The sequence below is a fragment of the Micromonospora sp. NPDC047134 genome (assembly GCF_040643455.1).
Classification (GTDB): domain Bacteria; phylum Actinomycetota; class Actinomycetes; order Mycobacteriales; family Micromonosporaceae; genus Micromonospora.
Genome location: NZ_JBEYUI010000011.1, coordinates 1 through 56288, shown reverse-complemented (window position 1 = coordinate 56288; position 56288 = coordinate 1). Strand labels below are relative to the sequence as shown.

Genomic DNA, 56288 nt, shown 5'->3' with positions numbered 1-56288 from the left:
ACCCGTGGTTGCGGGCCTGCTGGGCCAGCGCGCAGAAGGAGTGCGACCCGACCAGGTCGATCCCGTCGCCGTAGAGGTGCCGGCTGTTGCCGGCGCCGCCGACCGCGCTGTTGCAGGAGTAGCTGCGGAATCCGCTGCTCAAATAGAGCGGTGAGTTGCCCATGGCCCGGCGCATCGCCTGGAGCTTCCACATCGAGACCAGGGCGTTGAAGCGTGCCGTGCTGGCCGAGACCGCGCCGCCGGACCAGTCGCTGTTGCACCGGTTCCACTCGGCGTAGCTGAAGCTGACCGGGGTGCAGTCCGGGTCCTGCAGGGCGTAGATCTGGTTGAAGGTCTGGGCACCGGCCACCCCGTCGGCGGCCAGCCCGTAGGCCTGCTGGAAGCGGATCACCGCCGACCGGGTGGCCGGGCCGTACGCCCCGTCCAGGGTCAGCACCGCGCCGTAGCCGGGGTAGCCGGAGACCCGGATCTGCAACTGGCGTACGTCCTCGCCGGTCATGCCGGAGGAGAGGGTTCGACCCCAGGTGTAGCAGGCGTCGGCCTGGGCGGGGGTGCCGGTGGCGGCCACCGCCGCCAGGCTGGCCAGCGCGGCCAGTACGCAGGCGGTGAGGGCACGCCCCAGACGGTGCCGGACGGTACGTCGTTCCACAGCAGCTCCAAATCGAGGATCTTCGAGGTGAGGGGACTGAAAGTTTTACCGATGTCGATGTAATCGTCAATAAATCCTGGTTTCCATCTGCGAACGGACCTCATCGCCGGCCGCGGTCACCGGATACCGCACGGTGCGGGTGGCGGACCGCCCCCACGCGGTACGTAGGATCGCCGTGTGACTGGGGCGGACGAGCAGCACACCGACAGGGACATGGCAGACGGGCTGGACCGGCTCTGGACCCCCCACCGGATGACCTACATCTCCGGTGAGGACCGGCCCGAGGGGGGCTACGAGAAGCCCTCCGGCTGCCCCTTCTGCCTGGCCCCCGGCCGATCCCAGGAGGAGAGCCTGGTGGTGGCCCGGGGCGAGCACGTCTTCGTGGTGCTCAACCTGTACCCGTACAACCCGGGTCACCTGCTGGTCTGCCCCTACCGGCACGTGGCCGACTACACCGACCTGGACGGGCCGGAGACCATCGAGCTGGCCTCCTTCACCCAGACCGCCATGCGGGTGATCCGCAAGGTCAGCAACGCCCACGGCTTCAACCTGGGGATGAACCAGGGCGGGGTGGCCGGGGCGGGCATCGCCGCCCACCTGCACCAGCACGTGGTGCCCCGGTGGGGCGGCGACGCCAACTTCATGCCGGTGATCGGCCGCACCAAGGTCCTGCCGCAACTGCTCGGCGACACCCGCGACCTGCTCCTGCGCGCCTGGCCCAGCTGACCGGCCCGTCAGATTCAGGTGAGCCGCTCCAGTGGACCGGTGCGCTCACGCCGAACCCCGCGGCAGGTGGGGCAGATCCAGGGGTACGCCGGCAGCGGATTGCGTAGGCAGCCGCGCTGAACTTCGACGTATCAGCGGATGATGCTCCAGCGATGGTCAGTGGAGTGCGAAGTCAGGGAAGTTCTCCAGGCCGGCTTCGGTGGGTTGGTAGCTGAGGATGTCATCGACGGCTTCCAACAACTGCGCTGTGCCGTGGACGACGTAGACTCCGGGGTTTTCGGCGAACGCCTTGGCCCAGTCGCACTGCATGACCTGATTCGTGAGAACCACGGGGCGGCCGTGCTGGAGGGCGAGTCGGGCCTGAATGCGCGCTCCGCTGGTCTCGCCTGCCTCAACGACAACAGTGGCGACTGCATATCCGCTCATGACGGCGTTGCGCATGGGGAAACTCTGGCGGCTCGGCGGGGCATCGGGCCAGAACTGGGAGATCACCAACCCGACGTCGGCGATGTGGTCCTGGAGGCGTTGGTTGTCTGCGGGGTAGTGCCGGCGGATTCCGGTGCCGATGACGGCGGCGGTGGGTCCTCCCGCCTCCAGGGCGGCGGTGTGTGCGGCAGTGTCGATGCCGGCGGCGAGCCCGCTGACCACGGTCATCCCACGCCCCGCCAGGGTGGTGGCGACCGCTTGGGCGATGCGTAGTCCGTCCCTGCTTGCCTTGCGGCTGCCGACGACGGCGACCGCCCGGTCATAGACCCGTAGGTCGCCTCGGCTGAACAGGAGTGGTGGCATCTCACGGATGCCGAGCAGTTGGGCGGGATAGGTGGCGTCGAAGAAGGCGTGGACGCCGATCCCTTCCCGCTGCCAGTCGGCGATCTCGGCGGCGGCAGCGTCGACCAGTTTGGCCGTCGAATCCGTGTCTGGGAAGAGGGTGTCAGATTGGCCGACTGTGCGGTCGAGGACGGCCTTGGCGCTGCCGTTCTCCTGGATGTCCAGGGCCGTCTCCGACCAGCGAGCCTGGGGACGGCGGAGGAGGGCCACCAAGGCGGCCCGCTCGATCGTCGCCGTGTCCATGCGCACGATGGTAGGCCCTGGCCTGCCCGCACGGCTCGGCCAACCCGACGACTGCTGCTGGCCAGTCTTCCCGACAAGGGTCATTGATCGAACATATGTTCGATTGCGGCTGCTGGTCAAGCAGGATCCAGGTGTTGTCATTGACGGCTCAGTCATCAGTCGGGGGTTCGGCGGGGACCAGGAGTTGGGTGCCGGACCAGTTGATGTCGTCGTCCGCGATGGATCTGTGGGGTTCGTCGTCCTCGTCGAGGGTGGAGTAGCTCGCGTAGTAGCGCCCGAAGCCGTAGCCGCCGGTCGCCAGGGTGGCCAGCGCCCACCGCCGGAGTTGATCGCGCAGCGTGTCGGGATCCCGCTCGCTGGCCGGCACCTGGATGACTCCGAGCAGGTCGTACCGCTCGTCGCGGGTGCCCGGGTCGACCACTCGGCAGAGCGACAGGGCGTACCGCACCTCCGGCTCCCGGGATATCCACATGACCGCACTCGACATGCCGCCTCCTCCCACTCGTTGTCCGAAACTTAGATGAGGATGCACCTGACAAAGCTTGATATCAAGTGTCACGACGAGAATACTGGGAGCCATCCTCGTCAGAGTGGGAGGTCGTAGATGTCCGTGCCGTCCGCAAGGCCCTCGGGTGTGCGTCAGTCGCCGGTCCAGCCAGGACAGTCGCCGGTCGTGCAGGCGTGGGAGCTGGGAATGCGGCTGCGCCAGCGCCGCGAGGAGGTCGGTCTGACCGCAGCGGCGGCTGGTCGCGCCATCGGCATCATCCAGGCGTACGTCTCGGGAGTGGAGTCGGGACGGGTGAAGCTCCCTGCCTCCCGCCTCGCTCGGATCATCGAGGTCTACGAACTGGAGCCGGAGGAGGCGGCCGAGCTGGAGGAGCTGCGCCTGGGCGCCAGTCGACGCGCGTGGTGGCACGAGTACGGCCAGCTCTTTCCGGCCGAGTTCATCCGCTTCCTCGGCTACGAGGCCGGTGCCGAGCACATCCGCTTCTACGACAACGAGCTGGTGCACGGCCTGTTGCAGACCGAGCAGTACGCCCGCGCGGTCATCGCCGGAGGGACGACGACCATCCGCCTGACCGAGGTGGAGCGGCGGGTGGCGGCGCGGATGGCCAGGCAGGCGCGACTGCACAACGAGAACCCGCTCCGAATGACGGCGCTGCTCGGCGAGGGCGCACTACGCCAGCAGGTCGGCGGCCCCGCCGTGATGAGCGAGCAGCTTGACCACCTGGTGCGGCTGGCGGTCGAGCGACCAGAGCAGTTCGAGATCCGCGTGCTGCCCTTCGCCGCCGGAGCGCACCCGGCGCTGGGCGGCTCCTTCCAGATCCTGTCGTTTCCGTCTCCCCGGCTGCCCGACCTGGTCTGGCAGGAGGTGCTGACCTCCATCGACATCATCGACCAGTCCACCCGGGTCACCGACTATCAGGTCACCTTCGCCGAGGCGCGCGAGCGGGCGTTAGGCTCGGAAGACTCGCTCGACCTGATCCGCCAGATCGCCAAGGAGATGACGTGACCTCGTCGTACAGCTCCGGGGAGGGCTGGTTCAAGTCCTCCCGTAGCTCCAACAACGCCAACTGCGTCGAGGTGCGGTTCGGTGGCGGTGCGGTGGATGTCCGGGACACCAAGGACCGCAGCGGCCCGATGCTCACCTTCGACGCCTCCGCCTGGGCCGGTTTCCTGACCGGGCTCAAGGCCGACTCAGCGGGCTAGCCCGGCAGTCCTGGACCCTCCACCCTCTCCGGTTCCGGCGGTCAGCACGGCAGCCGTCGCTGGTCGGACTGCCCTCCCCCGGAGGACCGGGGTGGCGTCAGATGGATGCCGGGAAGTTCGCCTTGGCTGCCTTACCGACCAGAGCGGTCAGGGTGGCATCCACCCCGGCACCGACGAGGCCACCGGCGATCGGGATGCCCTTGGCCAAGGTGATCACGGACCGCTGCGTCCCGTACTTGGCGAGGAGCGCGAAGCCGACTCGCGCGTTGATCTGTCGGATGGCAGTGACCGGGATCGCCTTGATCATTTGCGCGGTCAGCTTCGTTCCGATCTTGACCCCGACCCCGTGGAGGCTGCTCGCCAGCGTCCCGCCTGCCGTGGTGAGCATGATGATGGTCTGGACGTGCGGGTCCGAGATGTCGTAGCCCCGCAGGTGCGCGATCGACCCGACGAGTCGAGCGTTGATCACCAGTGACCCGGCGATGTTCGCGGGGATCGTGACGGGCATGGCCACGAAACCGCCCAGGCCAGTGACGAACCCGTTCGTCGAAGACGCTGCCACCGACTCCATGATCAGTCGATCGATCACCCGCTCGACTGCTGCTTCCCGCGCCTTACCGTCTAGGGCTTGGCCATCGGAGTCGATGATCGAGCCCTCTGTGGCCGGGAGGGCCTTGCTGAGCCGGTCCTGTGCGTAGGTGACCGATCCGGTGATCGGGCCGACCCCATCTCGGACGACCTTGACGGTCATGTCCTGGAAGAAGCGAACCATGGCATTGGACTTGTCCTCACCACGTTCGCCCGGGTCGCCTTCGTTCGCTTCCATGATTCTCCGTTTCACTGGCTAGAAAGAGAGCGTCGGGCGGGCGAAGGTGCAGAGTAAAGGACCGTCCATAGAAGATCTACCTAAGACGGATATCCGACGCCGGCCACTCGCCGTGGCCGAACCGGGTGCTTTCCGCGGCGGATTGATCCGCGTGGCCCGGTCCCTCGTACGGATGATCGTGATGAATATCTGCCCAGCACCGCCCTTGGGATGGCACGATGCGCCGGTGGCGGAGTCGAGACGGACGCTGGGTCGCAGCGGCATCGGGGTCAGCGCCCTGGGCATGGGCTGCTGGGCGATAGCCGGTCCCTGGGCGGAGGGGCGTACCCCCCTGGGCTGGGGGGCGGTCGACGACGCCGAGTCGGTACGGGCGATCCGCCGGGCCCTGGACCTGGGGGTGACCCTGTTCGACACCGCGGACACCTACGGTGCCGGGCACGGCGAGCGCCTCCTGGGGCGGGCCCTGGCCCGGCGGCGGGACGCGGCGGTCATCGCCACCAAGTGGGGCTACACCTTCGACGAGCAGACCCGGCAGGCCACCGGTACGGACCCCTCACCGGCCTACCTGCACCGGGCCGTCCGGGCCTCGCTGCGGCGGCTGGGCACCGACCGGATCGACCTGTATCAACTGCACCTGGCCGACCTGCCGGTGGCCCGGGCCCAGGCCCTGATCGGCACCCTGGAGGACCTGGTCACCGAGGGCCTGATCCGGGCGTACGGCTGGAGCACCGACCGCACCGACCGGGCCGCCGCCTTCGGCGACGCCCCGCACGCCGCCGCCGTCCTGCACAGCCTGTCGGTGCTGCGCGACGCCCCGGAACTGCTCGACCTGTGCGAGAAGTACGACCTGGCCAGCGTCAACCGGGGGCCGCTGGGCATGGGGCTGCTCACCGGCAAGTACCACCCCGCCTCGATCCTGCCCCACGACGACATCCGGGGCATGACCTCAGGCTGGTTGGAGTGGTTCCGGGGTGGTCGTCCCGCCCCGGAGTGGCTGCGCCGGGTGCAGGCCGTCCGGGAGGCGTTGACCGCCGACGGCCGTACCCTGGCCCAGGGGGCGCTGGGTTGGATCTGGGCCCGCAGCGACCGGACCATCCCGATCCCGGGCTGCCGCACGGTGGCCCAGGTGGAGGAGAACGCCGCCGCGCTGACCCGGGGCCCGCTGACCCCGGACCACTTCGCCGAGGTCGAACACCGACTGGCCGCCCTGCGCGCCGCCGCCCTGCGGGCGGTCGACCGCCCCTACTGGCCCAGCCCGATGCTCCCCACCGCCCGCCCCTGACGTCCCGGCCCTCGGGCGGGCGGCCCTAACCGGGGTACGCCCGCCACCCGGCCTCAGGCGTGCTCCTTGCGGACCTGGTCGGCCAGGTGCTCCGGCATGGGGTCGTACCGCACGAACCGGCGGCGGAAGGTGCCCGCCCCGGCGGTCATCGCCCGCAGTTCGACGGCGTAGCGCAGCAGCTCCGTGGCGGGCACCTCGGCCCGGACCAGGCTGCGCCCCTCGGCCTGCGGGTCCGGCTCGGTGCCCAGCACCCGGCCCCGACGGCCGGACAGGTCACCCAGCACGGTGCCCACGCTGCCGTCCGGCACCCGCACGGTCACCTCGTCGACCGGCTCCAGCAGCACCGGCCGGCCCTTGCCGGCGGCGTCGCGCAGGGCCAGGGCCCCGGCGGTCTGGAAGGCCGCGTCGGAGGAGTCGACACTGTGCGCCTTGCCGTCGACCAGGGTCACCCGCAGGTCCACCACGGGGTGTCCGGCGAGCAGCCCGCGTTCCATCTGGGCGCGTACCCCCTTCTCCACCGAGGGGATGTAGTTGTGCGGGACCGCCCCGCCGACCACCCGGTCGACGAACTCGAAGCCGGCGCCCCGGGGCAGCGGCTCCACCTCGATGTCGCAGACCGCGTACTGGCCGTGCCCGCCGGACTGCTTGACATGCCGGCCGTGCCCGGTCGCCGGTGCGGTCAGGGTCTCCCGCAACGACACCTTGACCGGCTCGGTGTCCAACTCCACCCCGCCGGCGCGCAGCCGGTCCAGGACCACGTCGGCGTGCGCCTCGCCCATGCACCACAGCACCAGTTGGTGGGTCTGCGGGTTGCGTTCCAGCCGCATCGTCGGATCGCCGGCCACCAGGCGGGCCAGGTTGCGGGCCAGGGCGTCCTCATCCGAGCGGGTCCGGGCCACGATCGCCACCGGCAGCAGCGGCTCCGGCATCTCCCACGGGGCGATCAGCAGGGGGTCCTCCTTGGCGGAGATGGTGTCCCCGGTCTCCGCGCTGCCGGACTTGGTGATCGCGCAGATGTCCCCGGCCACCGCCGCACCGACCTCACGCAGGGTGGCGCCCAGCGGGCTGTACAGGTGCGCGATCCGCTCGTCGGCGTCGTGGTCGGGGTGGCCGCGTTCGGCCAGGCCGTGCCCGGCGATGTGCACCGTCTGGTCCGGGCGCAGGGTGCCGGAGAAGACCCGCACCACGCAGACCCGGCCGACATGCCGGTCGATGGTGGTCTTGACCACCTCGGCGACCAGGGGACCCTCCGGGTCGCAGGTCAGCGGCGGCCGGGGGGAGCCGTCCACCCCGGTGACCGCGGGCAGGGTGTGCTCCAGCGGCGAGGGGAAACCGGCGGTCAGCACCTCCAGCAGGGCGTCCACCCCCACCCCGGTGGCCGCGCAGACCGGCACCACCGGATAGAAGTGGCCCCGGGCCACGGCCTTCTCCAGGTCCTCGACCAGGACGGCGGGGTCGATCTCCTCCCCGGCCAGGTACCGGTCCATCAGGGTCTCGTCCTCGCTCTCGGCGATGATCCCCTCGATGAGTTCGTCCCGGGACTCCGTGATGGCCGGCAGGTGCTCCGGGTCGGGCTCACGCACCTGGGCGGGCAGCCCCTCCGTGTAGTCGAAGACCCGCCGGGTGATCAGCCCCAGCAGGCCGGCGGTGGAGACCCCGTCATCGCCGAGCATCGGCAGGTACAGCGGCAGCACGTTGTCGCCGAAGACCCGCTGGCACAGCGCCACCGCCTCGTCGAAGTCGGCGCGGGGATGATCCAGCCGGGCCACCGCCACCGCCCGGGGCATGTCGACCGCGGCGCACTCCTCCCACAGGGCGGCGGTGGCGGCGTCCATCCCGTCCACCGCGGAGACCACGAACAGGGCGGCGTCGGCGGCCCGCAGCCCGGCCCGCAACTCGCCGATGAAGTCGGCGTACCCGGGGGTGTCCAGCAGGTTGACCTTGATGCCGTCGTGCATCAGCGGCGCACAGGCCAGGGCGACCGACCGCTGCTGGCGTACGGCCGCGGGGTCGTGGTCGCAGACCGTGGTGCCCTCGGCGACCGAACCGGCGCGGGAGATGGTGCCGGTGGCCGCCAGCAGCGCCTCGACCAGGGTGGTCTTGCCCGCACCGGAGTGCCCGACGAGCACCACGTTGCGAATCTTCGCCGGGTCCGTCACCACCGGCACCCCGGTGGCGTGCTTGTCCTGACTCTTCTGCGCCATCGGGCGCACCTCCCTCAGCCGGTGGTGGCGACCGCCGCGCGCGACGGGATGCGGCCCGGACGGGGTTCCGCGGCGATCATCCTCCGGTGGTTAGCCCCGGACCGGGCAGTCAACGGGCGGTCGGGTGAGCTGGGTCACCCTCTCGACTCGATCCCACACCCGATGGCGGACCGGCACAACCCTCTTGGCTAGGACCGGCGTTGTTGCCGTCGCCGGGCCGACCGTTATCGTGGGACCGCCATGGCGAAGATCTTCCAAGTGTCGGTCCGCGCGGGGATGACCCGCGTCGTCGAGCCGATTGCCCGCCGCCTCCTGCGCGCGGGCGTGTCCCCCAACGCGGTCACCGTCGCGGGCACCGTAGGGGTGCTCGTCGGCGCCCTCGGCTTCGGCGCCCGCGGCCACCTGGTCGCCGGTGCGCTGATCGTGACGGTCTTCGCGCTCACCGACATGCTCGACGGGACGATGGCCCGGATGAGTGGCGGATCCACCCGATTCGGCGCGTTCCTGGACTCCAGCATGGATCGGGTGGCAGACAGTGCGGTGTTCGGCGCGGTCGCGTTCTACCTGGCCGGGCAGGGGGACCGCGCCGGTACGGCCGCCGCGTTGATCTGCCTGGCCGCCGGTGGACTCGTCTCGTACGTCAAGGCCCGCGCCGAGGGGCTGGGCATGAGCGGCAACGTCGGCATCGCCGAACGTACCGAGCGGTTGCTGATCGTCGGGGTGGGTGGCCTGCTGGCCGAACTGGTCCACCCGGTGGCCCTGCCGATCGCCCTGTGGCTGCTGGCGGCGGTGTCCCTGTTCACCGTGGGGCAGCGGATGCGGTTCGTCTACCGGCAGGCCCAGCAGGTCGACGTGCCGGGCGGCCAGGGGTGAGCGGCACAGCCCGACCCCGGGGGTGCCGGTGAATCTCACCGAACTCGGCTACGTGGCCGGCTGGCGACTGGTCCGGGCCCTGCCCCGCCCGATGGCTGCGGCGGCCTTCAACGCCGGTGCCGACCGGGCTCACCGTCGTCGGGGCGCCGGTGTCACCCGACTGCGGGCCAACCTGCGCCGGGTGGTCGGCCCGGAGCTGCCCGAGGCCGAGCTGGACGACCTGGTCCGCGCGGGCCTGCGGTCGTACGCCCGCTACTGGATGGAGGCCTTCCGGCTGCCCTCGCTGAGCCGGGAGCAGGTGCTGTCCACCTTCCGGCTGGACGGCGCCGAGCTGCTCGCCGCCGACGTGGCCGCCGGGCGGGGTGCGGTGGTGGCCCTGCCACACGCCGGCAACTGGGACCTGGCCGGGGCCTGGGTGGTGGCCAACGGCTGGCCGCTGTCCACGGTCGCCGAGCGACTCAAGCCGGAGGCGGTCTACCAGCGGTTCGTGGCCTTCCGGGAAGGGCTGGGCATGGAGATCCTGCCCACCACCGGTGGTCACCGGCCACCCCTGGACGTGCTGACCGACCGGCTCAACGCCGGGGCGGTGGTGCCGCTGCTGGCCGACCGGGACCTGTCCGCCCGCGGGGTGGAGGTCAGTTTCTTCGGCGGCCGGACCCGGATGCCGGCCGGTCCGGCTCTGCTGGCGTTGCGCACCGGAGCGCCGCTGTATGTGGCCTCGTTGTGGTACGAACCGGATGCGGCCCGCGCGGCGATCGAGGGTCCGCTGCCGGTGCCGGGTCCGGAAGAAGGCGCCCTGGACACCCGGGTCCGGTCGCTGACCCAGCTGATCGCCGACGGTCTGGCGGCGGGTATCGCGCGGCATCCGCAAGACTGGCATATGTTGCAGCGGATGTGGCTGGACTGAGGGGACGGGCGCAATGCGGATCGGCATCGTCTGTCCGTACTCCTTCGATGTGCCGGGCGGGGTGCAGAACCACGTCATGGACCTCGCCGAGGCGTTGATCGGGCTCGGCCACGAGGTGAGCGTGCTCGCCCCGGCGGACGAGGACGTCCCCCTGCCGTCGTACGTGGTCTCGGCCGGTAGGTCGGTGCCGCTGCCGTACAACGGCTCGGTGGCCCGGATCGCCTTCGGCCCGGTCTCCACCGCCCGGGTCCGCCGGTGGATCACCCGGGGCGACTTCGACGTGCTGCACGTGCACGAGCCGCTGACCCTGAGCATCTCCATGCTCGCGGTGCTCTCCGCCCGCGGGCCGGTGGTGGCCACCTTCCACACCGCGATGACCCGGTCCCGGGTGCTGTCCGCCGCCCAGGGGGCCCTCCAGATCGTGCTGGAACGGATCACCGCCCGGATCGCGGTGAGTGCCCTGGCCCGCAAGGTGCAGGTGGAGCACCTCGACGGCGGGGCGGTGGAGATCCCCAACGGGGTGGCGGTGGCCAAGTTCGCCGGAATGCCCCCGCTGCCCGGCTGGCCGGGGGAGTGCGGCCCGGGCAGCGGCGGCACCCTGGGCTTCCTGGGCCGGTTCACCGAGCCCCGCAAGGGCTTCCCGATCCTGCGGGACGCCTTCGTCGAGCTGGCCCCCCGGCGACCCGGGCTGCGCCTGCTGGTCGCCGGCCCCGGCGACCCGGACGACCTGTTCGACCGGTTTCCCCCCGAGCTTCGGGACCGGGTCACCTTCCTGGGGCTGGTGCCCGAGGCGGAGAAGGCCCGGATGCTGCGCAGCGTGCACCTCTACGTGGCGCCGAACACCGGGGGCGAGTCCTTCGGCATGATCCTCACCGAGGCGTTGGCCGCCGGTACCACCGTGGTCGCCAGCGACCTGGACGCCTTCCGCCGGGTGCTGGACAACGGACGGGCCGGACGGTTGTTCCCCACCGGTGACGCCGCCGCCCTGGGCCGTACCCTCGCCGAACTGCTGGACGATCCGGCCGCCCGGGCGGAGTTGACCGCCTGCGGCGACCAGGTGGTGGCGAATTTCGACTGGCCCGTGGTTGCCCGCCGGGTTCTGGAGGTATACGCAGCAGCGATCGAGGCGACCGACGGGCGGGTGATCGACCAGGAGTGGGTGGGACTGGACTGACCGGGAGGAACGGGAGCAGCACTACGATGCCGGGCATGTGGTGGGTGGTGGGGGCGACGGTGGTCGTCGCCCTGGTGGCGACGTACCTGATCTGGACCGCCGGTCGGGTCGAGCGCCTGCAGGCCCGTGCAGAGCTGGCGGCCCGTGCCCTGGACGCCCACCTGCTGCGCCGCGCCGCCGCCGCCGCGGTGCTGGCCGAACGCCGCTACGGCGTCGAGTTGTACGCGGCGGCCCGCATCGCCCTGGACGCCGAGCCCCAGGAGCGGGAGGCGGCTGAGAACGACCTGACCCGGCAACTGCGGGCGGTCCAGCTGGACCCGGCCGACCCGGACTGCGAGGCGGTCATCGCGGCCAGCCGGCGACTCGCCCTGGCCCGCCAGGTGCACACCGACCTGGTCCGCGACGCCCGTACCGCGCGCAGCCGCCGCCTGGTGCGCCTGTTCCGGATGGGACGACGGCACACCTGGCCGCGCTACTTCGACATCGACGACCCGACCCTCACCGTGCCGATCGTGGACGTCTCCCCCCGCTGACCAGGGCCGTCTTGGGTGACGGGGGCCACATTCCAGGCCACCGGCGCTGCGATTGGCTGTCGGAAACGGCGCCGCCGCGGCCATAGCATTCCGCTGCCCCCACCCGCGCGCCTCAAGGAGCGATCAGCCGTGACTTCCCCGAATCCCAGCGCCACCAGTTCGGCCGTCGGCACCGCCCGCGTCAAGCGGGGGATGGCCGAGATGCTCAAGGGTGGCGTGATCATGGACGTGGTGACTCCCGAGCAGGCGAAGATCGCCGAGGACGCCGGAGCGGTAGCGGTGATGGCGCTGGAGCGGGTACCCGCCGACATCCGCGCCCAGGGCGGGGTCTCCCGGATGAGCGACCCGGACATGATCGACGGGATCATCAACGCGGTCTCCATCCCGGTGATGGCCAAGGCCCGCATCGGTCACTTCGTCGAGGCCCAGATCCTCCAGGCCCTCGGTGTCGACTACGTCGACGAGTCCGAGGTGCTCACCCCGGCCGACTACGCCAACCACATCGACAAGTGGGCCTTCACGGTCCCCTTCGTCTGCGGGGCGACCAACCTGGGCGAGGCGCTGCGCCGGATCACCGAGGGCGCTGCCATGATCCGCTCCAAGGGGGAGGCCGGCACCGGGGACGTCTCCAACGCCACCACCCACATGCGCAAGATCCGCCAGGAGATCCGTCGACTGTCCACGCTGCCCACCGATGAGCTGTTCGTCGCGGCCAAGGAGTTGCAGGCCCCGTACGAGCTGGTCAAGGAGGTGGCCGAGACCGGCAAGCTGCCGGTGGTGCTGTTCACCGCCGGTGGCATCGCCACCCCGGCCGACGCGGCGATGATGATGCAGCTCGGGGCGGAGGGGGTCTTCGTCGGCTCCGGCATCTTCAAGTCCGGCAACCCGGCCCAGCGGGCCGCCGCGATCGTCAAGGCGACCACCTTCCACGACGACCCGGAGATGCTGGCCAAGATCTCCCGGGGGCTCGGTGAGGCGATGGTCGGCATCAATGTCGACGACATCCCCGTCCCGCACCGCCTGGCCGACCGCGGCTGGTGAGGTGCAAGGAAGGGCACCTTATTAACGCCTGCGGTAGAGGAAGGGCCCCTTCTTAACGCTTCCCGGAAGGAGCACAGTGCCCGCACCCGTGATCGGCGTGCTCGCCCTCCAGGGCGACGTTCGCGAACACCTCACCGCCCTGACCGGCGCGGGCGCGCAAGCCCGTCCGGTACGCCGACCCGCGGAACTGGACGCGGTCGACGGCCTGGTCATCCCGGGCGGAGAGTCCACCACCATCAGCAAACTGGTCGACATCTTCGAGTTGCGCGAACCGATCGACAAGCGGATCGCCGCCGGTCTGCCGGTATACGGCTCCTGCGCCGGCATGATCATGCTGGCCACCGAGGTCCTGGACGGGCGTCCGGATCAGCGTGGCTTCGAAGGCATCTCGATGACCGTCCGACGCAACGCCTTCGGTCGGCAGGTCGACTCCTTCGAGGCCCCGGTGGAGATCGCCGGGATCGAGGGCGGCCCGCTGCACGCGGTCTTCATCCGGGCCCCCTGGGTCGAGCGGGTCGGCGAGGGGGTCGAGGTGCTCGGCCGGGTCTCCGACGGCCGGATCGTGGCGGTCCGCCAGGGCAACCTGCTGGCCACCTCCTTCCATCCGGAACTCACCGGCGACCTTCGCCTGCACCGGCACTTCGTGAACCTGGTCCGCGCCTGAGCACCCTTGATCGTGTGAATCTTGGACAGTTGTCGTCAATCGCTGACGACAACTGTCCAAGATTCGGCGGGAGACCCGGCCACCCAAAGAGTGAATAATCGGTTTTGTGCCATATCAGCGGGATTGTGGCGGCGGTCCGTGTTACCGGTGTGCGGCGGGTGACGAGCCCCGGGGGTCCCTCGGTAGGATTGTCGAGATTCGGCAGGGCCTTCTGGCCGCCACGGCTTCCACCAGAGCAGACCGGCACCACCGCGTGCGCCGGTGCGGAGCGGGGCGTGCGCGGTGCGGTCGATGCAGACGGCGGGTAGCAACGGAGGTAACAGATGTCCGGCCACTCAAAGTGGGCGACGACCAAGCACAAGAAGGCGGTCATCGACGCCAAGCGCGGCAAGATGTTCGCCAAGCTGATCAAGAACGTCGAGGTCGCGGCGCGGACCGGCGGTGGCGACCCGGCCGGCAACCCGACCCTCTACGACGCGATCCAGAAGGCCAAGAAGAACTCGGTCCCCAACGACAACATCGACCGGGCGGTCAAGCGCGGCTCCGGCCTGGAGGCCGGCGGCGCCGACTACCAGACGATCATGTATGAGGGGTACGGCCCGAACGGGGTCGCGCTGCTGATCGAGTGCCTGACCGACAACCGCAACCGCGCCGCCACCGAGGTACGCACCGCCCTGACCCGCAACGGCGGCTCCTTCGCCGACGCCGGCTCGGTGTCGTACATGTTCTCCCGCAAGGGCGTGGTGATCGTGCCGAAGGCCGGCACCAGCGAGGACGACGTGATGCTGGCCGTCCTGGACGCCGGGGCCGAGGAGGTCAACGACCTGGGCGAGGCCTTCGAGGTGGTCTCCGAGCCGGGTGACCTGATCGCGGTCCGCACCGCCCTGCAGGACGCCGGCATCGAGTACGAGTCGGCCGAGTCCGCCCTGATCCCCAGCGTCAACGTGCCGCTGGACGAGGAGGGCGCGCGGAAGGTCTTCAAGCTGATCGACGTGCTGGAGGATTGCGACGACGTGCAGAACGTCTACGCCAACTTCGACATCTCCGACGAGATCATGGCGGCGGTCGGCTGAGCCGACCCGACCACTGGCGCGACCTCAGGGCGCGTACGCGAGCCTCGGGCTCGGGTGCGCGCCCTGCTGCGTTCCGCATCCCCGATCGAAGACCATCGGCCTCCCGGGGTTGCTAGAGACATCTTTCTAAAGCATTCTCTAGGGTATGCCCGAAGAGTTGCCGCCGCGAGCCGTCAAGGTCACCGATCCACGCGCCCTGCGGGCGTACGCGCACCCGCTGCGGATGCGTCTGATCGGGTTGCTCCGTGGCGAAGGCCCGATGACCGCGACGCAGGCCGCCGCCCGGCTCGACGACAACGTGCCCAACTGCTCGTTCCACCTGCGGCAACTCGCCAAGTACGGGTTCGCCGAACGGGTGCCCGGGGCGGACGGCAGGGAACGGCCCTGGCGGGCCACCACCCTGTACACCTCCTGGGACGACGACTCCGACGACCCGGACATGAGGGCGGCGACGGACCAGATCAACAGCGTGATGCTCGGTGTCTACCTGCAACGTGGACAGGACTACCTGGCGATCCGCGCCGACGAGCCGGTCGAGTGGCGGGTGGCGGCCGGCTTCGGCGACACGCTGCTGCATGTCACCGCCGCTGAGCTGCGCGAGCTGACCGAGCAGGTCGAGGCGCTGCTGGCCCGGTACGACGAACGGATCACCGACCCGGCGAAGCGTCCGCCCGGGTCCCGCCCGGTGACCTTCGTCCAGATGGCGCTCCCGCGCGGCGCCGTACCAGTCGAGGGCCGGCGAGCGGAGTCCGACCATGACTGAACCCCTGGTACTGGCCGACCCGGCGCCGCCGCGCCGGCCGCGCATCCCACGCCTGCTGCGGCAGACGGCCTTCCGTCGCTACTGGTCCGCACAGACCGTCTCCCTCTTCGGCGACCAGGTCACCATGCTCGCCGTGCCGCTGCTGGCCCTGCTCGCGGTCGGTGCCGGACCGGCCGAGATGGGCTACCTGACCGCCGCCTCGCTGCTGCCGAACCTCTTCCTCTCCCTGCCGGCCGGCGCCTGGGTGGACCGCCACCCGCGCCGACGTCGGGTGATGATCGTCGCCGACCTCGGTCGGGCGGCTCTGCTGCTGCTCGTGCCGCTGCTCTGGTGGGCCGGCGCCCTGAATCTGCTGCTGCTGTGTGTCGTGGCCTTCCTGATCGGTTGTCTCTCGGTCTTCTTCGAGGTGGCGCACAGCAGCCTGTTCGCCGCCCTGGTCCCTCGATCGGACTATGTGGACGCCAACAGTCTGGTCAACGGCAGCCGGGCCATGTCCCATGTGGCCGGCCCGAGCATCGGTGGGGTGCTCGTGCAGGTGCTCACCGCACCGGTCGCCCTCCTCTCCGGCGTGCTCACCTATCTGGTGTCGGCGGTCTTCCTGGCCCGGACCAGGGTCACGGAGCGCGCCGTGACCACCGGCCCCGCCCGGGGCATGGCGGCGGGGGTACGGTTCGTGGCCCGCTCCGAGGTGCTGCGGGCGACCCTGCTCGGCACCACCACCCTCAACCTGTTCAACTACATGTTCGCGGCGCTCTTCGTGCTGTACGTGACCACCGAGCTGGGTGTCTCACCCGGCATCCTGGGGCTGGTGATCGGGGCCGGGGCGGTCGGCGGACTGCTCGGTGCGGCCGTGACCGGCCCGGTCAGTCGCCGGATCGGCATCGGCCCCGCGGTGCTCGTCGGGTTCGTCGCCTTCCCGGCCCCTCTGATCCTCGTGCCGCTGGCCATGGGGCCGGAGCCGGTGGTGCTCGCGTTGCTGTTCACCGCCGAGCTGGTCTCCGCGCTGGGCGTCATGGTCCTCGACATCGCGGTCGGCTCGGTGCAGATCGCGGCCACCCCGGTGGCCATGCTCGCCGTGGTCTCCGGGTTCAGGCGCACCGTCAACCACGGCATCCGACCGATCGGCGCCCTGGTCGGCGGGACACTAGGTGCCGCGATCGGGGTACGCCCCGCGCTCTGGATCGCCAGCCTCGGCGCCCTGCTCGGGGTGCTCTGGGTCCTCTTCTCACCGCTGCGCGGCATGCGCGGGCTGCCCGAAGAGTGACACCCGCTGCGCCGTCGATCGGCAGATCCGTCAGTCGAAGAGGCCGGCCGGTGGCGGGAACCGGCCCTCCCGGGCGTGGGAGTAGTCGCGCGACTCGGCCACCAGGGCGTCGGGGTCGAAGCGCAGCAGGGTGCAGCCGGAGATGGTCAGCGGCGCATCGTGCGGGTAGGTGATCGCCCAGTACTCGACCGTCGCCGTGTCGCCGTCCCTGCGCGGTGCGCCGAACCAGACCTCGGCCGGGCGGGTCTCCTCACGGAAACACTCCTCGACATAGGCGCGCAGCCCGTCCCGTCCTCGACAGGGACGAAACAGTGAAGCCCAGTGGACCCCGTCGGTCGCCTGTAGCTTGACGATGCTCTCGACGTCCTTGCTGGGCCAGCCGTGGGTCCAGGCGTCCGCCCAGCGCTGCGCGGCATCCCGTACATCCATGATCATTCTCCTCGGGCAGGTGGTGCTCGGAGTTCTACCACCGGGCTGCGACACTGCGGCCCGGTGCCGGGCCCGGGGTGGGGGAGCGGCCCAGGCCAGGAAGCGGTCGAACAGTTCCTCCGGCGCGGGCAGCGGGCCCTCGGCGTGCCGCAGCAGGTCGCCGGTGGCGTCGAAGAGCATCCCGGCCAGGTAGACCGACAGACCCACCCGGTCGCCGCCGTACTCGACCCGCAGCAGCCTCCGCGCCCTGGGGCACGGCCAGGGCCCCGCGCACACCCCACAAGACCACCCCGGGCGTACGGGCGGATGCCGCTGCACCGCAGGCCACGAGTTCACCGGCTGCCCCTGATCGGGTGAAGGGTTCAGTGCGCTCATGCAGCCATGCTGCCCCACAGCGTTGTCTGCGTCAATAGACTCCGTAGTTGTCGGAGTCGAGGCAGGTTGCCGCTGTCATTGTCAACTCATGGAGTTGGTGGGCGTGTCGGAGATCCGGGAGATGCTGGGAAACGTCTCCCGGCAGCGCGCGTCCGTCATCGCCAACCAGCGGAACTTCCCCGAGCCGATCGCCGTGCTGGCGATGGGCAAGGTGTGGCGGAAGTCGGATGTGGAAGCCTGGATCAGGGAGCACCGGCCGGAGTTGGCCCAGGACTGACCAGGGGGAGTGGTGGCGGTCGAACGGTTCAGCCCCGGGGAAGCTGATGCTGCACCGCCCCGGCGAGGCCCACGCGGTCGAGGTCTTCTGGTCCGGCCCGCGGCGCACCTTCGCCGGCTGGTACTTCAACCTCCAGGACCCCTTCCGGCGTACCCCCATCGGGGTGGACACCCTGGACCACGAGCTTGACCTGTGGTGGGCGGCGGACGCCGACCGGTACGTCTTCAAGGATGTGGAACTGTTCGCCCAGCGGCTGGTCGAGGGGCGCTACCCGGGGATGGCCGAGGCGATCCGGGCCGAGGGTGACCGGATCGCCGCCCTGCTCGACGCGGGCCGACGCTGGTGGGACGAGTCCTGGGCGACCTGGCAGCCCGACCCGGCCTGGTCGGCTCCCCGCCTGCCGGCCGACTGGGCCACCGTCCCGATCGACCAGGGCTGAACGCCGGCATCCCGGCGACCAGGGTCGGTCACCGGGATGCGGACGAGCGCAGTGGCACTGCTCAGCTCAGGGTCTCGCGCTCCCGCCAGGCGGTACGGATCGAGGTGCGGCCGTTGGTGCGCAGCAGGGAACCCTCGTACACCCGGGACCCGGCCAGCACGAACCCGAGCGCCGCGACCAGCAGCAGGGCCAGGGAGGCGAACAGCTCCCAGAGGGCGGCGTCACCGCTGAACAGCCGCAGCGGCATCGCGGTCGGCGAGGAGAACGGCAGGTAGGACAGCACCCGCATGGCACCGGGGTTGTCGTTGAGGAAGACCACCGCGAAGAACGGCAGCATCACCGCCAGCTGCACCGGCATGGACACCCCGCTGATGTCCTCCAGCCGGTTGACCAGGGCGCCGGTCGCCGCCCACATCGAGGCGATCAGCACGAAGCCGAGCACGAAGAACGGCACGAACCAGCCGATCGCCGGGCCGAGCAGGGAGAGCAACTCGTTGCTGTCGCCGAAGGCCATACCGGCCACCGCCACGGCGGCGATCAACACGATCTGCCCCAGCGCCAGCAGGGTGCCGGCGAGCATCTTGCCGGCCAGCAGGGCGCGCACCGGCACCGCGGCGACGAGGATCTCCACGATCCGGGTCTGCTTCTCCTCGATGATGCTCTGCGCGATCTGCATACCGAAGGTCTGCGAGGTGATGAAGAAGATGAAGGCGAAGGCCATCGGCACCAGGAAGGCCAACAGCGGGTCCACCGCGTCCGGGTTCAGCAGCCGCACCGGGGGCGCGCTGCTCAACGCGGAGACCACGTCGCTGGGGGCCTCGTTCATGGCCAGCACCGCCGGGCCGGAGACCACCGCGGCATCGGCCTCGCCGTCGCGGACCGCCTGCTCGGCGGCGGCGTCGTCGGCCACCACCCGCACCTCCAGCCCGGCCTGGCGCAGCGGACCGGCCGCCGCCTCGGTCACCGCCACCGTGGAGGGCCCACCCGAGAGCAGGGGCGGCAGCACGGTCGCCGCCGCCGCGATGAGCAGGAAGAACAGCGTACTGATCAGGAAGGTGCGGTCGCGCAGCTTGACCCGGATCTCCCGGGCGGCTACCAGCCGGGTGGCCTCGAAGGTGTTCACTGGGTGACCTCTCGGAAGATCTCGGCGAGGGAGGGGGTGACCGGACGGAAAGCGCGCACCGGGCCCCGGGCGAGGGCGGCGTGCAGCACCTTCTGCTCGTCGGCCTCGGCGGCGAGGTCGAAGACGGCGCGGGGCCCGTCCAGGTCCACCAGGCTGACCCCGGCCTGATCCCGCAGCCAGCCCGCGTCGGTGTCCACCACCAACTCGAAGCGGTGGGTGGCGGAGGAGGCGCGCAACTGCTCCCGGCTGCCGGCGGCGCGGATCGCACCGTCCGCGATGATCACCAGGTCGTCACAGAGCCGCTCCACCACGTCGAGTTGGTGGCTGGAGAACAGCACCGGTACGCCGGCGGCGGCCCGCTCCCGCAGCACCGCCAGGACGGTGTCCACGGCCATCGGGTCCAGCCCGGAGAAGGGCTCGTCCAGCACCAGCACCTCCGGGTCGTGCACCAGGGCGGCGGCGATCTGGGCCCGCTGCTGGTTGCCCAGCGACAGGGTCTCCAGCAGGTCGTCGCCCCGCTCGGCCAGCCCGATCCGGTCCAGCAGGGTGTCCGTGGCGCGACGGGCGCCCTCCGCGGTCATCCCGTGCAGCCGACCCAGGTAGACCACCTGCTCCCGGACACTCATCTTCGGGTAGAGGCCGCGCTCCTCCGGCATGTAGCCGAACCGTCCCCGGATCTGGCGGCTCAGCGGCCTGCCGCCCCAGGTCACCTGTCCCGCGTCGGCGGCCAGCACCCCGAGGATGATCCGCATGGTGGTGGTCTTGCCGGCGCCGTTGCCGCCGACGAAGCCGGTCATCCGACCGGCGGCGACCTCGAAGGACACGTTCTTGAGCACCTGACGGTCGCCGAAGCTGCGGTCGACACCGTCTAGGCGGAGGACTGTGGTCACGGCTTACACGCTAGATCTTTCATGATCTACCGCCGTCCCTCCGGGGACGGAAATCACGTCTCATCCTCGCGGCGGAGGCCGGTCACCCGCCGGGACGGACCACCCCCTGCTCGTACGCGAAGACCACCGCCTGCACCCGGTCCCGCAGCTCAAGCTTGGCCAGCACCCGGCTGACATGCGACTTCACGGTCGCCTCGCCGAGGTGCAGGGCGCCGGCGATCTCGGCATTGCTGGCACCCCCGGCCACCAGGATCAGGACCTCCCGCTCCCGGGGGGTGAGGTCGGCCAGGGCGGCCTGCGGATCCGGCCCCCCGGCGCTCGGCCCGCCGGACCGGGCGAAGGTGGCGATCACCCGGCGGGTGATCTCCGGGGCGAGCAGACCGTCACCCCGGGCCACCACCCGGATCGCCTCGATCAACGCCTCCGGGGTGCCGTTCTTCAGCAGGAAGCCGCCGGCCCCGGCGCGCAGCGCGGCGAACAGGTAGTCGTCGCGGTCGAAGGTGGTGAGGATCAACACGGCCGGACCGGCCTGGTCCTGCTCGGCCCGGATGCGCCGGGTCGCCTCCAACCCGTCCACCTCGGGCATCTCCACATCCATCAGCACCACGTCCGGGCGCAGCGCCCGGGTCATGCTGACCGCCCGTCGCCCGTCGGCGGCCTCGCCGACCACCTCGATGTCGTCCTCGATCTCCAGGATCACCCGGAAGCCGGTACGCACCAGATGGTGGTCGTCGGCCAGCAGCACCCGGATCGGCCGGTCGAGCCGGTTCCCCTGCGCGGTGCTCATGCCGACTGTCCCGCCGTGATCGGCAGGGGGAAGCGCACCCGTACCCGCCAGCCACCCCCGGTACACGGACCGGCCTCCAGCTCACCGCCGTGGGTGGCCACCCGTTCCCGCATCCCGATCAGACCCAGCCCGTCGGTGTTGGGGGAGCGGCTGACCTGGCCGTCGTCGGTCACCTCGACCTCCACCTCCTGGGCCAGATAGCGGATCCGCACATCGAGAATCCGTGCCCCGGTGGCGTGCTTCAACACATTGGTGACCGCCTCCTGCACCACCCGGTAGGCGGCCTGGGAGACCGACTCGGGAATCGGGGTCGGATCTCCGTACACCCCGAGGGTGGCGCGTAGCCCGGCCTCGCGGGCCCGGGTTACCACGGCCTCCACCTGGGCGATCCCGCCGGCCTGAGCCGCCGCCTCGTCCGGTTCGCCGTCGTTGGCCCGCAGTACCCCGAGCATCCGGCGCAGCTCGTCCACGGCGGTCCGGGCGGACCCCTCGATCGAGGTCAGGGCGGTCCGGGCCTTGGCCGGGTCCTTGTCGAAGACCCGGCGGCAGGCCGCCGCCTGCACCCCCATCACGGACACGTGGTGGGCCACCACGTCGTGCAGCTCACGGGCGATGCGGACCCGCTCACCGACCACCGCGTGCTCGCGCGCCTCCGCCTGCGAGCGGCGCAGCGCCTCGGCCTGCTCGGCCAGCTCGTGCTGCCGGCGGGCGGCGATCCAGGCGATCTCCCCGGAGAAGTACGCGAAGCCGAAGAACAGGGCGTTGGCCAGTACCCCGGTGACGATCGCGGCGATCATCGGCGGCACCGGCCCGATCGCGTCGGCGAAGGCGTCCGGGGGCACCCGGTCGAGGTTGATCCCGTAGGAGATCGCCAGCCACAGGAACATGGCGACGATCACGCTGATCCGTACCCGGCGGGACAGCCTCCGGTCGCGTCCCCACGCGCCGAGGGTGAAGATGGCCGCGAACAGGGCCCACTGGGAGAGCTGCCACTCCGGTACGGCCCGCACCTGCGACCCGATGAAGGCGGCCGAGATGAGCAGGGTGGTGGCGGTGGGGTGCCGGCGCCGCCAGATCAGCGGCAGGGGCACCGCTACGGTCCAGAGAAGCTGTTCCAGGCCGGAGGGCGGCGGGCCGAGCAGGAAGTACCCGGTGCTCTGGGCCAGGGTGAGGCTGAGCAGGGCCAGGACGGTGGCGGCCAGACCGGCGTAGAGGTCGACCCGCTGCTGCTCGGGGGTGGGCCCGGGTCGCCGCCACCCCCCGGCCTTCTCGCTGGTCACCCGGGCCAGGATGCCAGCCCGACGCCCGCCGACCCAACCTGAGCCCGCATCGGTGTGCTCGACGCCGCGTTCAGCCGACCCCCGCGCCGGCCATCGGGGGCAGGGGGCAGTGCAGCAGACCGCAGATGGTCCGCAGCAGTTCGAACTCGGCCACCGTCATCATCCCGTCGTGGCTGATCACCGCCACCACGGCGGCCACCAGCCGTTCCTTGTCCGCCGGGCGGAGCCCGTCCAGCACCGGCCAGGCGGTCTCCAGGGCGAGTACCCCGTTCTCCGGTGGGGCGTACGCCCACGAGGTGCCCGGCAGCAGGGTGTCGATGCCGGCCTGGAAGGCGCGGGCGGCCTCGGCCTGCCCGCCATGCCCCACCTGGGCGAGGGTGGCCAGCAGGAAACCCGCCGCCGACCGGGCGTCGGTCATGCTCCGCCGGTCGGTACGCCAGCGGGAGTCCGGCCGCAGGGACTCCTGGATCTCGGCCAGCAACAGCCGGGAGAGGCAGTACTCGGACACGTCGATCGCCTGGTCGGCGTTCATCAGGGTGAACACGGCCGCCAGGATCGACTCCAGCTCCGGGGCCGGCCGGTCCCGCAACGCCGGGAAGGTCAACTCGGCCAGCGGCAGTACGAGCATCCGGTGCAGCCCGGTCAGGGCCTGCGCCTGACCGATCGCGGCCTCGGCCAGCTCCCGGCCGTGTTGGTGGGCCAGGGCGGCGTACTGGTGCTGCCGGATCTGCGGATCGGCGCTGAGCAGCAGGCCGAGCAGCAGGGGTACGGCGGTGTTCCGGTCCCGGGCCCGATCCAACAGCTCGGCCGGGATCTGGTCCAGCAGGGCCGCGGCGTGCTGGTAGGCGCTCTCGGTGGGCGCGGCCACCCGCCCGAGCACCTCGGTCGGCGCGACCCGTACCCGGGTCCCCGCCCCCGGCAACGCCGCCCCGGTCGGGCGTACCTCACCGGTTGTGGCTTGACTGGGTGCGGCCTGGCCGGGTGTGGTCTGGCTGGGGGTGGTCTGGCCTGCGGGGCGTGGGGGTGCGGTCGGGGCCAGGCCCAGGGCCAGGTCCTCCTGCCGACCGGACGGCGGGACCGCCGCCCACTGCCGGGACAGCCGTTGCAGCTCGGCGGGGTCGAAGGAGGGCTCCAAGGCGTGGATCCGGTCGGCCAGCGGCGGGTGGGTGGCGAACCAGGAGGCCGCCGCCTCGCCGAAGAGCATGTGCCCCACCTCGTCGCGCTTGGGCGACTTCAGTTCCGAACCCTCGGAGAGGCCACCGATCTTCTTCAGCGCACCGGCGATGCCCCGGGTCTGCCGGGTGTACTGCACGGCCGAGGCGTCCGCCAGGTACTCCCGTTGCCGGGACACCGAGGCCTGGATGAGCCGCCCGGCGAGCACCCCGATATACCCGGCCACCAGCAGGGCCAGCCCCACCAGCAGCAGGGGGTTGGCGCCACCGTTGTTGCCGCGTTGCCGGTTGCCGCCGCTGACCAGCCCGGAACGGGACAGGCCCCGGCCGATCACGGTCAGGAACAGGATGCCGAACAGCAGGCCCATCAGCCGGATGTTGAGCCGCATGTCCCCGTTGACCACGTGCGCGAACTCATGGGCGATGACCCCTTGGAGCTCGTCGCGGTTCAGTCGCTGCAAGGCTCCTCGGGTCACCGCCACGGCGGCGTCCGAGGGACCCCAACCGGCGGCGAAGGCGTTGATCGCCGTCTCCTCCGGCAGTACGTAGACCTCCGGCACCGGTACCCCGGAGGCCAGCGCCATCTCCTCCACGACGTTGCGCAGCCGACGCAGCTCCGGGTCGGTGGTGTTCGGCGGCACCGGCACCCCGCCCAGCTCACGGGCCACCTTCCCGCCGCCACCGCGCAACGCGAGGGTACGCACCAGCGCGGCCAGCCCGATCGCCGCGACGGTCGCCACGGTCACCATGGCCACGAAGCCGGCCAACTGCGCCGGGTCGGCGGCGGTCGCGTTGAAGGCGAAGATCGCCGCGAGGTTCACCACCACCACGATGCCGATCACGGCCAGGACGAACAGCAGCACCAGCCGGGTCGACAGCCGGCGTACCTGGCGCTGCCGTTCGAAGAAGTTCATCAGAAGCTGACCTGCGGGGCCTGCCGCTGCTGCGGGTCGTCCGGCTCGAACAGGGCGGCCGGTCCGAAGGAGAACATCCCCGCGATCAGGCTGGAGGGGAAGACCTCACGCTTGTTGTTGTAGGCCATCACGGCGTCGTTGTAGGCCTGCCGGGCGAAGGCGACCCGGTTCTCCGTCGAGGTCAACTCCTCGGACAGCTGCATCATGTTCTGATTGGCCTTGAGATCCGGGTACGCCTCGGAGAGCGCGAACAGCCGACCCAGGGTGCCGGTCAGGGCGTTCTCCGCCCCGCTGAGCCGCTGCATGGCCGCCGGATCGCCCGGTGCGGCCGCGGCGGCGGCCTGCGCGTTGACGGCGGCGTTGCGGGCGGTGATCACCGCCTCCAGGGTCTCCCGCTCATGCTTGAGGTACCCCTTGGCGGTCTCCACCAGGTTGGGGATCAGATCGTGCCGACGGACCAACTGCACGTCGATCTGGGAGAAGGCGTTGCGGTACGTGTTGCGGGCCCGGACCAGCCCGTTGTAGATCGAGACCCCGAAGCCGAGCACCGCCACGACGATCAGGACCAGGCACACCAATCCGATGATGACTTCCACGGCACCCCCTGCTTACGCGACACCCCTGTCGCAGGCCAGCCTACTTTCGCCCCACCACCCCCGCCCCCACCCTCAGTGCGTTGATCATGAGGTTGGCGGCAGTCTGGAGATCGACGACTGCCGCTAACCTCATGATCAACGGGGAGGTCAGGGGGTGGGGCGGCGGGCTTTCAGGGTGCTGTCGGTTATGTCCCAGAGGGTGGTGGCGACGATGACGACGATGCTGATCTGGGTGACGGTGTCGATGCCGTTGTCGCGCAGCCAGGTGAAGCGGGCGACGAACTCGGGGTTGAACAGGCGGTCGGTGCTCAGCAGCCAGATCACCGGCACGGCGTACGCCAGGTTGAGGACGGCGTTGACGCCGACCAGCGGCCAGGTCCATCGGCGGGCCCGGTACTTGGCGACCTCCAGGCCGATGCTGGCGACCAGGATGGCGAGCAGCGCCGGCAGCCAGAAGCTCCAGAGTGCGGGGTCGAGGATCGGCAGCCGGTCACCGTCGCCGACCACCGTCTGGAAGTGCTGCCACGGCAGGGCGGCGATCAGCAGGACCAGGAACACGATCGAGGCGCACACGTCGGTGAGGGTGACGTCCCGCTCGACGGGCTCGTCCGGGAGCTGGTCGACACTCCACTGTGGCTGGTTGAGGGGAGTGCCCACCCGTTCCATGATCGCGAAGATCAGGGTCACCCAGAAGGCGATCTGCACCGCCACGTTGAACGCCGCGACGATGCCCTTGCCGATGGCCCCGGCGGCGTTGTCGGAGACGGTGGCCTCCAGCACCCCCATCAGCACCCCGATGATGGCGGGGACGGTGCTCAGCAACCCGATCATCAGGCGTTGCCAGGCCAGGTAGTACGTCGGGCCGATGAGTTGCAGTCTTCGGTCGGCGTACCGGGCGGCCAGTTCGGCCGGGTTGCCCAGCTCGGTGAGTACCTCGCGCTCCGCCGTGGTGGCGTCGACCCCTTCAGCCGTACGGCCGTCGACCATGTCGGCGATCGAGGCGCGCAGTTCGTCGGCGATCTCCTCGCGGCGGGCGGCCGGCACCGAGCGCAGGGTGGCGGCGAGGTATCGGTCGGTCAGGGAGGTCGTCATCGGGGGGCTCCTTCGATCAGGGCGGTCAGCGAGGTCTGCACGGCGGCGAGGTCGGTCAGCAGGCGTTCCAGCACCTGCTCACCCGCCTCGCTGGTGCGGTAGAACTTTCGCGGCCGGCTTTCCTCGGTGTTCCACTCGCTGGTCAGCAGCCCCTGCTCCTCGAGCCGGCGCAGCAGCGGGTAGAGGGTGTTGGCGTCCACCGGGAAGCCGTGCCCGGTGAGTCGTTGCAGCAGTGCGTACCCGTAGCCGGGTTGGCGCAGGGCCACCAGGCTGGCCACCACCACCGTTCCCCGGCGTAACTCCTGCAGATGCGTCCGCAACACGTCGTCGCTGCCCATGCGTCACACCATACTGTGTGCCACACACTAATGTCCAGTGATCATCAGTGTGGAATCGCCAATGGTGTTCAGCGGACCATTGGTGTCCGTCGCCCGACATGGTGTCCGCCAGGGAAATTTGCGTCACACGGTAAAACTTTGCAGTGAGTGCACCTTTGGCCGTACGGTGACTGCCGTGCCGGTGGACGAGATGACGACGCTGGGTCGACGAGACCGTAAGAAGCGGCAGACCCGGGCCGCCCTGGCGGCCGCCGCGCTGCGACTGGTCGCCGAGCGTGGCCTGGACCAGGTGACGGTCGAGGAGATCAGCGAGGCCGCGGACGTCTCCGCCCGGACCTTCTTCAACTACTTCCCGACCAAGGACGACGCCCTGGTGGGGGACAGCGAGGGGGACCGGGAGCGGGTGCTGCGGGCGCTGGCCGCCGTACCCCCGGAGCAGCCCGCGCTGGAGGCGCTGCGCCGCGCCTTCATCGAGGCCGTCGAGGAGGCCCAGGGGGACGCCGAACTGTGGCAACTGAGACTGCGGGTGGTCACCCAGCATCCCGTGCTGCTGGGCCGCCTGGTCACCGGCAACGCCACCACCGAACGGGCCCTGATCGAGGCGGTCGCCGCGCGTACCGGACTGTCGGGCGATGAGGCGTACCCGGCGCTGGTCGTGGGGGTCGCGGGGGCCGCACTGCGTACCGCGATGATCCGCTGGTCCACCGGCGGCGCCGGCCCCCTGACCGCGCTGCTCGACGAGGCGTTCGCCGCGGTCGCCGCCGGCCTGCCCGACCCCCGCACCGGTTGACCACCGAGGCCGGCATCCCGACCACCACCACTGGCCCGGCGTACTCGCGCCGAGGCCGTACCACGTGTGAGAAAGAAGTGTCATGAAGACTTCGATCGAGCCGGTCGACGCCGCTGGGGCGGCCGACAGCCGAATGTCCCGCCGGGAGATCCTCCAGGCCCTCTCCGGGCTGATGGTGGGGATGTTCGTGGCGATCCTCGCCTCGACCGTGGTGGCGAACGCGCTGCCGCGCATCATCGCCGACCTCAACGGCAGCCAGACGGTCTACACCTGGATCGTCACCAGCGAACTGCTGGCCATGACGGCCACCGTGCCGCTGTGGGGCAAGATGGCCGACCTCTACAGCAAGAAGCTGCTGATCCAGCTCTCCCTGGGGCTGTTCGTGCTCGGCTCGCTGATCGCCGGACTCACCCCGAACGTCGAGGTGCTGCTGGTCAGCCGGGTGGTGCAGGGCATCGGCGCCGGCGGCATGACCGCCCTGGCGATGATCGTGATGGCGGCCATGATCCCGCCCCGTGAGCTGGGCCGCTACGCCGGCATCTTCGGCGCGGTGTTCGGGGTCGGCACCATCGCCGGCCCGCTGATCGGTGGCGTCCTGGTGGACACCTCCTGGCTGGGCTGGCGCTGGTGCTTCCTGATCGGGGTGCCGTTCAGCATCATCTCCATCATCCTGCTCCAGCGCACCCTGCACCTGCCGGTCATCCGCCGCAAGGCCCGCATCGACTGGGCGGGCGCGGTGCTGATCACCGCCGGCGTCTGCACCCTGCTGATCTGGTCCTCGCTGGCCGGACACAAGTTCGCCTGGGCCTCCGGCTGGACCGCCCTGATGGTCATCGGCGGGGTGCTGCTGCTGGTGGCTGCCGTCTGGGTCGAGTCCCGGGCGTCCGAGCCGATCATTCCGCTGGAGATCTTCCGCAGCCGTACGGTCACCCTGACCACGGTCGCCAGCATGCTGGTCGGGGTAGCCCTGTTCGGCGGTACGGTCTTCCTGTCCCAGTACTTCCAGACCTCCCTGGGCAAGTCGCCGACCGTCGCCGGGCTGATGAGCCTGCCGATGATCCTGGGCCTGCTGGTCTCCTCCACGGTCGCCGGCCAGCTCATCACGAAGTTCGGCCGGTGGAAGGCGTACCTGGTGGCCGGGGCCGCCGTCATGGTCGCCGCGATGCTGCTGCTGTCGACCATCGACATCGACACCCCCCTGCCGCTGCTGTTCAGCTACATGGCGCTGCTCGGCGTCGGAGTCGGCATGCTGATGCAGAACCTGGTCCTGGCGGCCCAGAACGACGTACCCGCCCACGAACTGGGCGCGGCCACCTCGGTGCTCACCTTCTTCCGCAGCATGGGCGGCGCGATCGGAGTCAGCGCCCTCGGCGCGGTGCTGGCCAACCGGGTCACCGGCCTGATGACCGAGCAGCTCGGACCGGCCGCCGGTGCGACCGGCGGCGGCACCACCGAGGTGCCCGACCTGTCCACCCTGCCCGAGCCGGTGCTGCGGATCGTGCAGAACTCGTACGCCATCGCCACCTCGGAGCTGTTCCTGATCAGCGCGCCGATCGCCTTCCTAGCCCTGCTGGCGGTGCTGTTCGTCCGGGAGAAGCCGCTGCACACCCTCAGCGGCGACGAGCGGGCCCGCCAGGAGGCGAACCTGCCCATCGCGCACTGACGCCGAGGCCAGGCGGCCCCCGTACTCCACGGGAGCCGCCCGACCCGCTCAGCAGGGTGTCCTGGCAGGCCTCCTCGGTGCCCTTCCCGGTGGGGCAGCGGTCGGCCGGACGGCTACGCCGAACACGCCAGCGTCGCCGATCTGTGACTCTCCGTGAAGGGTCGAGTGGTCTGCGGTACGCCTGTGCGCGCCGCTCGGAGGGCTCTCCGGTGGCGGGTTAGGGTAAGTCGACTCGACTTGATCAGCCGACCCGGGGGGCTTGGCATGGGCGATTCGTTCGCGCATCTGCACGTGCACACGGAGTACTCGATGCTCGACGGGGCGGCCCGGCTCAAGGACCTGTTCGCCGAGGTCAAGCGGCAGGGAATGCCGGCGGTCGCGATGACCGACCACGGCAACATGCACGGCGCGAACGACTTCTACAAGCAGGCCATGGCCGCCGGGGTGACCCCCGTGCTGGGCATCGAGGCGTACGTGGCACCGGAGTCGCGGTTCCACAAGTCTCGGGTGCGGTGGGGCCGCCCGGAGCAGAAGAGCGACGACGTCTCCGGTAGCGGTGGCTACACCCACATGACCATCTGGGCGCGCAACCGGGTCGGCCTGCACAACCTGTTCAAGCTCACCAGCAAGGCGTACACCGAGGGCTACTTCGTGAAGTGGCCCCGGATGGACGCGGAACTCCTGGCCGAGTACGCCGACGGGCTGATGGCCACCACCGGCTGCCCCTCCGGCGAGGTGCAGACCCGGCTGCGGCTGGGCCACGACGCGCAGGCCCTCGAAGCGGCGGCGAAATACCAGGACATCTTCGGCAAGGAGAACTTCTTCCTGGAGTTGATGGACCACGGCCTGGACATCGAGAAGCAGGTCCGGGACGGGCTGCTGGAGATCGGCCGCAAGCTGAACATCCCGCCGGTGGTCACCAACGACTCGCACTACACCCACGAGGCTCAGTCAGAGGCGCACGACGTGCTGCTCTGCGTGCAGACCGGCAGCAACGTCGCCGACCCGAACCGGTTCAAGTTCGGCGGCAGCGGCTACTACATCAAGTCCGCCGACGAGATGCGCGGCGTGGACAGCTCCGAGGTGTGGCTGGAGGGCTGCCGCAACACCCTGCTGGTGGCCGAGAAGGTCGACCCGGCGGGGATGTTCGAGTTCCACAACCTGATGCCCCGTTTCCCGGTGCCCGAGGGGGAGACCGAGGAGTCCTGGTTCCGCAAGGAGACCTTCAAGGGCCTGGCCCGCCGCTTCCCGAACGGCATCCCCGAGGGGCACGTGGTGCAGGCCGAGTACGAACTCGGGGTCATCATCCAGATGGGCTTCCCGTCGTACTTCCTCGTGGTCGCCGACTTCATCCAGTGGGCCAAGAACCAGGGCATCGCGGTAGGTCCCGGCCGTGGCTCGGCGGCCGGTTCCCTGGTCGCGTACGCCCTGGGCATCACGGACCTGGACCCGATCCCACACGGGCTGATCTTCGAGCGGTTCCTGAACCCCGAGCGGGTCTCCATGCCGGATGTCGACATCGACTTCGACGAGCGTCGGCGCGGCGAGGTGATCAAGTACGTCACGGACAAGTGGGGCGAGGACAAGGTCGCCCAGATCGCCACCTTCGGCACCATCAAGGCCAAGGCCGCGATCAAGGACTCGGCCCGGGTGCTCGGCTACCCGTACGCGGTCGGCGACCGGATCACCAAGGCCATGCCCCCGGCGGTGATGGGCAAGGACATCCCCCTGGAAGGCATCTTCGACCCGAAGCATCCGCGCTACGCCGAGGCCGGCGAGATCCGCGGCATGTACGAGTCGGAGGCCGACGTCAAGAAGGTCATCGACACGGCCCGGGGCATCGAGGGGCTGATCCGGCAGACCGGTGTGCACGCCGCCGGGGTCATCATGTCCGCCGAGCCGATCATCGACCACATCCCGCTGATGCGCCGGGACTCCGACGGGGTGATCATCACCCAGTTCGACTACCCGACCTGCGAGTCGCTCGGGCTGTTGAAGATGGACTTCCTCGGCCTGCGCAACCTGACCATCATCGACGACGCGGTGAAGAACATTCAGCTCAACCACGGCAAGGAACTGGACCTGCTCGGGTTGCCGCTGGACGACAAGGGCGCGTACGAGCTGCTGGCCCGGGGTGACACCCTGGGGGTGTTCCAGCTCGACGGCGGGCCGATGCGGTCCCTGCTGCGGATGATGAAGCCGGACAACTTCGAGGACATCTCCGCCGTGCTGGCGTTGTACCGGCCCGGCCCGATGGGGGTGGACTCGCACACCAACTACGCGCTGCGCAAGAACGGCCTCCAGGAGATCACCCCGATCCATCCGGAGCTGGAGGAGCCGCTACGGGAGATCCTGGCACCCACCTACGGCCTGATCGTCTACCAGGAGCAGGTGCAGCGCGCCGCGCAGATCCTCGCCGGGTACACCCTGGGTCAGGCCGACCTGTTGCGCCGGGCGATGGGCAAGAAGAAGAAGGAGATCCTGGACAAGGAGTTCATCCCGTTCCGGGATGGCTGCCGCGAGCACGGCTACTCCGACGAGGCGATCCAGAAGGTCTGGGACGTCCTGGTCCCGTTCGCCGGGTACGCCTTCAACAAGGCGCACTCCGCCGCGTACGGGCTGGTGTCGTACTGGACGGCGTACCTGAAGGCGCACTACCCGGCCGAGTACATGGCGGCGCTGCTCACCTCCGTCGGCGACGACAAGGACAAGATGGCGCTGTACCTGTCGGAGTGCCGCCGGATGGGCATCCAGGTGCTGCCGCCGGACGTGAACACCTCGGCCGGCCCCTTCACCCCGGTCGGCACGGAGATCCGGTTCGGTCTGGGCGCGATCCGCAACGTCGGCGCGAACGTGGTCACCTCGATCATGCGCTGCCGGGAGGAGAAGGGCGGGTACGCCGACTTCTACGACTTCCTGTCCAAGGTGGACGCGGTGGTCTGCAACAAGAAGACCATCGAATCCCTGATCAAGGCGGGCGCCTTCGACTCGATGGGGCACTCCCGCAAGGGACTGCTCACCGTGCACGCCGACGCCATCGACGCGTACGCCGACGTCAAGCGCAAGGAGGCCGTCGGCCAGTACGACCTGTTCGGGGCGGGCTTCGGCGAAGCCGAGGTGGCCACCAACACCACGGTCATGCCGACCATCGGCGAGGCGGAGTGGGACAAGCGCGACAAGCTGGCCTTCGAGCGCGAGATGCTCGGCCTGTACGTCTCCGACCACCCGCTGTTCGGCCTGGAGCACGTCCTCGGGTCGGCGGCCGACTGCACCATCTCCGCCCTGTCCGAGGAGGGCACCGTGCCCGACGGGGCGGTGGTCACCCTCGCCGGGATCCTCTCCGGGGTGCAGCGGCGGGTCACCAAGCAGGGCCGGGCGTGGGCCTCGGCCACCCTGGAGGACCTCGCCGGTGGGGTGGAGACCCTGTTCTTCCCGAACACCTACGAGGTGATCGGGCAGTACATCGCCGAGGACGCCATCGTGGTGGTCAAGGGCCGGGTGGACCGGCGCGACGACATCCCCCGCATCATGGCGATGGACATGTCCCTGCCGGACGTCAGCGCCAGCGCGACCAACAAGCCGGTCACCCTCACCATCCCGGTGACCCGCTGCACCCCACCCCTGGTGGAACGGCTCAAGGAGACCCTGGTGCTGCACCCCGGCGACGCCGAGGTGCACGTCAAGCTGCTCAACGGCAGCCGGACCACCCTGCTGCGGTTGGGGCCGGTCCGGGTGGCGGCGACCACCGCCCTGATGGCCGACCTCAAGAGCGTCCTGGGCCCAGCCAACGTCAGCTGACCCCGCGCCGGACCCGGCTGGGCGGGGCTGTGGCTGAGCGCCGTTTCGGCGATGTGGCGGTAACAGGCCGGCCGGGACACCGCCACATCGGCGAAACGGTGTTGATCTCCACCAGGGAGACGGGCCAGGGCGGTGGTCGGCCGGTGTCGAGGGCCAAGGGGTGCGGATTGGCGCTGCGCACCTGTCGGCACCGGCGACTAGCGTCGGTCTGCGTGGAGCTTGAGCAGGCACAGAAGCTGTGGCGACCGCAACCCGGATGGCTGAACACCGCCAGTTACGGACTACCGCCCGACCCGGCCTGGGACGCGGTGCAGCAGGCCCTGACCGACTGGCGTAGCGGGACCGGGTCCTGGGAGGACTGGAGTACGGCGACGGACCGGTCGCGGGCGGCCTTCGCCCGCCTGACCGGGGTGCCGGTGGCCGACGTCGCCGTCGGGGTCACCGTCTCGCAGTTGCTGGCACCAATCGCCGCCGCACTGCCCCCCGGCGCCCGGGTGGTGGTGCCCGAGGTGGAGTTCACCTCCAACCTGTTCCCCTGGCTGGTGCAACAGGACCGGGGGGTCGAGGTACGCACGGTGCCGCTGGCCGAGTTGGCCACCTCGATCGACGCCGACACCGACCTGGTGGCGTTCAGCCTGGTGCAGTCCGCCGACGGCACGATCGCCGCGTACGACGAGATCGTCACGGCGGCCCGGACGCACGGAGCGCTCGTCGCGGTCGACGCCACCCAGGCCTGCGGCTGGCTCCCCTTCGAGGCGGCCCGGGCCGACGCGGTGGTGGCCGGCGGGTACAAGTGGCTGATGGGTCCGCGCGGGACCGCCTTCGCCTACCTGGCGCCGCAGCTACGGGACCGGCTGCGCCCGGACGCCGCCGGCTGGTTCGCCGGCCCGGACCCGCACGGCTCCTACTATGGTCCGCCGCTGCGGCTGGCCGACGACGCCCGCCGGTTCGACATCTCACCGGCCTGGTTCAGCTGGGTCGGCGCGTCCCCGGCACTGGAGTTGCTGCTGGAGATCGGGGTGGCGGCGGTGCACGCCCACGACGTGGCGCTGGCCAACCGGTTCCTCGCCGGGCTGGGACAGCCGCCGGGGAACAGCGCGATCGTCACCGTGCAGGTAGCGGACGCACAGGAGAAGCTCGAACGGGCCGGGGTCCGGGCGGCGGTACGCGCCGGCAACGTCCGGGCCTCCTTCCACCTGTACTCCACCCAGCAGGATGTCGACCTGGCCCTGGAGGCCCTGACCAGCTGACCACCCGCCCCCTCGCCGAACCGCCCGCCCGGTTCGGTCGCCGTCCGGCGAGGGCGTCGGGTCACTTCGCGGTGCCGGTGACGATGCCCGGGTTGATGCACAGCCCCGGTGAGCTGCCGTTCTTCTCGGCGATCTCCAGGCAGCGGGTCACCTTGTCCACCTTGGCGTTGGTCTCGGTGATCTCCTTCTGGATCTCGGCGTTGCGGCGGTCCTGTTCGAGATTGCGGGTCTGGGCGAGCTTGTCCTGGAAGGCCTTGATGTTGCCCTCGGTCTTGTCGTCGTGGTTGACCCGGGTGATGGTCACCGACAGGATGTCGACGTCGCTGCCCAACCGGGTCTCGGCGCTGGACTTGATGCTCTCGGCGAAGGGCTTGAGGTCGACGTTCAGGTTGCCGGTCTTCGCGTCGATGCGCTCCAGCGGGTTGTAGGAGGCGAAGGCGTCGTTGACCGCACTGTCGAGCTGCACCCCGACCCGCTGCCCCCGGAAGCTGCCGAAGTCGCCCTTGTAGTCCATGAACTGCTGCGGGGCGTTCTCCGGCTTGACCTGCCACTCGATCAGCACCTCGACGCAGGCGTCGGCGAGGGTGCCGGTACGCACCCGCACACAGGCATCGTTGCCGATGTGGTCGTACTTCTGCCGGCCCGCGTCCCATTCGCCGACCCGCTGCCACGGCGCGACCCACTTCAGCCCGGAGCCGGTGACCTCACCGGTCGGCTTGCCGAAGCTGGTGACGATCCCGACCGAGCGGATCGGTACCGAGTGGGCGCTGGAGGTGACCGTGAGCAGGAGCGTCACGGCCAGTGCGGCGACCGCCGCGAGGGCACCGAACTGTCGCACGTTTCGCTGGCCGCCGAGCAGAGCGACCGCTACCGCGATGGCCGTGATGACCGCCGTGGCGATCGAGAGGATGAAGCCGAGGGGCATGGGTGCGGACCTTCCGGGGCGAATTGCTGAGTGGATCATCAACCTACTCACCCTGGGCAACCCCTCCGCCCACCCGCCGGCGCAGGTGTAAGGAAGGGCTCCCGGGGCGCGGAGCTGGGAGTGACGACGGTCACATCAGATACGAAACGGTTCCGTATCGATACTCGTCAGCCTAGGCTCGGACTTAATTGCGGACGCGGCCGTATCGAAAACCGGGGGTGCGGGGATGCCGCCTGCTGAAAACACCGGACATCCGAGGAGATGGGCGATCCTCGGGGTGCTGGTGGTCAGTCTGCTCGTGGTCGTCCTGGACACCACGATCCTCAATGTCGCCCTGCGGACCATCGCCGATCCGGTACACGGTCTCGGGGCCAGCCACGGCGAGCTGGAATGGTCGGTCAACTCCTACACCCTGGCCTTCGCCGGACTGCTGTTCACCTTCGGGGTGCTCGGTGACCGGGCCGGTCGGCGTCGCATGTTGCTCATCGGCCTGGTGCTGTTCGGCCTGGCGTCGTTGTGCTCCGCGTACGCGCAGAATCCCACCCAGTTGATCGCGGCCCGGGCGTTGATGGGGGCCGGCGGCGCGGCCGTCATGCCGGCCACCCTTTCGATCATCTCCAATGTCTTCGACCCCCGGGAGCGGGCCCGGGCCATCGGCATCTGGGCCGGCGCGGTGGGATTGGCGATGGCGATCGGCCCGATCCTCGGGGGCCTGCTGCTGGAGCACTTCTGGTGGGGTTCGGTCTTCCTGATCAACGTGCCGGTCATCGGGCTCGGCATAGTCCTGGTGGCCCTGCTGGTGCCGGAGTCCCGGGATCCGAACCCGGGCCGGGTCGACGTGGTCGGGGTACTGCTGTCGGTGGTGGGTCTGGTCACCCTGACCTACGGCATCATCGACGGTGGTGAGCACGGCTTCGGTCGGCCGGTGGTCTGGGCCACCATCGTGGCCGGGATCGTGGTGCTGGCCTGCTTCGTCGCCTTTGAACGGCGCAGCAGCCACCCCGCACTGGACGTACGGCTGTTCCGGGAGCCGCGCTTCGCCGTACCGGTGGCTCTGATCGGGTTGGTCTTCTTCGCCGCCATGGGGGTGATGTTCTTCAGCTCGTTCTACCTGCAAATGGTGCGGGGCTACAGTCCCTTGCAGACCGGTCTGATCTTCCTGCCGTTCGCGGTCGCCCAACTGGTCTTCGCCCCGACCAGCGCCTCGATGGTGCGTCGGTACGGCCCCCGGGCGGTGTCGGTGGTGGGGTTGCTGCTGGCGGCCGTGTCGCTGGCCGCCTTCGCCTTCATCGACGCGGTGACCCCCATCTGGGTGGTGCTCGTCTTCTTCTTCATCCAGGGGGCCGGGATGGCCAACATCATGCCCCCGGCCACCGAGTCGATCATGTCCTCGTTGCCCAGGGAGAAGGCCGGTGTCGGTTCCGCGGTCAGCAACACCATCCGGCAGACGGCCGCCGCGCTGGGGGTGGCGGTGCTCGGCTCGGTGCTGGCCGCCGGCTACCGCAACGGCATGGCGCCGACCCTGGAGGAGTTGCCGCCAGGGGCGCGCGAGTCGGCCGGGGAGTCGATCGCCGGGGCGTACGCCGTCGCCGGTCAGCTCGGGCCGGCGGCGCCGCAGCTGATCACGGCGGCCAACGGCGCCTTCGTCTCGGCGATGCACGTCTCCGCGGCGCTGGCCGCCGTGATCACGGTCGGCGGCGCCCTGGTGGCGCTGCGCTGGATGCCGGCCCGGCCCGGGGCAGCCGTGCCGGACCCGGTCGGTGAACCCGAACTGGCTGGTGCGGCGTAGCGTCGGGAACAATGCGGGCATGACTAGCACGGCAGACGCGCCGCGGCCGCCCGGTCGGCCGCGCAGCGTCCACGCGGCCGGAGCGATCATCGAGGCCACCCTCGACCTGCTGGCGGAGGGCAGCACGATCGAGGCGATCTCGGTGGAGGCCATCGCCGCCCGGGCCGGGGTCGGCAAGGCCACCATCTACCGTCGCTGGTCGGGCAAGGACGCCCTGCTGCACGACGCCCTGCGGACCCTCAAGGGTGAGCAGCCGCAGCCGGCCGGCCGGTCCGTCCGGGAGGACCTGATCACCCTGGTCGGGGCGGTCGGGCAGAATGTCGACCCCCGCGCGGCGAAGATCATGCCCTGTCTGGTGCCCGAGGTGAAACGCAACCCCGAGCGGTACGCGCTCTACCAGAGCATCGTCGAGCCCCGCCGGGCGGTGATGCGCGAGGTGCTGCGGCGAGGCATCCGCGACGGGGAACTGCGGGCCGACCTGGACATCGAGGTCACCCTGGCCATGATCACCGGTCCGATGCTGATCCAGCGGGTGATGAACTGGAACCCCGAACTCGACGAGTCGACCCTCGCCGCCAAGGTCGTCGACCAGGTGCTGGCAGGCATCCGGGCCCGCTGAAAGGGCCGCTGGCCGTCCGCGACGCGCCGGGGCGGGGGTACCCGACCGGGGGTGACCAGGACGGACGATCCGGTGCGGGGTGGGATATCGGCATGCGTCGGTGTCGGGGCCACGGGCGGTCGGTAGGGGCCTAGACTACGGGCGTCCCACAGTCATCGGGATCGTTCCCAGCCATCGGAGGTCTTCGTGCTGTCACCCGTCACCAACCTGGCCCTGGGGCCGGACTGGCTGGACCCGGAGTGGCTGATCTCGACCTTCGGGCTGATCGGCATCCTGGTGATCGTCTTCGCCGAGTCCGGGCTGCTGATCGGCTTCTTCCTGCCGGGTGACTCGTTGCTGTTCACCACCGGGTTGCTGGTGGCCGACGGGCAGTACCTCAAATATCCGCTGTGGCTGGTGTGTCTGCTCATCACCATCGCCGCGATCGCCGGTGACCAGGTCGGCTACCTGTTCGGCCGCAAGGTCGGCCCGGCCCTGTTCCGGCGACCGAACTCCCGCCTGTTCAAACAGGAGAACCTGCTCAAGGCGCACGAGTTCTTCGAGAAGTACGGTGCCCGGTCGATCGTGCTGGCCCGGTTCGTGCCGATCGTGCGGACCTTCACCCCGATCGTGGCCGGGGTCAGCCGGATGAACTACCGCACCTTCGTCATCTACAACGTCGTCGGCGGCATCCTGTGGGGCACCGGGGTGACCGTGCTGGGCTACTTCCTCGGGCAGATCCCGTTCGTCAAGGCCAACATCGAGTTCATCCTGATCGGCATCGTGGGGATCTCCGTCCTGCCGATCGCGGTGGAGTTGCTGCGGGCCTGGCTGGCCGCCCGGCGGGGAGTCACCCCGCAGGAGCGGGCCGCCGCCGAGGAGGCGATCCGGGAGACCCGGGAGCACTACGGCAAGCACTGACCGCAGGCCCGGGTCGGTCGGCTCAGCCGGTCCGCAGCCGGTGCAGCCGCAGGGCCAACTGCACCTCCAGGGCCCGTTCGGGTTTCTGCCAGTCCGCGCCGAGCAACTGCCCGACCCGCTCCAGCCGCTGGGTCACCGTGTTGACGTGCACGTGCAGCACCTCGGCGGCCCGGGCCAGGCTGCCACCGACCCCGAAGTAGGACTCCAGGGTGCGTACCAGGGCGGTGCCCCGCCGGGCGTCGTAGTCCACCACCGGGCCGATGGTGCTGGCCAGGAACCGGCTGACCTCGGCGTCACCGCCGCCGGAGGCCGTGCCCAGCAGCAGGCCGACGAAGCCCAGCTCGGCGGTGCTGGCACCCTGCCCGGCCCGGCCCAGAGCGCCCAGCGCGGCCAGGCAACGGTCGGCCTCCTGGAAGGCCGTGGCCAGCGAGGTGGGGCCGGTCACCGGGCCGCTGGCCCCGGCGGTCACCGGTCGGGCGGTGACCCGGGACAGATCCCGCGACACCGCCCGGGCGCTGCCGCCGGCATCCTGCCCGGGCAGCATCAGCACCACCCGCCCGTCCCGCGCCGCGGCCAGCCCACCCCGGGTCGAGGCGTACGTGGTGGCCCAGGAGAGCACCCGCTGTCGGGCTGAACCGGTGGCGGCGATGGCGTCGTCGTCGACGGCCACCAGCACGTGCGGGGCGTCCAGGTCGACGCCGAGGCGGCGGGCCCGGCCGCGCAGCGCCTCGATGTCCCGCAGCGGGCGGGCGATCAGGTCGTCGAGCAACTCGCCCCGGACCCGCCCCTCCGCCTCGGCCACGGTACGCCGGAACAGCAGCAGCAGGGCGGTCACCAGCGCGGCCCGTTCCAGGATGCGCTGGTCGGCGTCGGCCAGCTCCCCCTCCGGGTGCAGCACCAGGGCACCCAGGTTCTCCGCCCCGGCCACCACGGCGGCGTACCACAGCTGACCTCGGCGTACGCTGCGTCCCTCGGTCCGGGAGGCGGCCACCGCCTCCACGATGTCCGCCCGGTCCGGCTCGTCGAGTTCACCGACCCGGGCCAGCAGCCGACCCTCGGTGTCCAGCGCCAGCAGGGCCCCACCCAGCACCTCGGTGACCGCCGCGGTGACGTCCTCCACCCCGCCCCCGCGCAGCACCAGGGCGGTCATCCGGTCGTGGGCGGCGGCGGCCCGCTCCACCGAGGCGCTGTGCGCCCGGATGGTGGTGTTGGCCGAGGAGAGCTCCGCCAGGGCGGCCCGGGTCTCGGCCAGCAGCCGGGCGGTGTCGATCGCCACCGCGGCGTGCGCGGCCAGGGAGAGCAGCAGGGCCACCTCCTCCCGGGCGAAGGGTCGGGCCGACCGGTTCGCCGCGTAGAGCACCCCGATGCTGGTGGAGCCGAGCCGCAGCGGCACCCCGAGGATGGCTACCAGCCCCTCCTCACCCACCCCGGCGTCGATCTCCCGGGTGTGGTGGAAACGTTCGTCCTGCGGGTAGTTCGCGGTGACGTACGGGGCCCCGGACTGGGCCACCAACCCACCCAGTCCGGCCCCCATCGGCAGCCGCAGCCGCTGGAACCGGGCGGACACCGAGCCGTCGGTGACCCGCATGTAGGTGTCGCCGCGTTCGGCGTCGTTGAGGGTCATGTAGGCGACGTCGGCACCGAGCAGATGCCGGGCCCGGTGCACGATGGCCCGCAGCACCTCGTCCAGGTCACGCAGCCCGGCCAGGTCGCTGACCGTGTCGTACAGGCTGAGCAGCTCGCTCTCCCGGCGGCGGCGGCGTTCCAGCAGCGCCCGGACCCGCAGCGCCACCGTCTTGGCCTGCTCCAACTCGGCGATCCGGTCGGCCGGCAGCCCGGCGGAGCGGGCGGCCACCAGCGGCCCCTCGAACTCGACCGGGGCGGCTTCCCGGGCCAGTAGTTCCAGGAACTCCAGCGGCGAGGACATGACCGACATTGTGCGGGGGGCCACTAGTTCGCCGTCCAGCCCCCGTCGAGCGCGATCGAGGTGCCGGTGAGGAAGGCCGCCGGGGGTGCGCACAGGTAGGCCAGCAGCTCCGCCACCTCCTCCGGTTCGATCAGGCGTTTGATCGCGGCCCGAGCCAGCATGATCTTCTCGATCACCTCGTGCTCCGGGATGCCGTGGGTGGCGGCCTGGTCGGCGATCTGACCCTCCACCAGGGCGGTACGCACGTAGGCGGGGTTGATGCAGTTGGCGGTGACCCCGTGCGCCGCCCCCTCCAGGGCCACCACCTTGGACAGTCCCTCCAGGGCATGTTTGGCCGCGACGTACGCCGCCTTGTAGGGCGAGGCGCGCAGCCCGTGCACCGAGGAGATGTTGACGATCCGACCCCAGCCCCGGGCGTACATGTGCGGCAGGGCCCGCCGGATCAACAGGAACGGCGCCTCGACCATCACCCGCTGGAGGTACTCGAAGCGTTCCGCCGGAAACTCCTGCACGGGGGCGACGTGCTGGAGGCCGGCGTTGTTGACCACGATGTCCACCTCGGCGTCGAGCCGCTCCACCTCGGCGACGTCCGCCAGGTCCAGTCCGACGGCCCGCCCGCCGGCCTCGGTCGCCACCACCTGGGCCGCCTCGGCGTTGCGGTCGACCACCAGCACCTCGGCGCCGGCCGCGGCCAGCCGCAGGGCGCAGGCCCGACCGATGCCGCTGCCGCCACCGGTCACCAGCGCGGTGCGGCCGGTGAGGTCGACGTTCACGACGTGGGGGAGCGCCACGGGTTCTGCCGTCATGGCGCATGAAACTACGAGCTGTACGGCCGAGGGCACATGGCGGCGCAGCACATACTCCGGTGGGATCAGGTGGCCCACGGATACATCTCGGGGCGGGTGAGGTCGCCGCCTGAGGCGGTGCCGCGTGTCCCGGGGCGCGGCCGGGAGACGGCATCGGTAGGGTGTCGAACACACGTACTGCTCGACGGCTGGGAGGGGGAGGCGTGCGGGTGCTCGGCGTCGACCCGGGGCTCACCCGGTGCGGGGTCGGCGTGGTCGAGGGGGTGCCCGGACGTCCCTGCACCCTGGTGGCCTACTACGTGATCTACACCGATCCGGCCGACGAACTGCCGACCCGCCTGCTGCACCTGGACCGGTCGCTGACCGACCTGGTGGCCGAGCACCGGCCGGACAGCGTGGCCGTGGAGCGGGTGTTCAGCCAGCACAACGTGCGTACGGTGATGGGCACCGCGCAGGCCAGCGGGATCGCCGTACTCGCCGGGGCCCGGGCCGGGCTGCCGGTGCAGACGTACACCCCCAGTGAGGTCAAGGCGGCCGTGACCGGTTCCGGTCAGGCCGACAAGGCGCAGATGACGGCCATGGTGACCCGGCTGCTGCGGCTGCCCGAGCCACCCCGCCCGGCCGACGCCGCGGACGCCCTGGCCCTGGCCATCTGTCACGTGTGGCGGGGTGGTACCCGTTCCAAGCTGGCCGCCGCCGCGGACCGGGCGAGACGAGGAGGAGCGAGATGATCGCCAGTGTGCGTGGCGTGGTGACCGCCACCGGCCCGGATCACGCGGTGATCGAGGTCGGCGGGGTCGGCCTGGCCGTGCAGTGCGCCCCGGGCACCATCGCCGACCTGCGCGTCGGCCAGCAGGCCCGACTGGCCACCAGCCTGGTCGTCCGGGAGGACTCGCTGACCCTCTACGGCTTCGCCGACGACGACGCGAAGTCCCTGTTCGAGCTCTTGCAGACCGCCAGTGGGGTGGGCCCCCGCCTGGCCCAGGCGGTGCTGGCCGTGCACACCCCGGACGCGGTACGCAAGGCCATCGCCAACGCCGACACGGCCGCCCTGACCCGGGTTCCCGGCATCGGGAAGAAGGGGGCCGAACGGCTGGTGCTGGAGCTGCGGGACCGGATCGGCCCGGTGGCCGTGGGCGCCGACGGCGCGGCCGGGGTCACCGGTGGTGCCTGGCCGGAGCAGGTCCGCCAGGCGTTGATCGGCCTGGGTTGGACGGCCGGCCAGGCCGACCAGGCGGTGGCCGCGGTGGCGGAGACCGTGGACGGGGCCACCCCGCCGGTGCCGGTGCTGCTCAAGCAGGCCATCCGACTGCTGGGCCGCACCCGATGAGCGCGAGGAGTGAGCCGGGTTTGCGAGCCCCGCAGTCGCGAATGAAGATGATCCGGTGCGCGAGGAGTGAGCCGGGTTTGCCGGCCCCGCAGTCGCGAATGAAGATGATCCCGTGACCGGCCCCGACGGCGGCCTGGTCTCGGCGTACGTCAACGAGGCCGAGCGGGACGCGGAGGTCAGCGTCCGGCCCAAGCGCCTGGACGACTTCATCGCCCAGCATCGGGTCCGTGACCAGCTCGATCTGCTGTTGCAGGGGGCCATGCGGCGCGGTTCGCCGCCGGATCACATCCTGCTGTCCGGCCCGCCCGGCCTTGGCAAGACCACCCTGGCCAACATCGTCGCCGCGGAGCTGGGCTCCGGCATCCGGGTGACCAGCGGGCCGGCGATCGAGCGCTCCGGTGACCTGGCCGCGATCCTGACCAGCCTCGCCGAGGGGGACGTGCTCTTCATCGACGAGATCCACCGCATCGCCAAACCCGCGGAGGAGCTGCTCTACAGCGCGATGGAGGACTTCCGGGTCGACGTGGTGGTCGGCAAGGGTCCCGGGGCCACCGCCATCCCGTTGGACGTCGAGCCGTTCACCCTGGTCGGCGCGACCACCCGGTCCGGTCTGCTGACCGGCCCGATGCGCGACCGGTTCGGCTTCGTCGCCCACCTGGACTTCTACTCCCCGGCCGACCTGGAGATCCTGCTGCACCGCTCGGCGCGCATCCTCGGCGTACCGATCACCGAGGAGGGGGCCGTCGAGATCGCCGGCCGGTCCCGGGGCACCCCCCGGATCGCCAACCGCCTGCTGCGCCGGGTGCGCGACTACGCCGAGGTACGCGCCGACGGAGTGGTCACCCTGGATACCGCCCGGGCCGCATTGACGGTCTACGATGTGGATGCGCTCGGGCTGGACCGGCTGGACCGAGCGGTGCTCACCGCGCTTGTCGACTCGTTCCGGGGCGGTCCGGTCGGCCTGTCCACCCTCGCGGTGGCGGTGGGGGAGCAGCCGGACACGGTGGAGGAGGTGTGCGAGCCGTTCCTGGTGCGGGCGGGACTGCTGGCCCGTACGCCGCGGGGCCGGGTGGCCACCGAGGCCGCTTGGCGGCACCTTGGCCGTACTCCGCCAAATGGTACATTTGCTGCTGAAGCTCCCCTCGCGCCCGATCTGTTTTCCGTGGACACGGGGGAGCCGTGATCTGTTCGTGATCTGCGGCGCGTTCGGCGTTCCCAGATACAGCGACTAGACTCGCCGCGGTCTGTACAGGATGTGAAAATCCGCCTCCGCTCCGGCGCCACGTGCCGGATCGGGGCTAATGGGAAGGTCGACAACCGTGTTTCACGCAGCAGAAGGCGGCGGAGCGGGTAACTTCACCCCGATCCTCATGATCGCGCTGCTCTTCGGCGTCATGTACTTCATGATGATCCGCCCCCAGCAGAAGCGCCGCCGCGAGGCCGAGGCGATGCAGACCGGTCTCTCCGTCGGCGACGAGGTGGTGACCATCGGCGGGCTGTACGGCACGGTCTCCGGAGTCGAGGACGACAGCGTCCTGCTCGAGGTCGCCCCCGGAGTGCAGACCCGGTACGCCCGACCCGCGATCGCCCGTGTGGTGACCAAGGCGGAGCGTGCCACTGAGCCAGCGGCCGAGGAGACCGACGCCGTCAAGGAGTGAGCACCGCACCCACCTGGTCTGCCGGTGCCCCGGCACGACCAGGTGGGAGAACACCCGCCGCGTCCCCGGCGGGTGGCCGCCGCCGCGGCGGCGCCGACAACTGAATAGCAGGCCGACGCCGGGCGTCGGCGCGCCGGCTCGCCTCCGGTCCACGCGCCCGCGTCGACCACCCCAGGCGGCGGCGTCAGCCCCGGACGCCGTCGGAAGGCAGATCGTCGGCCGGGAGACCGGCAGACCCGCCGTCGCGCCTGCGGCGGCGCGACCGTACAGGGAGACAAGACAGCCGTGGCACCACCTCAGGGACAGATGCGCCCGGGACGGCAGTTGGCCGTACTGGGCGGCATCTTCGTCGTCCTCTATCTTTTGGTGTTCTTTGCGGGCGGTGCCAGCGGAGGCTGGAAGGACCGGCTCGAACCCCGCCTCGGTCTTGACCTCGTCGGTGGTACCCGGCTGACGTTGGAGGCGACGAACACCCTCGACGGTCGGGCCCCGACGGCGGACAACCTCGAACAGGCCCGCCAGATCATCGAGAGCCGGGTCAACGCCTACGGCGTGGCCGAGGCCGAGGTGGTCACCGAAGGCGACCGCAACATCGTCGTCTCCCTGCCCGGCGAGAACCGCGACCTGACCGAGATCGGTAGCGCCGCCGAGCTGCGCTTCCGCAAGGTCCTGAAGATCGTGGACGGCAGCGGTGCCCTTCCGGCACCGGCACCCGCCCCGTCCGAGGACGCGGAGCCCGCGGCCACCCCGAGCCCCTCCGGCAGCACCAGCCCCACCCCGAACGCCGAGGCCAGCGCCTCGCCGTCCGGCGGTCAGGGCGGCGGTGCCCCCACCCCGGACCCCTCGCAGAGCCCGAGCGCCGCCCCGTCGCCGAGCGCCAGCCCGTCGTCGGACGCCGGCGAGGAGCCGGCGCCGCAGACCCTGGAGGAGCAGCGCAAGGCCGTCGAGGAGAAGGTCGGCGCGGAGGCCTGGGCCGCCGCGAGCGGGCTGCAGGCCCCGGCCGACTTCAGCGCCGATCCGTCGCTGGCCGAGAAGCTCAAGCCCTTCGCCGAGCTGACCGGCCGTGAGGTCGCGGTGCTCCCGACCCAGATGCAGTTCAACGTGCCGACCATCGGCTGCCTTCAGCTCGACGACCGGCCCCCGGCGTCCATCTCCGCCCCGGACCAGCAGGTCGTCGCCTGTGAGGGCGGCTACGCCAAGAACCTGCTGGACCAGGCCAAGGTGCTCGGTACCGACGTCGACTCGGCCGCCGCGGTGCGCGACCAGACCAGCCAGTGGGTGGTCAGCCTGGACTTCACCCGCGACGGCCAGGAGAAGTGGACCGCGCTGACCCGCGAGGCCTTCAACAACGAGGGCCAGGCCTGCGACCCTTCCGCACTCGGTGACGAGGGCCGCTGCCGGGTGGCCGTGGTGCTGGACAACGCGATCATCTCCTCGCCGCAGATCCAGGGGGTGCTCACCGGCAACTCCCAGATCACCGGCAACTTCAGCAACGCCGAGGCCAGCGAGCTGGCCGGCTACCTGAACTACGGCGCCCTGCCGGTCACCTTCGAGGCGCAGGAGCAGCAGAACGTCACCGCCACCCTGGGCGCCAGCTACCTGCGGGCCGGTCTGCTCGCGGCCGGCATCGGCATGCTGCTGGTCATCATCTACTCGTTCTTCTACTACCGACTGCTCGGCTCGGTGATCTTCGCCAGCCTGGTGCTGTCGGCCCTGCTGCTCTTCGGCGCCCTGGTGGTGCTGGGCCGGCAGATCGGCTTCACCCTCACCCTCGCCGGCATCTCCGGCATCATCGTCTCGCTAGGTGTGGCGGCGGACTCCTTCGTCATCTACTTCGAGCGATTGAAGGACGAGATTCGCGAGGGCCGCAACCCGCGCAGCGCGGTCTCCCGTGCATGGGTCCGCGCCCGCCGTACGATCATCTCGGCGAACGCCATCACGATCATGTCGGCGGTGGTCCTCTACATCGTCTCGGTCGGTGCGGTCAAGGGATTCGCCTTCGCCCTGGGTCTGGCCACCGTGCTGGACCTGGTCGTGGTCTTCCTCTTCCGGCACCCGATGATGACGATGCTCGCCCGGAGCCGGGCGTTCCTGTCCCCGCGGGTCAGTGGTCTCGGCCGGGTGCTACCGGCCAAGACGGAGCAGCCCCAGTCCCGCAACCCGCGTGTCAAGGAGGCCTGAGATGGCTGCTGAGAGCTCTCTGGCAAGCCGCCTCTACCGGGGCGACGCCGGCCTCAACGTCGTCGGCCGGCGCAAGATGTGGTTCACCGCGGCGGCCGTCCTGGTGCTGATCGCGTTGGGCAGCATCCTCATCAAGGGGTTCAACCCGGGCATCGAGTTCGCCGGCGGCAACTCGTTCCAGATCCCCACCAGTGTGGGCACCATGCAGCAGGCCGAAATCACCGCGGGCGAGTCGTTGAGCACCGAGGGTGCCCACGTGGTCACCGCCCAGCAGGTCGGTGGGGCCGGTGGCTCCTTCTACGAGCTGCGGACCACCCAGCTCGACCAGACGCAGGCCGAGACCGTTCGGCTCGACATGGCCGAGCGGTTCGGCATCGACCCGAACGAGATCAGCGCCAACCGGGTCAGCGAGGCATGGGGAAGCCAGGTGACCAACCGGGCCGTGCTCGGTCTGGTCATCTTCATCGCCCTGGTGACGGTCTACCTGGTTATGCGCTTCGAGTGGCAGATGGCGGCCGCGGCCATCTTCTCCCTGCTGACGAACCTGGCGCTCACCGCCGGCATCTACTCGATCGTCGGCTTCGAGGTCACCCCGTCGACGATCATCGGTTTCCTCACCATTCTGGGCTTCGCGCTCTATGACGTGGTGGTGGTCTTCGACAAGGTGCAGGAGAACGCCAAGGGCATCACCGCGAGCAACAACCAGACCTACGGCGAGGCGGCCAACCTGGCCGTCAACCAGAGCCTCATGCGCTCGGTCAACACCTCCGTGGTGGCCCTGCTGCCGGTCGGCGGCATCCTCTTCATCGGTGCCGGCCTGCTCGGTGCGGGCACCCTGAAGGACCTGGGTCTGGTGCTGTTCGTCGGTATGGCGATGGCGTTCGTCACCTCGATCACCCTGGCCACCCCGCTGCTGGTGGTGCTGAAGAACCGCGACCCGCGGATCCAGGCGCACAACAAGCGGGTGGAGGCCCGCCGGGCCAACCCGGTGCCGGTCAAGGAGACCCGCAGCAAGGCGGCTCCGGCCGCTGCGGCCGAGCGGGAGGACGAGGAGCCGGTACCGGCGCAGGTCGATGTGGCTCTGGCCGGTGCGGCAGCCCCGAAGGTGGGTGCCCGTCCGGCCGGCAAGCGCTCCGGCGGGGCACGCGGTGGGCGGCCCGGCGGGGGCAACCGCCCGGGTGGCGCAAAGCGACGCTGAGCGACCCTCGGGTACACCCGGTAGGAACTGATCCGGCGGCGTCCGGCATGCTGTGCGAGCAGAATGCCGGACGCCGTCGGCGTCATGGAAGGGGAGCGCAGCTACCGTGACGGAGACCCACAGCAGCGGGGTACGGGGAGACTTCGGCCCGGAGGTGGCCCAGCTGGTCGCCGGCCGGGTGCTCGACGTGCCCGACTTCCCCAAGCCCGGTGTGATGTTCAAGGACCTCATGCCGTTGTTCGCCGACGGTGCGGCCTTCCGTGAGGTGATCGACGGGATCGTCGCGTACCACGGACCGGAGTCCTTCGACACCGTGGTCGGCATCGAGGCCCGGGGCTTCGTCGTCGCCGCGGCCATCGCGTACGCCACCGGGGTAGGGGTGGTGCCGGTCCGCAAGGCCGGCAAGCTTCCCCGCCCCGCGTACGCCGCCTCCTATGCCCTGGAGTACGGCGAGGCCACCCTGGAAGTGCACCAGGACGCCTTCACCGCCGGCCATCGGGTCCTGGTGGTGGACGACGTACTGGCCACCGGGGGGACCGCCGCGGCGACCCTGGATCTGGTGGAACGGGCCGGTGGCACGGTGTCCGGGTTCACCGTGCTGCTGGAGTTGGCCTTCCTCAAGGGGCGGGAGCGGCTGGCGCCGCGTACCGTCCATGCCCTGTTGACCGTTTGAGGTCCGACCGCCACCGGGCGGAGTCGGCACGGTCCGTCCGGCGGAGCGGCAGGGCACTGCGGGTGCGGGTAGCATTGCCCATTGCTGACCGGACGGTGACCCCGTCCGAGCGGCACGAGACAAGGCCGGCCGGCGCACGGTCGGTTCGTTCCGGCGAGCGGTGAGGAGGCCGGTGTCCCACGATGTCGCCCCTCCGGTGGAGGGCACGGTGCACCCGACAGGCGACGCGGACGGCTCGGTGACCGATCGCAACAGCGCCGCTGCGGCGCCGGGCGGCGGGCCCGCCACGGTGCTGCCCGCCGGCGATGTGGCCCGAACGGGTGTCGGAGCCGAGGTGGCACCGGTCGACCCCGTTGTCGACTCCCCGCCGAGCAGTGGCTTCGCCCTGTCCAACGCGCCCACCGGGCGGCGGGTCCGGGCCCGGCTGGCCCGGTTCAACGCCCCCTGGCAGTCCTCTCAGGTCAGCGAGGTTCTTGAGCCTCTGATCTCCTCCCATCGGGAGAATCACCCCAAGGCTGACGCGCGGCTGTTGCAGCGCGCCTTCGATACCGCGGCCCGCTGGCACTCCGGTCAGTACCGCAAGTCCGGCGACCCGTACATCACCCATCCCCTGGCGGTGGCCACCATCCTGGCCAACCTGGGCATGGACACCACCACCCTGGTCGCCGCGCTGCTGCACGACACCATCGAGGACACCGAGTACACCCTCGACCAGATGCGTGCCGACTTCGGTGGCGAGGTCGCCCTGCTGGTCGACGGGGTCACCAAGCTGGACAAGGTCAAGCTCGGTGACGCGGCCAAGGCGGAGACCATCCGCAAGATGGTCGTGGCCATGGCCAAGGACCCCCGGGTCCTGGTGATCAAGCTGGCCGACCGGCTGCACAACATGCGTACCCTGACCTTTCTGCCCCGGCCCAAGCAGGAGCAGAAGGCCAAGGAGACCCTGGAGATCCTGGCGCCGCTGGCGCACCGCCTCGGTATGAACACCATCAAGTGGGAGCTGGAGGATCTGGCCTTCGGCACCCTGTTCCCGAAGCGGTTCGAGGAGATCAACCGGCTGATCGGGGAGCACCAGCCGCAGCGGGAGGCGTTGCTGCGGCAGGTGACCCAGAAGGTGCAGACCGACCTGAAGGCCGCCAAGATCAAGGCGGAGACCACCGGTCGGCCGAAGCACCTGTACTCGATCTACCAGAAGATGATCGTGCGGGGTCGGGACTTCAACGACATCTACGACCTGGTGGGTGTGCGGATCCTGGTCGACACGGTACGGGACTGCTACGCGGCGTTGGGGGTCATCCACGCCAACTGGCAGCCGGTGCCGGGCCGGTTCAAGGACTACATCGCCATGCCCAAGTTCAACATGTACCAGTCGTTGCACACCACGGTGATCGGCCCGACCGGCAAGCCGGTGGAGATGCAGATCCGCACGTACGCGATGCACCGCACAGCGGAGTTCGGCATCGCGGCGCACTGGAAGTACAAGGAACACAAGGGCACCCAGATCGTCGGCCCACCGGCGCACATCGACGAGATGACCTGGCTGCGGCAGCTGCTGGACTGGCAGCGGGAGGCCGCCGACCCGAGCGAGTTCCTGGACGCGCTGCGGTTCGACCTGTCCAGCCAGGAGGTGTACGTCTTCACCCCCAAGGGCGACGTCATCCCCCTGCCTACCGGGTCCACCCCGGTGGACTTCGCCTACGCGGTGCACACCGAGGTCGGGCACAAGTGCATCGGCGCGCGGGTCAACGGCAAGCTGGTGCCGTTGGAGTCGACCCTGTCCAACGGCGACGTGATCGAAATCTTCACCTCGAAGTCCGAGACCGCCGGCCCGACGCAGGACTGGCTGGGCTTCGTCAAGAGCCCCCGGGCGCGGACGAAGATCCGGCAGTACTTCAACAAGGAGCGTCGCGAGGAGGCGATCGAGGAGGGCAAGGACGCGATCGTCAAGGCGATGCGTAAGCAGGGCATGCCTCTGCAGCGGATGCTCACCTCCGACAACCTGATGGCGATCGCCCGGGACCTGCACCTGGCCGACGTGGCCTCGCTGTACGCGGCCGTCGGCGACAGCCAGGTCTCCGCCCAGTCGGTGGTGCAGAAGCTGATGGCCACCTACGGCGGGGAGGAGGGCGCGGCCGAGGACATCGCCGAGACCGCCGTGGCCACCCGGCCGCCGCGCAGCCGGGTCTCCAGCCACGACCCGGGTGTGGTCGTACGCGGGGTCAGCGACGTCTGGATCAAACTGGCCCGCTGCTGCACCCCGGTGCCCCCGGACTCGGTCTTCGGCTTCGTCACCCGCTCCGGCGGGGTCAGCGTGCACCGCGACGACTGCGCCAACGCCGAGGACCTGCGCGCCCAGGGGGAACGGGTGGTCGAGGTGAGTTGGAAGCTCACCTCCGCCTCGACCTTCCTGGTGGCCATCCAGGTGGAGGCCCTCGACCGGCACAAGCTGCTGGCCGACGTCACCCGGGTGCTCTCCGAGGAACGGGTCAACATCCTCTCCGCCACGGTCACCACCACCCGGGACCGGGTGGCGGTCAGCCGGTTCAGCTTCGAGATGGCCGACCCCAAGCACCTGGGTCACCTGCTCGCCGCCGTACGCAAGGTAGACGGCGTCTTCGACGCCTACCGCGTAACCTCCGGCTCCTAACCCACCCACCCTTCCACCGCACCCCGCCCACGCCCTGCGTCGGGCGGGACTGTGCGTCGAGCGAGCTCTGTGTCGGGCGAGCTCTGCGGCGATCTTGCACTTTCCGTCGCCGCATATGGGGATGAATGCCGAATAAGGGCGACACAAAGTGCAAGATCGCGGGTGCGGGTGCGGGTGCGGGTGCGGGATGCGGAAGCGCCCGCCGGCTCCAGCCGGCGGGCGCTTCGAGGTGTGGGGCTTGGGTCAGCTCATCGTCAGGTCGGTGATGACGACTTCCTTCTTGGGGTGGCCGCCCCCGGCCTGCTGGGCGAAGGCACCGTCGTCGCCGGCCTTGGCGACGTCCTCGACGATGTCCATGCCGCTGGTGATGGTGCCGAGCACAGTGTAGTTCGGGTCCAGCGGCGAATCACCGTAGACGATGAAGAACTGGCTGCCGCTGCTGGCCGGCTGGCCCGAGTTGGCCATCGCGATGACACCCGCAGGGTACGGCGGGCGCTTGTCGGTCGGCAGGTTCTCCTCGGCCATCCGGTAGCTGGGGCCGCCGGTGCCGTCGCTGTCCCGCCAGCCCTCGCCGGTGGCGCTAGGGTCGCCGCACTGAAGGACCTTGATGCCCTCGGTCACCAGGCGGTGGCACTTGGTGTTGTCGAAGAAGTTCTGCTCGGCCAGGTGGATGAAGCTGCCCGAGGTGCAGGGCACCGCCGACCGGTCGATCCGGGCGGTGATCGGACCGAGGTTGGTGGTGATCGTCATGGTCTGGCTGCCGACCTTGCTCTGCTCGACCGGCGGCAGGCCGACGTCCTTGGTCGTCGGGGACCGCTCACCGGCCAGAAGCTCGACCCAGTCACACTGCACCGTGTCCGCGCTCTGGGCGGTGGTGTCGGTGCCGCTGTCGTCGCCGATCAGGCTGGTGGCCAGCCAGACCGTGCCGGCGACCACCAGCAGCAGGACCACGCCGCCGCCCACGACCGCCTGGGTCTGCCGGCGCTTGCGGGCCCGGGCGGCCCGCTCGGCCATCTCCTTCTCGAGCCGGGCGCGGGCCGCCGCGCGCTGCCGCTCTCTGGTGGACGTCACGCCTCGATCCTCCTGGACTGTCTGTGGATGCCGCTGCCCGTCGTGGGTCAGCCGGCGTTCGGGCTGGCCTCTGGTGAACCGGAGACCGCCGGGCTCGGCGTACCCGTGGGGTCGGTGGGCGATGCCGGGTCCAGCACCGGCTCACCGACGGTCAGGCTCTGGATGACCACGTCATCGTTCTCCGGCTTGACCTTCTCCCCGGCCCCATTGTCCACCGTCGGCAGGGCACCGATCTTCTCCACCACGTCGAGGCCCCCGGTCACCCGCCCGATGATCGGGTACGCCGGCTCGTGGCTGATGACGTCCTTGAAGAAGATCAGGAACTGGCTGCTGTTGGCACCCGGCGGGTTGGAGATCATCGCCACCGTGCCCTTGGGGTACGTCGGCGGCTCGGTGGCCGGGGCCGGGCTGCTCTCCGGGGCGGTGGGGACGTTCTCGCTGTAGAAGGAGTACGCCGGACCGCCGAGCCCGGTGCCGCTCGGGTCACCGCAGCGCACCGCCCCCTCGGCGGTGATCTCGTGGCACTTGGTGTTGTCGTAGAACGACTGGCTCGCCAGGTGGGCGATGCTCGCGGCGGCACACGGGGCCTTGGCGAGATCCAACTCGATGCTGATCGGTGCGCCCTGGTTGGTGGTCACCGTCATGGGGCGGGTGCCGGTGGTCGGCAGACCGGTGGTGGCCGGCTCGCCGACCTCCTTGAGGTTGCTGTTGCCCTGGGTGTTCTGCGGGGTCCACAGGCAGATCTCCGGGCTGGCGGTGTCCTCGGTCGTTTCCCGGTCGAACGCGCCCAGCGCCCAGGCTGAGCCGACGACGACGAGGACGAGGATCAGGGCGGTGCCGACCCCGGCGCGAATCTGTCGGCGCCGTTTGACGACGGCGGCCCGACGAGCCATCTGCCGGTCGAGCTTGGCCCGCGCGAGTTTGCGCTGCCGGTCCCTGCTGGAAGCCACCCGTGCTCCCCTTCCTCTACCCTGGTTGTCAGCCGCTGGTGCGCGTACCCGTCGGGCGGCGGGTGCGCCACGCCACACGCCCGCCAGAGTGTACGGGTACTGGCTGGAAAAGTCGTGTACGAGGTCCGTGCGCGGGCTGATCGTGACCTGGTTCGTCCCGATGGGCTGCTGGGGCGGCGGCGGAAATGGGCGAGACGGGCCGGTTAGGCTGCGGTCGACGGACAGTTCGATGAAAGAGGAGCGGACGTGCTCGTAGCCGGCTTTCCCGCGGACGCCTTCGGCACCAACTGCTACGTGGTCGCCACCGGGCCGGGGGAGCAGTGCGTGGTGGTCGACCCCGGCATCGGGGTGGTCGACCGGCTGGACGCGCTACTGGCAGAGCATCGCCTGCATCCGGCCGCGGTGCTGCTCACCCACGGCCACCTGGACCACACCTTCTCGGTGGCGCCGGTCTGCGGGGCGCGGGGGATCACCGCCTACGTGCACCCGGGGGACCGGGAGATGCTGGCCGATCCGGCCAAGGGCCTGTCGATGGACCTGAGCCAGTTGTTCGGCGGGCGGCTGCCGTACGCCGAACCGGAGGACGTGGCCGAGTTGGCCGACGGTACGACGCTCGCCCTCGCCGGGTTGGAGATCACCGTCGACCACGCGCCCGGCCATACCGGGGGGTCGGTGCTGTTCCGGTTGCCCGGTGCCGGTTCGCCCTGGGAGGCCGAGCAGCTCTGCCTCTCCGGTGACGTGCTGTTCGCCGGTTCGATCGGCCGCACCGACCTGCCGGGCGGCAGTATGCCGACGATGCTCACCAGTCTGCGGGACAAGATCCTTCCGCTGGCCGACGACACCGTCGTACTGCCGGGCCACGGCCCCGCGACCACCATCGGCCGCGAACGCGCCACCAACCCGTACCTCGCCGAGGTGGCCGGGATGGGCGGCGGGCGACCGGCGGCCCCCACCCGCGGCCTGTAGCGGCCGCTGCCACGCTCACCCGCGCGGACCGTGCGGGTTTCCGAACGGAGCATCATGAGCAAGCCCACGCCCATCTCCGGCTTCCCGGAGTGGACGCCCGCCCAGCGGATGATCGAGCAGTACGTCCTGGACCGGATCCGGTCGACCTTCGAGCTGTACGGCTTCGCCCCGCTGGAGACCCGGGCGGTCGAGCCGCTGGACCAGTTGCTGCGCAAGGGGGAGACCTCCAAGGAGGTCTACGTGATCCGCCGGCTGCAGGGGGATCCGGAGGGCCCCTCCGGCGACGACACCCTGGGGCTGCACTTCGACCTGACCGTGCCGTTCGCCCGGTACGTGCTGGAGAACGCCGGCAAGCTGAACTTCCCTTTCCGGCGGTACCAGATCCAGAAGGTGTGGCGGGGCGAGCGCCCGCAGGAGGGGCGCTACCGGGAGTTCCTCCAGGCCGACATCGACATCGTCGACCGGGACATTCTGGCGCCGCACCACGAGGCGGAGATGCCGCTGGTCATCGGCGACGCGCTGCGTTCGCTGCCGATCCCGCCGGTGCGCATCCAGGTCAACAACCGCAAGATCTGCGAGGGCTTCTACCGGGGCATCGGGCTGACCGACCCGGAGGCGGCGCTGCGCGCGGTCGACAAGCTCGACAAGATCGGCCCGGCCGGGGTGACGGAGCTGCTGGCGACCACGGCCGGGGCCAGCGAGGCGCAGGCCAAGGCGGTGCTGGCGCTGGCCGAGATCTCCGCGCCGGACCCCTCCTTCGCCGACGCGGTGCGCGGGCTGGGGGTCAGCGACCCGCTGCTGGAGGAGGGGGTCGAGGAGCTGGTCCGGGTGGTGGAGACCGCCGCCGCGCACTCGCCCGGCCTCTGCGTGGCCGACCTGCGCATCGCCCGGGGCCTGGACTACTACACCGGCACGGTCTACGAGACCCAGATGATCGGGTACGAGCGCTTCGGCTCGATCTGCTCCGGCGGCCGGTACGACAACCTGGCCAGCGCCGGCAACGTCCGGTTCCCCGGGGTGGGCATCTCCATCGGGGTGACCCGGCTGCTCGGCCTGCTCTTCGGCGCCGATGCCCTGTCGGTGTCCCGGTCGGTGCCCACCTGTGTGCTGGTCGCGGTGACCAGCGAGGAGCACCGTGGCGCCAGCAACCGGGTCGCCGAGGCGCTGCGCTCGCGGGGCATCCCCACGGAGGTCTCGCCGAGCGCGGCGAAGTTCGGCAAGCAGATCCGGTACGCCGAGCGGCGCGGCATCCCGTACGTCTGGTTCCCCGGCACGGACGGCGCCCCGGACGAGGTCAAGGACATCCGCTCCGGCGACCAGGTAGCCGCAGCGGCAGGGGAGTGGACCCCACCCCAGGCCGACCTCAAGCCGCTGATCGGCTGACCGGGCTGGCTGTGCCCGTACCCCGGTGAAGCCCCGGGCGTGGTCGTCGCTGGCTCTGGCGACGACCACGCCGGGGTGCCTGCGGTGCTGCGGTTCGTCAGGCGGCGGGAGGCTCCAGGGGCATCAGCAGGCAACTGGAGGTGGCGTGGGCGACCAGGCGGTCCCGCCCGTCGGTGAGCCGGGCCTCGGCCAGGGCGGTACGGCGGCCCTGCTGGAGCACCGTCCCCTCGCAGCGCAGCATGCCGGAGTCCACGGTCACCGGGCGGAGGAACTTCACGTTCAGGTCGAGGGTGGTGTAGCCGATGCCGGCCGGCAGGGTGCTGTGCACGGCGCAGGCGGCGGCGGTGTCCAGCAGCGTCGAGATGACCCCGCCGTGCACCGTGCCCAGGGGGTTGTAGTGGAACTCCTGCGGCTCCAGTTCGACCACCACCCGCCCCTCCTCGGCGGTCATGCTGGCCATGTCGATCAGGCGCATCACCGGCGGGGCGGCCAGTTCACCGGCGACCATGGCGCGGAGCAGGTCCAGCCCGCTGCGCCGGCCGATCTGCGCGGCGTTGATGCTCGGGTCGGACCACGAGAAGGTGCGGCTGCGCGTCGCATCCTGCGTCTGCGTCATGGACTCAGCCTGGCAGCGGTTGCTGAGTCTGTCAACGAGACTTAGCCTGGTGGGATGAGACCCGCCGCGTTGGACTGGTCGGTGGACAACTGCACGGTCGCCCGCGCCATGGAGATCCTCGGCGAGAAGTGGACCCTGGTGGTGTTGCGTGAGGTGTTCAACGGCATCCGACGCTTCGACGACATGCGGGTGCGGACAGGAATCCCCCGGCAGGTGCTGACCAACCGGCTGACCGGCCTGGTCGAGCAGGGCGTGCTACGCCGGGAGCCGTACCAGGAGCCGGGCAGTCGGATCCGCCACGAGTACCGGCTCACCCCCAAGGGCTTCGACCTGTGGCCGGTGCTGGTCGCCGTCCTGGCCTGGGGTGACCGCTACCTGGCCGATCCGGAGGGGTCCCCGCTGAGCGTCGGCCACCGCGACTGCGGCGCCGAGGTCCACGCGGAACTCCACTGCACCGCGGGCCACCCCGTAACCGACCCCCGCGACCTCATCCCCCGCCCCGGCCCCGGCGCCCACCCCCGCTAGCAGCCCACCCGCCCGTTACGCAGGCCTCCCGCCCGCGCGGCCCCGCCCGCCCCGCGCCCGTCGACGCTTCTATAGGTGGGCCGGTTCCGGGAGGAGTTGGTATCGGTAGGTTCGATGTCGGTGAGCTACGAGTGACTCATGCAAGATCTGG

The 56288-nt window shown here is 70.5% G+C and carries 53 protein-coding genes (1 of these 53 running past the window's edge); 33 read left to right on the top strand and 20 right to left on the bottom strand.

The window, feature by feature from the left end; all coding sequences use genetic code 11:
• Nucleotides 1–649, bottom strand: the 5' portion of a protein-coding gene (locus tag ABZ795_RS15440; protein ID WP_357530805.1) for a D-Ala-D-Ala carboxypeptidase family metallohydrolase. 101 nt of this gene lie to the left of the window's left edge; the window shows 649 of its 750 coding nt (coding positions 1–649); the start codon lies at nt 647–649; the stop codon falls past the left edge of the window.
• A gap of 213 nt (nt 650–862) precedes the next feature.
• On the opposite strand from ABZ795_RS15440, the gene ABZ795_RS15435 reads away from it, so the two are divergent.
• Nucleotides 863–1375, top strand: a complete 513-nt coding sequence (locus tag ABZ795_RS15435; protein ID WP_357530881.1) for an HIT domain-containing protein — start codon at nt 863–865, stop codon at nt 1373–1375.
• A 156-nt stretch (nt 1376–1531) separates the two neighbouring features.
• On the opposite strand, the gene ABZ795_RS15430 is transcribed toward ABZ795_RS15435, so the two are convergent.
• Both ABZ795_RS15430 and ABZ795_RS15425 read right to left on the bottom strand, forming a co-directional pair.
• Nucleotides 1532–2446 carry a DNA-processing protein DprA gene (locus ABZ795_RS15430; RefSeq protein WP_357530804.1) on the bottom strand — a complete coding sequence of 305 codons (915 nt, stop codon included), beginning with the start codon at nt 2444–2446 and terminating at the stop codon, nt 1532–1534.
• Between the two features lie 148 nt (nt 2447–2594).
• Entirely contained in the window at nt 2595–2933 is a 339-nt protein-coding gene (locus ABZ795_RS15425; protein WP_357530803.1) for a hypothetical protein, read from the bottom strand.
• A 186-nt stretch (nt 2934–3119) separates the two neighbouring features.
• Between ABZ795_RS15425 and ABZ795_RS15420 the strand changes: the two genes are divergently transcribed.
• Both ABZ795_RS15420 and ABZ795_RS15415 read left to right on the top strand, forming a co-directional pair.
• Nucleotides 3120–3959: a DUF5753 domain-containing protein gene (locus ABZ795_RS15420; RefSeq protein ID WP_357530802.1), complete on the top strand. Its 840-nt coding sequence runs from the start codon at nt 3120–3122 to the stop codon at nt 3957–3959.
• On the top strand, nt 3956–4156 hold the full coding sequence (locus ABZ795_RS15415; RefSeq protein ID WP_327026827.1) for a DUF397 domain-containing protein: 201 nt from the start codon (nt 3956–3958) through the stop codon (nt 4154–4156). Before ABZ795_RS15420 ends, ABZ795_RS15415 begins: the two co-directional genes overlap by 4 nt.
• A 97-nt stretch (nt 4157–4253) precedes the next feature.
• Here the strand turns inward: ABZ795_RS15415 and ABZ795_RS15410 are convergent, their stop codons facing one another.
• Entirely contained in the window at nt 4254–4982 is a 729-nt protein-coding gene (locus tag ABZ795_RS15410) for an EcsC family protein (protein WP_327026826.1), read from the bottom strand.
• Between the two features lie 283 nt (nt 4983–5265).
• Here ABZ795_RS15410 and ABZ795_RS15405 point away from each other — a divergent pair, with 283 nt between their 5' ends.
• The gene (locus tag ABZ795_RS15405; protein WP_357530880.1) at nt 5266–6264 is read left to right on the top strand and encodes an aldo/keto reductase; all 999 of its coding nucleotides are present in this window, start codon (nt 5266–5268) and stop codon (nt 6262–6264) included.
• 53 nt (nt 6265–6317) lie between these two features.
• On the opposite strand, the gene ABZ795_RS15400 is transcribed toward ABZ795_RS15405, so the two are convergent.
• Complete coding sequence (locus ABZ795_RS15400) at nt 6318–8468, bottom strand: elongation factor G-like protein EF-G2 (RefSeq protein ID WP_357530801.1); 2151 nt, start codon at nt 8466–8468, stop codon at nt 6318–6320.
• 240 nt (nt 8469–8708) lie between these two features.
• Here ABZ795_RS15400 and pgsA point away from each other — a divergent pair, with 240 nt between their 5' ends.
• The 9 genes from pgsA to ABZ795_RS15355 all read left to right on the top strand — a co-directional run bounded on the left by pgsA (nt 8709) and on the right by ABZ795_RS15355 (nt 16760).
• Nucleotides 8709–9341 (top strand): phosphatidylinositol phosphate synthase, encoded by a 633-nt coding sequence (pgsA, locus tag ABZ795_RS15395; RefSeq protein WP_357530800.1) that lies wholly within the window; start codon nt 8709–8711, stop codon nt 9339–9341.
• Nucleotides 9342–9369: 28 nt separating this feature from the next.
• Entirely contained in the window at nt 9370–10248 is an 879-nt protein-coding gene (locus tag ABZ795_RS15390) for a phosphatidylinositol mannoside acyltransferase (RefSeq protein ID WP_357530799.1), read from the top strand.
• Between the two features lie 13 nt (nt 10249–10261).
• A complete protein-coding gene (locus ABZ795_RS15385) occupies nt 10262–11422 on the top strand; it encodes a glycosyltransferase family 4 protein (protein ID WP_357530798.1) in 1161 nt (386 codons plus the stop codon).
• Nucleotides 11423–11448: 26 nt separating this feature from the next.
• Nucleotides 11449–11955 carry a hypothetical protein gene (locus ABZ795_RS15380; protein WP_327026821.1) on the top strand — a complete coding sequence of 169 codons (507 nt, stop codon included), beginning with the start codon at nt 11449–11451 and terminating at the stop codon, nt 11953–11955.
• Nucleotides 11956–12147: 192 nt separating this feature from the next.
• A complete protein-coding gene (pdxS, locus tag ABZ795_RS15375; RefSeq protein WP_357530879.1) occupies nt 12148–12996 on the top strand; it encodes a pyridoxal 5'-phosphate synthase lyase subunit PdxS in 849 nt (282 codons plus the stop codon).
• A 76-nt stretch (nt 12997–13072) separates the two neighbouring features.
• Nucleotides 13073–13660 (top strand): pyridoxal 5'-phosphate synthase glutaminase subunit PdxT, encoded by a 588-nt coding sequence (gene pdxT, locus ABZ795_RS15370; RefSeq protein WP_357530797.1) that lies wholly within the window; start codon nt 13073–13075, stop codon nt 13658–13660.
• 323 nt (nt 13661–13983) lie between these two features.
• Nucleotides 13984–14733 (top strand): YebC/PmpR family DNA-binding transcriptional regulator, encoded by a 750-nt coding sequence (locus tag ABZ795_RS15365; RefSeq protein ID WP_327026818.1) that lies wholly within the window; start codon nt 13984–13986, stop codon nt 14731–14733.
• Nucleotides 14734–14878: 145 nt separating this feature from the next.
• Nucleotides 14879–15496 (top strand): helix-turn-helix domain-containing protein, encoded by a 618-nt coding sequence (locus ABZ795_RS15360; RefSeq protein WP_357530796.1) that lies wholly within the window; start codon nt 14879–14881, stop codon nt 15494–15496.
• Nucleotides 15489–16760, top strand: a complete 1272-nt coding sequence (locus tag ABZ795_RS15355) for an MFS transporter (RefSeq protein ID WP_357530795.1) — start codon at nt 15489–15491, stop codon at nt 16758–16760. Before ABZ795_RS15360 ends, ABZ795_RS15355 begins: the two co-directional genes overlap by 8 nt.
• 30 nt (nt 16761–16790) lie before the next feature.
• Here the strand turns inward: ABZ795_RS15355 and ABZ795_RS15350 are convergent, their stop codons facing one another.
• Entirely contained in the window at nt 16791–17564 is a 774-nt protein-coding gene (locus ABZ795_RS15350; protein WP_357530794.1) for a nuclear transport factor 2 family protein, read from the bottom strand.
• A gap of 88 nt (nt 17565–17652) precedes the next feature.
• On the opposite strand from ABZ795_RS15350, the gene ABZ795_RS15345 reads away from it, so the two are divergent.
• Nucleotides 17653–17841, top strand: a complete 189-nt coding sequence (locus tag ABZ795_RS15345; protein ID WP_357530793.1) for a hypothetical protein — start codon at nt 17653–17655, stop codon at nt 17839–17841.
• A 46-nt stretch (nt 17842–17887) separates the two neighbouring features.
• On the top strand, nt 17888–18280 hold the full coding sequence (locus ABZ795_RS15340; RefSeq protein WP_357530792.1) for a DUF402 domain-containing protein: 393 nt from the start codon (nt 17888–17890) through the stop codon (nt 18278–18280).
• Between the two features lie 61 nt (nt 18281–18341).
• On the opposite strand, the gene ABZ795_RS15335 is transcribed toward ABZ795_RS15340, so the two are convergent.
• The 8 genes from ABZ795_RS15335 to ABZ795_RS15300 all read right to left on the bottom strand — a co-directional run bounded on the left by ABZ795_RS15335 (nt 18342) and on the right by ABZ795_RS15300 (nt 26472).
• Nucleotides 18342–19403 carry an ABC transporter permease gene (locus tag ABZ795_RS15335; protein ID WP_357530791.1) on the bottom strand — a complete coding sequence of 354 codons (1062 nt, stop codon included), beginning with the start codon at nt 19401–19403 and terminating at the stop codon, nt 18342–18344.
• A complete protein-coding gene (locus ABZ795_RS15330) occupies nt 19400–20293 on the bottom strand; it encodes an ATP-binding cassette domain-containing protein (RefSeq protein WP_357530790.1) in 894 nt (297 codons plus the stop codon). Before ABZ795_RS15330 ends, ABZ795_RS15335 begins: the two co-directional genes overlap by 4 nt.
• An 82-nt stretch (nt 20294–20375) precedes the next feature.
• Complete coding sequence (locus ABZ795_RS15325) at nt 20376–21080, bottom strand: response regulator transcription factor (RefSeq protein ID WP_357530789.1); 705 nt, start codon at nt 21078–21080, stop codon at nt 20376–20378.
• Complete coding sequence (locus ABZ795_RS15320; RefSeq protein WP_357530788.1) at nt 21077–22360, bottom strand: sensor histidine kinase; 1284 nt, start codon at nt 22358–22360, stop codon at nt 21077–21079. The genes ABZ795_RS15325 and ABZ795_RS15320 overlap by 4 nt, the downstream gene beginning before the upstream one ends.
• Before the next feature lie 70 nt (nt 22361–22430).
• Nucleotides 22431–24446, bottom strand: coding sequence for a M48 family metalloprotease (locus tag ABZ795_RS15315; protein WP_357530787.1), 2016 nt, complete (start codon nt 24444–24446; stop codon nt 22431–22433).
• The gene (locus tag ABZ795_RS15310) at nt 24446–25042 is read right to left on the bottom strand and encodes a LemA family protein (protein WP_327026807.1); all 597 of its coding nucleotides are present in this window, start codon (nt 25040–25042) and stop codon (nt 24446–24448) included. Before ABZ795_RS15310 ends, ABZ795_RS15315 begins: the two co-directional genes overlap by 1 nt.
• Nucleotides 25043–25189: 147 nt before the next feature.
• The gene (locus ABZ795_RS15305; RefSeq protein WP_357530786.1) at nt 25190–26134 is read right to left on the bottom strand and encodes a permease prefix domain 1-containing protein; all 945 of its coding nucleotides are present in this window, start codon (nt 26132–26134) and stop codon (nt 25190–25192) included.
• Nucleotides 26131–26472, bottom strand: a complete 342-nt coding sequence (locus ABZ795_RS15300; RefSeq protein WP_102658059.1) for a PadR family transcriptional regulator — start codon at nt 26470–26472, stop codon at nt 26131–26133. Before ABZ795_RS15300 ends, ABZ795_RS15305 begins: the two co-directional genes overlap by 4 nt.
• A 175-nt stretch (nt 26473–26647) precedes the next feature.
• Between ABZ795_RS15300 and ABZ795_RS15295 the strand changes: the two genes are divergently transcribed.
• From ABZ795_RS15295 to ABZ795_RS15280, 4 genes are all read left to right on the top strand, one after another.
• Nucleotides 26648–27262 (top strand): TetR family transcriptional regulator, encoded by a 615-nt coding sequence (locus ABZ795_RS15295; RefSeq protein WP_357530785.1) that lies wholly within the window; start codon nt 26648–26650, stop codon nt 27260–27262.
• Nucleotides 27263–27344: 82 nt separating this feature from the next.
• Nucleotides 27345–28925 carry an MDR family MFS transporter gene (locus ABZ795_RS15290; RefSeq protein WP_357530784.1) on the top strand — a complete coding sequence of 527 codons (1581 nt, stop codon included), beginning with the start codon at nt 27345–27347 and terminating at the stop codon, nt 28923–28925.
• A gap of 264 nt (nt 28926–29189) precedes the next feature.
• The gene (gene dnaE, locus ABZ795_RS15285) at nt 29190–32723 is read left to right on the top strand and encodes a DNA polymerase III subunit alpha (RefSeq protein WP_357530783.1); all 3534 of its coding nucleotides are present in this window, start codon (nt 29190–29192) and stop codon (nt 32721–32723) included.
• Nucleotides 32724–32935: 212 nt separating this feature from the next.
• Nucleotides 32936–33973 carry an aminotransferase class V-fold PLP-dependent enzyme gene (locus ABZ795_RS15280; RefSeq protein ID WP_357530782.1) on the top strand — a complete coding sequence of 346 codons (1038 nt, stop codon included), beginning with the start codon at nt 32936–32938 and terminating at the stop codon, nt 33971–33973.
• Nucleotides 33974–34034: 61 nt separating this feature from the next.
• On the opposite strand, the gene ABZ795_RS15275 is transcribed toward ABZ795_RS15280, so the two are convergent.
• Nucleotides 34035–34898 (bottom strand): SPFH domain-containing protein, encoded by an 864-nt coding sequence (locus ABZ795_RS15275; protein ID WP_357530781.1) that lies wholly within the window; start codon nt 34896–34898, stop codon nt 34035–34037.
• Between the two features lie 226 nt (nt 34899–35124).
• Here ABZ795_RS15275 and ABZ795_RS15270 point away from each other — a divergent pair, with 226 nt between their 5' ends.
• From ABZ795_RS15270 to ABZ795_RS15260, 3 genes are all read left to right on the top strand, one after another.
• Nucleotides 35125–36687 (top strand): MFS transporter, encoded by a 1563-nt coding sequence (locus ABZ795_RS15270; RefSeq protein WP_357530780.1) that lies wholly within the window; start codon nt 35125–35127, stop codon nt 36685–36687.
• Between the two features lie 19 nt (nt 36688–36706).
• A complete protein-coding gene (locus ABZ795_RS15265; RefSeq protein WP_357530779.1) occupies nt 36707–37306 on the top strand; it encodes a TetR/AcrR family transcriptional regulator in 600 nt (199 codons plus the stop codon).
• 186 nt (nt 37307–37492) lie between these two features.
• The gene (locus tag ABZ795_RS15260) at nt 37493–38206 is read left to right on the top strand and encodes a VTT domain-containing protein (RefSeq protein WP_357530778.1); all 714 of its coding nucleotides are present in this window, start codon (nt 37493–37495) and stop codon (nt 38204–38206) included.
• Between the two features lie 22 nt (nt 38207–38228).
• Here ABZ795_RS15260 and ABZ795_RS15255 read toward each other — a convergent pair whose 3' ends face one another.
• A complete protein-coding gene (locus ABZ795_RS15255) occupies nt 38229–40142 on the bottom strand; it encodes a helix-turn-helix domain-containing protein (protein ID WP_357530777.1) in 1914 nt (637 codons plus the stop codon).
• 14 nt (nt 40143–40156) lie between these two features.
• Nucleotides 40157–40939, bottom strand: a complete 783-nt coding sequence (locus ABZ795_RS15250; RefSeq protein WP_357530776.1) for a 3-hydroxybutyrate dehydrogenase — start codon at nt 40937–40939, stop codon at nt 40157–40159.
• A 203-nt stretch (nt 40940–41142) separates the two neighbouring features.
• On the opposite strand from ABZ795_RS15250, the gene ruvC reads away from it, so the two are divergent.
• From ruvC to ABZ795_RS15210, 8 genes are all read left to right on the top strand, one after another.
• On the top strand, nt 41143–41670 hold the full coding sequence (gene ruvC / locus ABZ795_RS15245) for a crossover junction endodeoxyribonuclease RuvC (RefSeq protein ID WP_327026794.1): 528 nt from the start codon (nt 41143–41145) through the stop codon (nt 41668–41670).
• Nucleotides 41667–42269 (top strand): Holliday junction branch migration protein RuvA, encoded by a 603-nt coding sequence (ruvA, locus tag ABZ795_RS15240; protein ID WP_357530775.1) that lies wholly within the window; start codon nt 41667–41669, stop codon nt 42267–42269. The genes ruvC and ruvA overlap by 4 nt, the downstream gene beginning before the upstream one ends.
• A 112-nt stretch (nt 42270–42381) precedes the next feature.
• On the top strand, nt 42382–43452 hold the full coding sequence (gene ruvB, locus ABZ795_RS15235) for a Holliday junction branch migration DNA helicase RuvB (RefSeq protein ID WP_357530774.1): 1071 nt from the start codon (nt 42382–42384) through the stop codon (nt 43450–43452).
• A 136-nt stretch (nt 43453–43588) separates the two neighbouring features.
• Nucleotides 43589–43927, top strand: coding sequence for a preprotein translocase subunit YajC (gene yajC, locus ABZ795_RS15230; protein WP_327026791.1), 339 nt, complete (start codon nt 43589–43591; stop codon nt 43925–43927).
• 285 nt (nt 43928–44212) lie between these two features.
• Entirely contained in the window at nt 44213–46108 is a 1896-nt protein-coding gene (gene secD / locus ABZ795_RS15225) for a protein translocase subunit SecD (protein ID WP_357530773.1), read from the top strand.
• 1 nt (nt 46109) lies between these two features.
• Nucleotides 46110–47306 (top strand): protein translocase subunit SecF, encoded by a 1197-nt coding sequence (gene secF, locus ABZ795_RS15220; protein WP_357530772.1) that lies wholly within the window; start codon nt 46110–46112, stop codon nt 47304–47306.
• Nucleotides 47307–47412: 106 nt separating this feature from the next.
• A complete protein-coding gene (locus ABZ795_RS15215; RefSeq protein WP_327026788.1) occupies nt 47413–47979 on the top strand; it encodes an adenine phosphoribosyltransferase in 567 nt (188 codons plus the stop codon).
• A 196-nt stretch (nt 47980–48175) separates the two neighbouring features.
• Nucleotides 48176–50626, top strand: a complete 2451-nt coding sequence (locus tag ABZ795_RS15210) for a bifunctional (p)ppGpp synthetase/guanosine-3',5'-bis(diphosphate) 3'-pyrophosphohydrolase (protein ID WP_357530878.1) — start codon at nt 48176–48178, stop codon at nt 50624–50626.
• 243 nt (nt 50627–50869) lie between these two features.
• Here the strand turns inward: ABZ795_RS15210 and ABZ795_RS15205 are convergent, their stop codons facing one another.
• Both ABZ795_RS15205 and ABZ795_RS15200 read right to left on the bottom strand, forming a co-directional pair.
• Nucleotides 50870–51697, bottom strand: a complete 828-nt coding sequence (locus ABZ795_RS15205; RefSeq protein ID WP_357530771.1) for a peptidylprolyl isomerase — start codon at nt 51695–51697, stop codon at nt 50870–50872.
• A 47-nt stretch (nt 51698–51744) separates the two neighbouring features.
• Nucleotides 51745–52647 (bottom strand): peptidylprolyl isomerase, encoded by a 903-nt coding sequence (locus ABZ795_RS15200; protein ID WP_357530770.1) that lies wholly within the window; start codon nt 52645–52647, stop codon nt 51745–51747.
• A gap of 246 nt (nt 52648–52893) precedes the next feature.
• Here ABZ795_RS15200 and ABZ795_RS15195 point away from each other — a divergent pair, with 246 nt between their 5' ends.
• Together ABZ795_RS15195 and hisS are read left to right on the top strand one after the other, a co-directional pair.
• On the top strand, nt 52894–53613 hold the full coding sequence (locus ABZ795_RS15195) for an MBL fold metallo-hydrolase (RefSeq protein ID WP_357530769.1): 720 nt from the start codon (nt 52894–52896) through the stop codon (nt 53611–53613).
• 54 nt (nt 53614–53667) lie between these two features.
• On the top strand, nt 53668–54996 hold the full coding sequence (gene hisS / locus ABZ795_RS15190) for a histidine--tRNA ligase (RefSeq protein WP_357530768.1): 1329 nt from the start codon (nt 53668–53670) through the stop codon (nt 54994–54996).
• 97 nt (nt 54997–55093) lie between these two features.
• Here hisS and ABZ795_RS15185 read toward each other — a convergent pair whose 3' ends face one another.
• A complete protein-coding gene (locus ABZ795_RS15185; protein ID WP_327026783.1) occupies nt 55094–55612 on the bottom strand; it encodes a PaaI family thioesterase in 519 nt (172 codons plus the stop codon).
• Nucleotides 55613–55666: 54 nt separating this feature from the next.
• Here ABZ795_RS15185 and ABZ795_RS15180 point away from each other — a divergent pair, with 54 nt between their 5' ends.
• Complete coding sequence (locus ABZ795_RS15180; RefSeq protein ID WP_327026782.1) at nt 55667–56137, top strand: helix-turn-helix domain-containing protein; 471 nt, start codon at nt 55667–55669, stop codon at nt 56135–56137.
• Nucleotides 56138–56288 lie beyond the last annotated feature (151 nt).

What these genes read in the sequence shown, in the direction of transcription:
- ABZ795_RS15315 (WP_357530787.1), bottom strand. Translation starts at nt 24,446, where the DNA reads ATGAACTTCTTCGAACGGCAGCGCCAGGTACGCCGGCTGTCGACCCGG.
- dnaE (WP_357530783.1), top strand. Translation starts at nt 29,190, where the DNA reads ATGGGCGATTCGTTCGCGCATCTGCACGTGCACACGGAGTACTCGATG.
- ABZ795_RS15380 (WP_327026821.1), top strand. Translation starts at nt 11,449, where the DNA reads ATGCCGGGCATGTGGTGGGTGGTGGGGGCGACGGTGGTCGTCGCCCTG.
- hisS (WP_357530768.1), top strand. Translation starts at nt 53,668, where the DNA reads ATGAGCAAGCCCACGCCCATCTCCGGCTTCCCGGAGTGGACGCCCGCC.
- ruvA (WP_357530775.1), top strand. Translation starts at nt 41,667, where the DNA reads ATGATCGCCAGTGTGCGTGGCGTGGTGACCGCCACCGGCCCGGATCAC.
- ABZ795_RS15255 (WP_357530777.1), bottom strand. Translation starts at nt 40,142, where the DNA reads ATGTCGGTCATGTCCTCGCCGCTGGAGTTCCTGGAACTACTGGCCCGG.
- ABZ795_RS15265 (WP_357530779.1), top strand. Translation starts at nt 36,707, where the DNA reads ATGACTAGCACGGCAGACGCGCCGCGGCCGCCCGGTCGGCCGCGCAGC.
- ABZ795_RS15185 (WP_327026783.1), bottom strand. Translation starts at nt 55,612, where the DNA reads ATGACGCAGACGCAGGATGCGACGCGCAGCCGCACCTTCTCGTGGTCC.
- ABZ795_RS15430 (WP_357530804.1), bottom strand. Translation starts at nt 2,446, where the DNA reads ATGGACACGGCGACGATCGAGCGGGCCGCCTTGGTGGCCCTCCTCCGC.
- pgsA (WP_357530800.1), top strand. Translation starts at nt 8,709, where the DNA reads ATGGCGAAGATCTTCCAAGTGTCGGTCCGCGCGGGGATGACCCGCGTC.
- ABZ795_RS15345 (WP_357530793.1), top strand. Translation starts at nt 17,653, where the DNA reads ATGGAGTTGGTGGGCGTGTCGGAGATCCGGGAGATGCTGGGAAACGTC.
- ABZ795_RS15350 (WP_357530794.1), bottom strand. Translation starts at nt 17,564, where the DNA reads ATGAGCGCACTGAACCCTTCACCCGATCAGGGGCAGCCGGTGAACTCG.
- ABZ795_RS15305 (WP_357530786.1), bottom strand. Translation starts at nt 26,134, where the DNA reads ATGACGACCTCCCTGACCGACCGATACCTCGCCGCCACCCTGCGCTCG.
- ABZ795_RS15385 (WP_357530798.1), top strand. Translation starts at nt 10,262, where the DNA reads ATGCGGATCGGCATCGTCTGTCCGTACTCCTTCGATGTGCCGGGCGGG.
- ABZ795_RS15270 (WP_357530780.1), top strand. Translation starts at nt 35,125, where the DNA reads ATGCCGCCTGCTGAAAACACCGGACATCCGAGGAGATGGGCGATCCTC.
- ABZ795_RS15355 (WP_357530795.1), top strand. Translation starts at nt 15,489, where the DNA reads ATGACTGAACCCCTGGTACTGGCCGACCCGGCGCCGCCGCGCCGGCCG.
- ABZ795_RS15325 (WP_357530789.1), bottom strand. Translation starts at nt 21,080, where the DNA reads ATGAGCACCGCGCAGGGGAACCGGCTCGACCGGCCGATCCGGGTGCTG.
- secF (WP_357530772.1), top strand. Translation starts at nt 46,110, where the DNA reads ATGGCTGCTGAGAGCTCTCTGGCAAGCCGCCTCTACCGGGGCGACGCC.
- ABZ795_RS15180 (WP_327026782.1), top strand. Translation starts at nt 55,667, where the DNA reads ATGAGACCCGCCGCGTTGGACTGGTCGGTGGACAACTGCACGGTCGCC.
- ABZ795_RS15290 (WP_357530784.1), top strand. Translation starts at nt 27,345, where the DNA reads ATGAAGACTTCGATCGAGCCGGTCGACGCCGCTGGGGCGGCCGACAGC.
- ABZ795_RS15410 (WP_327026826.1), bottom strand. Translation starts at nt 4,982, where the DNA reads ATGGAAGCGAACGAAGGCGACCCGGGCGAACGTGGTGAGGACAAGTCC.
- ABZ795_RS15435 (WP_357530881.1), top strand. Translation starts at nt 863, where the DNA reads ATGGCAGACGGGCTGGACCGGCTCTGGACCCCCCACCGGATGACCTAC.
- ABZ795_RS15405 (WP_357530880.1), top strand. Translation starts at nt 5,266, where the DNA reads ATGGGCTGCTGGGCGATAGCCGGTCCCTGGGCGGAGGGGCGTACCCCC.
- ABZ795_RS15360 (WP_357530796.1), top strand. Translation starts at nt 14,879, where the DNA reads ATGCCCGAAGAGTTGCCGCCGCGAGCCGTCAAGGTCACCGATCCACGC.
- ABZ795_RS15340 (WP_357530792.1), top strand. Translation starts at nt 17,888, where the DNA reads ATGCTGCACCGCCCCGGCGAGGCCCACGCGGTCGAGGTCTTCTGGTCC.
- ABZ795_RS15250 (WP_357530776.1), bottom strand. Translation starts at nt 40,939, where the DNA reads ATGACGGCAGAACCCGTGGCGCTCCCCCACGTCGTGAACGTCGACCTC.
- ABZ795_RS15365 (WP_327026818.1), top strand. Translation starts at nt 13,984, where the DNA reads ATGTCCGGCCACTCAAAGTGGGCGACGACCAAGCACAAGAAGGCGGTC.
- pdxS (WP_357530879.1), top strand. Translation starts at nt 12,148, where the DNA reads ATGGCCGAGATGCTCAAGGGTGGCGTGATCATGGACGTGGTGACTCCC.
- ABZ795_RS15275 (WP_357530781.1), bottom strand. Translation starts at nt 34,898, where the DNA reads ATGCCCCTCGGCTTCATCCTCTCGATCGCCACGGCGGTCATCACGGCC.
- ABZ795_RS15400 (WP_357530801.1), bottom strand. Translation starts at nt 8,468, where the DNA reads ATGGCGCAGAAGAGTCAGGACAAGCACGCCACCGGGGTGCCGGTGGTG.
- ABZ795_RS15425 (WP_357530803.1), bottom strand. Translation starts at nt 2,933, where the DNA reads ATGTCGAGTGCGGTCATGTGGATATCCCGGGAGCCGGAGGTGCGGTAC.
- ABZ795_RS15300 (WP_102658059.1), bottom strand. Translation starts at nt 26,472, where the DNA reads ATGGGCAGCGACGACGTGTTGCGGACGCATCTGCAGGAGTTACGCCGG.